Below are 57,671 nucleotides of genomic sequence, written 5' to 3' on the forward strand. Positions count from 1 at the left end.
ACTTATCTTAACAACGATTATTGGTGGATTAATAATGGTATTAGCAGCGGGGGTCGCTTCAGTAGTAATTATTATGGTCGGTGTGTTAATGACAGATATGTATAATAAAATGAATCTTGATAGAACGAATTTATCTCGAACATTGGAAGATTCAGGTACAATGATAATCCCACTCATACCGTGGGGAACATCAGGTATATATTATACTCAGCAATTAGGTGTTACAGTGGATCAGTTCTTTATTTGGACTGTACCTTGTTACCTATGTATTTGTTTCGCATTATTCTATGGGTTTACAGGTATTGGAATAAAAAAAGTAAAATCAACGCACTCATAACAATATGCCCAGCTATCATGTTTGAATGATAGTTGGGCATATTTACTGTTGTTATAAGGATAATCATGTTTTTTATTTTATACCGTTGATGGTTTAATAGAAGGAAAAAAATAATAAATTTTCAAATAGAAGTTTAAACAGTTATATTTGGGATATAAATTAATATGAATGAGATGATATGAGTTTGAGTTGAGTAATAATTGTAGCGATATTACTTTAATTATCTGTATATTCATCGATAATTCAATGTAGGTAAAGATTTAAAATATCCTTCTATAATCTATTTAATCGGTTTTACATTGTATATTGTAGCGATGGTGCAATGTAAGACCGGTTCTCGTTTGTTTTCGTATGATGAATATAAATAAAAAAGGCAATCCATATGGATTGCCTTTTGAAACATACTTATTAGTGAATGTAGTTGTAGCTTGAAGCTTCACTTGCTGAAATTGTACGTGAAGTAACAACACCAGCGCCTTGACCGTAGTTCATTTCTGAAACAGTGATTGAACCATCGCTGTTAACACTTTCAACATATGCTACGTGTCCGTAAGCACCAGCTGAAGTTTGTAAGATTGAACCTTGTGAAGGTGAGTTATTTACTGTGTAACCTGAAGCAGCTGCAGCGCTTGCCCAGTTATTAGCATTGCCCCAAGTTGATCCAATTTTACCGCCAACTTTGTCGTATACATAGTATGTACATTGACCAGCAGTGTATAGGTTGTTTGAAGAACCTGAAGTGCTAGAAATTGAAATTGATGAACTTGATGATGAGCTAGTTGATTTTGATGAACTTGATGGTGCACTTGTAGTTGTTACTTTGATGTTATGGCTTGAAGTAGAGTTTGAAACTGAAGCGCCTCTTCCACCAGTTGCTTGATTATTAGCTGTATATGATTGCTTACCATAGCTATTCCCAGTAGCGTATGAAGCAGTTTGATTATAGTTACTGTAGTTACTGTGACCTTGGTCAGCTTGACTAGGGTTCCAGTTACCTTTCCAATCGTAGTGGTAGTTACCTTGTTGATCGATTGTGTAAGAATACTCGTATGATGTTGGATCGTTTGGATTGTATCCACCGTTATTATTTTCTGCTGCATCTGCATCGTGATGTGCAAAACCAAAAGTAGCGATTCCTGCAGTTGCGATTGTAGCTGTAGCGATTTTCTTCATTATAAAATATCCTCCTAGAATTTCTCTCTATTTATTATTATATTTTTCGTAATGCTATTCCCAGTCTCTAACGACAATAATTTGTTTTTTATGTTTTCGCTGTTTCAACGACAAGAAATACTTTATCAGAAAAATAACCATTTGTGTGCATTGTTATCGTTTTGTAATTTAGTTCTAATAATTTAACCTAATGTGTAACAAATAAAATGAATTAAAAAAGTAGTGGAATACTTGTTTTATAAGGGTTTTGCGCTACAAAGTGTATTGTTACAATCTCTATTATTACAAAGCTGTAAAATAACAGAAAATTTCAAAATATAATTGATTAGGTAAATTTATTATTTGAAAATACAAAAATACTATAGATTAATTGTGCAGCAGTAGGTCATATTATACATATAAAAAATTGAATTAAGCAGAGATATTGACACCTTTATCAGAAAGTTTTAATATTTAGGTATAAAAATTATACTAGATTTGGAGGTGTTAATAGTGAAGATAGAAATTGGCTTGACCTCTTTTGCAGATAATGGTGATATCTATACAGAACAAGGTAAACAAGATGCAATCAGTAATGCACAAAGAATTCGTAATATAATAGAAGAAATAGAAACAGCAGATCGAAATGGTTTGGATATCTATGGTCTTGGTGAACACCATAGACCTGATTATGCAGTATCAGATCCAGTAACGGTATTAGCTGCAGCCGCTAGAAATACCAAGCATATTAAATTAACTAGTGCAGTTACTGTATTATCTTCAGATGATCCTGTTAGAGTATATGAACGCTTTTCTACATTAGATGCAGTTTCAAATGGACGTGCCGAAATAATGGTAGGAAGAGGTTCATTTATAGAATCATTTCCATTATTTGGATATAATCTAGATGACTACGAACAGTTATTTAATGAAAAGATTGATTTACTTCTTAAGATTAATCAACATGAAATCGTCAATTGGAAGGGGCATTTACGACCTTCTATTGATAATTTAGGTGTTTATCCTAGAGCTGAACACAATGCATTGCCTATATCAATAGCTACTGGAGGTACTCCGGAATCCTCGTTAAAAGCAGGAGCATTAGGATTACCAATAACTTATGCTATAATTGGTGGAGATCCGAAAAGATTTAGACGTAATATAGACATGTACCAGTCAATTGCTGAATCTTATGGACATAAGGTAGATGATTTAAAAATTGCAACACATTCATGGGGCTATATTGCTGATACAGATGAACAAGCGAAGCGTGAATTTTTCCCATCTGTTAAAGCAAGTCATGATATATTGGCTCAAGAACGTGGTTGGCCACCGTATGACCAAAATAGCTTTGAGAGAGAAGCTGGGCCCCACGGTGCCTTGTATGTAGGTAGTCCTGAAACCGTCGCACAAAAGATTATAGAAACAGTGGAAACACTAGGCATAACACGATTCATGTTGCATACCCCTGTTGGTTCGATGCCACATGAAAGAACGATTCGTACTATTGAATTATTAGCAAATCGTGTGAAGCCTATTGTAAATAAATATTTTGAAAATAAATAGAAGGAGCGTTTTTAATGATTTTACGTTATTTAACAAATTTAAAATTAGCAAAAGAATTATATGGAGCAGCAAAACCAAAATTACAAGGTGATCAATCAATGAAAGATACATTTGAAGAAGTGTTTAACTTACCTTCAAATGCAGTACCATTGGCTGGCGCGGTTGAAGCATTAAGTGCTTTATTCTTCGTATTAAGTTTTGGTAGCAAAAAGCTATCACGCCTTGGTTCATTATTAGCAATTTCAGTATTAGGTGTTGCGGCATTTAAACATTTTGAAGCTGGACATGGTAAAGCTGGTGCTAAACATGCGTTAGATTTAACTGGTTTAGCAGCATTAAGCTTACTAGATACTGTAGATTGTAAAAAGAAATAAATCAAAACTATTATAGTTAGATACTTATATGAATATAAGTAAAGTACTTTTGGACATAAATCCTATAAAAATAACACTCAGATGATTGAATTCAATTTATCTGAGTGTTTTTTTGTTCAATATTATATATATTATTGGCTCGCTTTCCTAGGGGCCAGCTTCAGCCTGTAGTCTTCAGCTTGTCCTGTTCCCACAGGAGTCTCGCCAAAATATTTCTTAAAGAAAAGTATTTTACATTCCTATACAAATGTTAAATTTCTATAGGAATGTAAATCATCCAATCCACAAATTTGCACCTATTTTTTGTTCAATATTATATATTATTGGCTCGCTTTCCTAGGGGCCAGCTTCAGCCTGTAGTCTTCAGCTTGTCCTGTTCCCACAGGAGTCTCGCCAAATTATTTCTTAAAGAAAAGTATTTTACATTAAGATACAAATGTTAAATTTCTATAGGAATGTAAATCATCCAATCCACAAATTTGCATCTATTTTTTGTTCAATATTATGTATTGTTGGCTCGCTTTCCTAGGGGCCAGCTTCAGCCTGTAGTCTTCAGCTTGTCCTGTTCCCACAGGAGTCTCGCCAAATTAATGATACTACGTGTTATTTAATACACATTACAAAATTAAAAACAAATAGTATACGTAATATTTTAGTTGTGTTGAATCACTTTAAAAGTATTAAGTTAAGTGAAAAGTGGACATTATGTTAATTTTATCTACATTTATAAATGAAAGATCAATCGAAATGATAAAATATTTTAACTAAAATCATAGCTCGCTCATTTTTTATTAATAAAATGTTGCGTTAACTACTATTGTTTTATTTTTAAAAGTAAATATTAAAAAAATAGTGGGCATTTTTAACATTTTTCATAGCTACTTATATTGAATAGAATGTACGGAATAGTATAAAATTATTATATTAATATATAAGAATCACTTTAGTATATATTAACATCTAGAATAAACATTAGGAGTGGTTATATGGAACAACAAAAGTTTAAAACACTAAATGAACTTATTGCTACTTATCAACAAGGGAAGAAATTCTTTAAGAGTTCTAAAAAGCAATTTAAGTTAAACTATGAAGAAATCTATATTTTGAATTATCTTTATAATTGTAATTCAAATGAAATAACAGCAAAGGAAATTGCACTTTCATCCGATCTCAAGCCATATTATTTAACGAAAGCTTTACAGAAATTGATTAAAATGGAATTTTTAAGTAAAAAAAGAAGCCAAATTGACGAAAGAACCGTAGTAGTCTATATAGATGATCAACAACGAGCGAAAATAACTCAAATTATTGAACAATTGCAATCACAATTATAATAACTTTTGTGATTAAAATCATTATATATATTACCTCTATTATGTAAAAATATATTGTAATTTATATTTTGCACTCTAATATATTATTTCTAATGTATGTGATGTGATACAATTAATGACGGTTATGAAAACGCATACATAAAAGGGGTAATATAATGAAATTATTAATCGGGGTATTATTTTTAGGATTAGTATTATACTTATTTACACTATTTACCAGTAAGGCTCCAAAAGGTGGAAAGGCTATGGGAGCTTTAGCCAATGCAGCTATAGCTTCATTTTTGGTTGAAGCCTTTCATAAATATGTGGGTGGAGACTTAATGGTTATGGATTACTTAGGGCAATTAGGTAATATAGCAGGCGGTTTAGGTGGTGTAGCAGCCGCTGGACTCGTCGCTTTAGCATTAGGTGTTTCACCTGTATACGCATTTGTGATAGCAGTAGCGTGTGGCAATATGGATTTATTACCAGGATTTATTGCAGGTTATTTAATGAGTTTTGTTATGCTATGGATAGAAGAAAAATTTCCAGATGGACTGGATTTGATTGCATCAATCGTTATAGTTGCACCATTAGCAAGATTATTAGCAACTGCTTCTACGCCTGTGGTTGATGCGACATTATTACAAATAGGCAATATAATTAAAGATTCTACACATTCTAGTCCTATATTAATGGGGATTGTCTTAGGTGGTATTATCACTGTAGTGGCAACTGCACCACTAAGTTCAATGGCGTTGACTGCGTTATTAGGTCTCACAGGTACACCAATGGCAATCGGTGCATTAGCAGTGTTTGCATCTTCGTTCTTGAACTTTGTGTTATTTAAAAAGCTAAAATTTGGAGATAGAAAGACGACAATTGCTGTCGCTATAGAGCCACTATCACAAGCAGATATTGTTACTGCAAACCCAGTGCCAGTTTATGTGACAAACTTTGTTGGCGGGGCAATTTCTGGTATCATTATCGCATTGTTCGGTTTAGTTAATAATGCAACAGGTACAGCAACGCCCATTGCTGGTTTAATGGTTATGTTTGGGTTTAATAATGCCTTAACAGTAATATTAGTAGCATTGCTATGTGCAATTTGTAGTGGGGTTTGTGGATATCTAGGCGCATTAGTATTTAAACGGTATCCTATTGTGACAAAGGCCGAATTAGCTGATGATGCCATGCCTAAAAAGGTAAAACACTATTATGAATTAAAAAGAAAGTATGCCGAATCTATCGCATAAAATTAAAAGTTTATTCATAAGTCATATACCATCACTAGCAGATAAAGGTAAACTATGTGATGATTGTACTTTATAATAAAGTAAGCCAGTAAATGAATTTATATTCGTTTACTGGCTATTTTTGTCTCATATTTGTTAAGCATATACGAATGTGGTAATAATAACTTTGAATTTAATGTGATCTATATACTACAAATTTGAATAGGCACTGGCTATTCATCATTATTATTACATCGCATAATTAGAATTAATTGGATGTGAATTGTAGATGACGTGTTGTTTTATTTTCTAATTTCGAGAAGATTACTTCAAAAATAATGGCAAGCAACCAGTAAAATGCTGCAGCTATGGAATAAACTGGGATGAATCGATAACCTTCATTTGCAATGACATGGCTAACGGCCATAATTTCAGTTACTTGAACAGCAAATGCTAGAGAAGTCCCTTTTAAAAGCATAATAAATTGGTTTTCAATATTGGGTAAAGCATAACCAAATGCTTGAGGTAAAACGATACGTCTATAAATATTAAATTTAGATAGACCAACTGTTTGAGCCGCCTCTATTTGACTATTTTCTACTGATTGTAAACCACCTTTAATTGATTCGCTCAGATAAGCTACCGCATGAAGTGAAAATACAATAAGTGAAATAATTAATGGTGAAAACATATCAGGATTAATAGATAAATTAAATTGATCATTAAGCAATAAAATTAGTGAAGGTAACCCATAGTAAACAATAAATAATTGTACGATTAAAGGTGTACTTCTGAAAAAAGAGTTATAAATAATAATTAATTGTGATAATACTGGAACGTTTTTTAGTCGTATGATTGCAAAAAGTGTTCCTATGATTAAACCAAATATTATGGCAACTATAGTGATAATTAAAGTGTTGGGAACACCCTTTAATACCTCAAAGATTGTATATAAAATAAATGACATATTTATTCTCCTTATACTTGATATGGTTTTTCTGTTTTATTATGAATTGCAGTGAATACGCCTTGAATTATTAATGCAATCATCCAATAAATAAGGGAGATAACGATATATACTTCTAACATACCGAGCCCATAATTATTACCGATAATGAGTTTAACTTGTCCCATCATATCAATAATACCGATTGTAAATGCTAGAGAGGTATCTTTAACTAATTCGATAATTTGTGTCGTCAAATTAGGAATGCTATTGCGTAAAGCTTGTGGAATGATAATATCTTTCATAATTCTTGGGTAGGATAATCCGACTGTTAGACCAGCTTCTATTTGATCATAATCGACGGATTGATAACCAGCACGTATAATCTCAGAAAGATACGCTCCTGTATGAAATGAAAAGGCTAATACTACAAAAAACATTCTACTAAAATGATTGATATCAATATGAATAAATAATAATAATTGAGGTAATGCAAAATATACTAAAAATAATTGTACTAAGAGTGGTGTACTGCGAATAAATGATAAATATACTCTGACAATAGGTGCAAGGAAAGGTATTTTATTAATACGTATAACAGCTAATAAAAAACCAATAATAATAGAAAATAGTAATGACAATAATATGATACCTAATGTAAGTGGCAATCGTTGCACGACTTGTAAAAATAAGTCAATCCAATTTATTGATGCGCTCATTATTGCACCTCCAATTTATCTTTATCTTCGTTGATTTCGTTTAAACTATCAAAAACGTTTAAATCAAAGTATTTTTTTGACAATGCTTGAAGTTTACCTTCGCGCTTTAATTCTTTAGTTGCTTGATCTATATCATCGTGTAATTTCTGTTGTTTCTTATTATAGACAATATGGAGTGGTTCTTTTTTGACGATGCCACCGATTTTGACATTGGCGTTGATTTGTTCTTGAATTGCTTTATATGTATTCCAATTTAAAAACATTGCATCTCTTCTTTGTTGACTTACCATTTTTAAATTATCTCCATTGGATGGTTCTTGAATTGTATCTATATCGATTTGTTTCTGATGTGATTTGTTATATTGTGTAAGTATTGAGAATAATCCGCCACTTGGAGCCATTGGTGTAAGGCGTTTGCCTGGCAAATCATCTAAGCTATGTATATTATTGTTATCCTTATTAACTACTAATAAAGGTAAAGCATAGCTGTATGGTTCATCTTGATAGAGAAATTGTTTTTCTCGTTCTGGTGTTTTAAAGAACCAATTGATTCCCATATCAAATTTTCCAGCACCAATACCAACTAAATTAGATTCCTCTTCGCCAACTTCATATTTGAAATCATATTGAGGTAATTTTTTCTCTAGCAATTTCATATAATCCATATCTAAACCAACGAATTCATTCTTTTTATTTGTGTATAGGTAAGGTGGATTCACTTCTGCTGACAGTGCAACTTTAACTTCTTGTTTCGATGAGCTATTTTGCGAATTACTATCTTTATCACAAGCTGCCGTTGTCAAAATTAGCAACAATAGTATCGCTAAATAGCAAGAACGTTTAAAGGTCATACATAATCACCTTCTGTTCGTACTTTATTTAAAAAGCGATGTATACGTTCTGAATTAGCCTCTTCTAATACTTCTGTTGGTGTGCCACGATGTGCGATCTTTCCTTCATCTATAAATAGAATTTGGTCAGCAATAGCTTTTGCAAACTCAATCTCATGCGTCACAAGTACCATCGTCATTCCTTTTTCGGCAATTGATTTTATAAGTGTTAATATACTGCGTATTGATTCGGGATCAAGTGCAGATGTAGGTTCATCCAACAATAAAATTTCTGGATTTAACGCTAATGCACGTATGATGCCGATACGTTGACTTTGGCCACCTGAAAGCTGTATTGGATATTTATCTTTATGCTCTAATAAATTAACTTGGGATAAGTATGACTCAGCGATTTCCGTGGCTTTATTTAGGCTCATTTTTTGTCCATATATTAAGCCTTCTGTTATATTTTCTAATATTGTCTTATTTTTAAAGAGGTTATAGTTCTGAAACACCATTGCAGATTTACTACGTAATTGCTTTATATCCTTTTTAGTAAAGTGACTAGCATCAAATGTTGTATCATTAATTTGAATTGTTCCGGATTTGGGTATAGCAAGCGCATTTAATGTTCTTAAGAGCGTAGTTTTACCGGAACCACTAGGACCAATAATGGCTGTTACTGTTCCAGTTTTTTGTGAAAAGCTCACGTCATTTAAAACTTTATGATCCTTGTATTGAAGTTTAAGATTATTTACAGAAATCATTTTGTTGTCCTCCATATATGTATTAATTAAAAACTATCATAATATATCTTATCGGTAAAGTAAGGATTAAATTTTTTAATGACTTTATTTAGATAATGTTGAGTGTTAAACTAAGATTATCATAATAAGAGATTAACTAAGAGGTGATAGAAGTGAATGATTCCGCATTAATACATTCAGATATACAACAAAAGTGGATTCATAAATTTGAAACAATAAAGGAAACATTTCAATCTAGAGCGGCATACAATGACATACATTCTCGCTTTCCTTATGAAAATATAGAATGGCTTGTCAAAGAAGGCTATTCTAAATTAACACTACCAAAAAGCTATGGCGGAGAAGGTGCTACCATTGAAGATATGGTGATTCTGCAAAGTCATCTCGGCGCTATAGATGGTGCTACTGCCTTATCAATAGGCTGGCACTTGAGTGTTGTCGGCCAACTTTATGAACAAGAGTTATGGGAATCACCAATGTTAGAATCATTTGCAGAAGCTGTGAAACAAGGTGCGCTAGTTAATAGAGCGATTAGTGAAGCGGAAACTGGTAGTCCAACTAGAGGCGGTAGACCAGCTTCCCATGCTGTAGAAACAGAAGATGGTTATGTGTTAAATGGAGTTAAAACATTTACATCGATGAGTAAAGGGTTAACCCACTTTGTTGTCAGTGCATATAGTGAATCACTCGAACAAGTAGGGTACTATTTAGTTACAAAGGATATGCAAGGTGTTGAAATTGCTGATAATTGGAATATGCTAGGAATGCGCTCAACTGAAAGTCATGATTTAGTGTTAAATGATGTACACATTCCTAAGGAGAATTTTGTAGAAACGAGAAGTGCTGGCGTTAAGAAACCTAATGGCTGGATTCTACATATTCCGAGTGTATATCTTGGTATTGCACAAGCTGCTAGAGACTATGCAGTAGATTTTGCTAAAAAACATAGTCCAAACAGCATTGAGGGTTGTATTGGAGAACTGCCAACCGTCCAACAAAATATAGGTAAGATGGAATCATTATTATTATCTGCTAGACATTTCTTATGGAGCACCGCACAGCTTTATACATCAGAAGCAACACCGAATGTTTGGAATGAAACATCAGCCTCAAAAGTATTAGTGATGAATCAAGGTCTTGAAGTGATAGATATTGCCATGAGAATTGTTGGTGCTAAGAGCCTTGAGATGGATCGACCTTTACAGCGCTATTATCGTGATATGCGAGCAGGGTTACATAACCCTCCAATGGAAGATATGGCTTATACAAATATTGCTAAGTCAGTACTTGGTTTATTCGAATAAGCTAAGTATTATATATGGCTTTATTTTATAGAAGGATTTGGAATATCAAGGCTAGAGTGAGAGTCTGGGATATTAACTTTCAAACTAAAATAGAATCGATGATTTTTACTGTAAAAATGTAAAAATCATCGATTTTTTTATTATTATCAAATTGATTAGTACTTAGTGCTGTTGTTTTTCTTATATTGATAGCCATTTATGCTAATCTTAGTTCACGTTTTAACCTTGTTATTCCTAGAACTGTTTCTACAAAATGATTTACAATTTGTGGATAGCATTTTCAGGTATAAGTATTTCAGTTTCCTTATTATTTATTTTAAAAAATAAGAGGCAATTATTTTTATACTTATATAGAAATTTTATACGTAGTTTTTTGAATTATTAATTATCACAATACTTGTAAATATTACTATTGTAAAATTACTTTAGAAACTATATAATTACTTTGTAACTGATAATCGTTTTCAATGGAGGGAAATAAATGAAGAAATTATTGTTTCCGTTAATTGCCTTAGTTTTAATTTTGGCAGCTTGCGGTAATAAATCGGATAGCGATTCAAAGAAAGAAGAAACAAAGTCTTATAAATTAGATAGTGGCAAGAGTATCGATGTACCTAAATCACCGAAACGTATTGCGGTTGTTGCACCTACATATGCTGGGGGAGTTAAATACCTTGGTGGGAAAATTGTTGCTGTAAACAAGCAAGTAGATAGCAGTAAATTGTTAAAAGATAAATTTAAAGGTGTTACAAAAGTTGGAGATAACGATGTTGAAAAGGTTGCTAAATCAAAACCAGATTTAATTATTGTATATTCTACTGATAAAAACATCAAAAAATACAAAAAAATTGCACCAACAGTTGTATTTGACTATGGTAAACATAAATATCTAGATCAACAAGAAGAATTAGGGAAATTGTTAGGTAAAGAAGATAAAGTTAAAGCTTGGGAAGAAAAGTGGAAAGCTAAAACTAAAAAAGATGGTAAAGAAATCAAAGAAAAAATTGGTTCAGATGCAACAGTATCAATCTTCGATGAATTTGACAAAAAATTATATAGTTACGGACCAAACTGGGGTCGTGGTGGCGAAGTATTATACCAAGCATTCGGTCTAAAAATGCCTGAGAAATTAGACAAGTTAGTTAAAAAAGAAGGCTGGGCTGAAATTAAACAAGAAAAACTTGCAGATTATGCTGGTGATTATATTGTTTCAACAAGTGAAGGTAAAGCTACGCCATCATACGCTAAAACAGATTTATGGAATAATATTCCAGCAGTTAAGGATGGTCATGTAATCAAAGTTCAAGCAGAAACTTATTGGTATAATGATCCATACACATTGGAATATATGAGAAAAGATTTAAAAGAAAAATTATTAAAATAATATAAAGCTATGAAATTGTATTATCAGTAACTTATTAGGGAATTTAGTAAGTGCTTTAAAGCAATATACTTATTAAATGACAATAGACTATTATTATTTTAAGTGTTTGGGACGTAAATCCCATTCTCAAAATAAGAGAGTTAATCCTCAACGGATTAGCTCTCTTTTTACATTTGAAAAAACTTGTGATTAAACGTTGATGCCTAAGTTTAATTTTGATTATACCAATCAATACATTAATGCGTTATTTTTCTAGAAATTACACCTACATGTATTTTTATCCTAACCATCATTGTAAAAATATATTGCATTTTATTGAATCTAAATATATTATTCAATATTGTAAACTGTTTTTATATTAATGTTTACATTAATGGTGAGATAACGAAATTAAGGAGGATGTATTGTGACTACAAAATATTTAGTATATACAGCATTAATGACGGCAATCATTGCTGTGTTAGGTTTTGTTCCAGCAATTCCGTTGCCAATTATGCCTGTACCTATCGTGTTACAAAATATAGGTATATTCTTGGCGGCAATTATCTTAGGGAGAAAGTATGGCACGATAAGTGTGATTGTCTTATTATTACTTGTTGCAGCGGGATTACCATTATTATCTGGTGGCAGAGGTGGTATAGGCGTATTTGCTGGTCCATCTGCTGGTTTCTTATTTATGTATCCAGTTGTTGCATTTCTCATTGGTTTAGTAAGAGACTTATACTTCAAAAAGATTAATTTTATCTTATTATTAGTTACAACTATTATATTTGGGGTAGTATTATTAGATGTAGTAGGTACGCTTATTATGGGCATAATTACTAATATTCCAATGAGTAAATCGATACTTTTATCATTTGCATTTATGCTTGGAGATATAATAAAAGCAATTATTGCAAGCTTAATTGGCAATATATTATTAAATCATAGTCGTTTCCAACAATTATTAAAAACAAACAATTAATTGACAAGGTGTGGTGATGGAGTTGAAAATTTCGATGGATAATATCTTTCAACAAGGAACGATATTTAAAAATGAAAAAGATAAAACGATCTACTTAACTCCGGATGAGCCCTTAGTCTATGATACGAATAAATGGGAATACAAGTATTTACCTTCAATCACAGAGTTTAAACAAGATGTCTTGAAACAAGCTGAATTACATCAGCAACAAGGTTCCGATCATTTAGCATTTGTTTTTCCAGAAAATGTACTACTTTCTGATACGTGGATTAATTTATTAGAGCGAACTGGTTTTGAATTAGGTTTAATGGAATTGTATGCCATTGAAGCTAAGGATTTTCCGCAATCGAACAACACGGACATTGATATCCAATTTGTTTCAGTAGAATCAATTGAGGATTACATACAAATATATAGAACATATGCCTTACCATTTGGCAAAGCATATGCAAATGAGAGTATTCAACTCCTGAGAGCGAGTTATAACATTGATAATAAAGAACGTCTGATAGCTTATAAAGCAGGTCAGCCTGTAGGTATATTGGATATAATCGTTGCGGACAATACAATCGAAATAGATGGCTTTGGTGTGTTACCAAACTTTCAAAGACAAGGAATTGGAACTGTTATGCAGAGTTTTGTAGCTCGTTATGCTGGTGAAAAGCCAATGATTTTGATAGCTGATGGAGAAGATACTGCAAAGGATATGTATATCAAGCAAGGGTATCAGTTTATAAGCTTTAGGTATCAAATAGTAAAAGAGACCATTGAAGATAGTGATATACAATTATAAGTATTTAAATAAAGCTGTAGATGCATTCGAAATTTAAGTTTCGTTAGCGTCTACAGCTTTTATGCGTTCTGGATGGCTGTATACATTAAAGTTACCATCTCTTATAAAACCGACTGCTGTTATATTCAAATCTTGAGCTAATGTGATGGCTAATGTAGTAGGAGCAGATTTTGATAGTATCATGCCTACTCCAATCTTTGCAGCCTTGATTAATATTTCGGATGAGATTCTACCACTAAAGATCAATACTTTATTGCGCACGGGTATATGTCTTTGTATGCAATATCCATATAGTTTATCTAATGCATTATGTCTACCGATATCTTGGCGGTGTTCAAAGAATGTTTCACCATCGCTGATTGCAGCATTATGCAATCCACCTGTTTGTTTAAATACCTTACTTGCACTTTGTAATCTTGTCATCATATTTAATACCTGAGTCGGTGTTAAGGTGATGTCGGAGAGTGAAGTCTTGGCAACAGCCATATCGTTTTGAAAGTAAAAAGCACGACTTTTTCCACAACATGAAGCAATGGTTCGCTTCGTAGAATATTCAAAACGCTCACCTAGTTTTTTATTTAGATGGACATGAGCAAAGCCCTTACTATCATCAATTTGAATAGATTTCAAATCTGTACTTTTCAATATGGCACCTTCAGATGCTAAAAAACCTAGCACTAGCTCTTCTAAGTGATTAGGACTACAAATAACAGTGGCAAATTCTGAGCCATTTACCATGATAGTTAATGGGAATTCTGTAACATAATGATCTGTTGTTTGGATTAATGCGCCTTGTTCATAACGTACAATGGGTTGATTAGTTAAGACATCTTCATGCATAAGTACACCTCATTTCTTTTCATTTACTAAGTGTAACTTATTTTTAAATGTAAAAAAATAAAACAGATTAATTGTACCAATAGTAGAAAAAACAATCGGTAATGTAAATGGTTGATACCTAAAGAGTAAACAAGTAAACTTAAAGTAAACAATATGAGGTGATACAATGGCGAGTATTAGAGATATAGCAAAAGAGGCAAATGTGAGTCCGGGTACTGTGTCCCGTGTGTTAAATAATGATCCAACACTGTCTGTTGCAGCAACAACACGAGAGAGAATTCATGATGTGGCTAAACGCATGCAATATCAAAAGGTATCACGTAAAAACAAGACAATTCAAATCATCACATATGCTTCACGAGCTAAGGAAATGTCAGATCCATATTACAGAGAAATTAGATTAGCTATTGAAGCAGAAGTAACACGACTCAATTTATCATTGAAACGTACTATTAGAATTGATGGGAGTAGTGGTGTTGTAGATTTCGATAAAGTTGAAAAGGCTGGAGCAATTATCGTGGTAGGTAACTTTTCAGAAGCAGCGATTATCGAATTACAAGCACACAATAATAATATTGTTGTTATTAATAATCCAAATACACCTAAATCTATAGATGCCGTCTATTCAGATTTACATTATGCCATGACAACATTATTAAATGAAATTGAGAAAATGAATTTAAAGCGAGTAGCATATGTAGGTGGTACCCATACAGTTAGGAATCTTGCAGGGGAAGCTAAATTATATAACACAGATCCTAGATATGAAGCTTATACAGCATGGTGTGAAGACCATCATATTGATGCCTTGCCGATAATGAGTGGCTGGGAACAAGAGGATGGCAAATTAGCAGTACAACGTTTTATAGCTGAAGATACTTTGCCAGATGTGTTAATAGCTGGTAATGATATGGTTGCTATTGGTATTTTACAACAGTTACAAAGTGAAAATATTAAATTACCTGATGAAGTTAAATTAGTAAGCTTTAATGATTTAGAAGTCATTCAATATGCCGTTCCATCAGTTAGTGGGGTACATATACCGGTTGATGAATTTGGTAGAACAGCTGTGCGTATGGCTGAAGAACGTATAAATAAAACACGTAAAATTGCAATTCACGTTGTAGTGGAGGCGCAATTAAATGAACGTACAACCTTCAAAACGATGCATTGAATGAAGTTCATTGACAAAACATTTAGTAAACAAGTAAACTCATTTTAAGTTTACTATATTGAAATAAAATAATGTTACGGACGAAAGTGCGTCACACAATAAGGAGCGGATGGATGATGTTACAAGCAATGCATAAACAATTCGAACGGTTATTTGATAGCAGGGCAGATGTTGCAGCTTTTGCGCCCGGGAGAATTAATCTAATTGGTGAACATACTGATTATAATGGGGGTTATGTTTTTCCTGCTGCAATTGAATTAGGTACGTATGGTTTAGTGTCAAAGCGTTCAGATGATATGGTGCAATTATTTTCAAATAACTTTGAAGATAAGGGGATGATTAGCTTTTCGCTAAATGAGCTAGAATTTGATGATACGCATGATTGGGCCAATTACCCAAAAGGAATTATTAAATACTTGAAAGCACAATTTCCACATATTACTCAGGGCTTTAATATGCTTGTAGAAGGTAATATTCCAAATGGTGCAAGCTTGTCTTCATCAGCATCTATTGAATTATTAACAGGTTGGCTACTAAGACAATTATTTAATTTAGAATTATCAAGGTTAGAATTAATAAAAATGGGTCAGCAAGTTGAAAATAAATTTATGGGCGTGAATTCAGGTATTATGGACCAATTTATCATTGGCATGGGTAAAGCTGAACATGCAATTATGTTAGATACAGCAACGTTAAAGTATGACTATGTACCAGCGAAGTTTGGTGATTATGTCATATCGATAATGAATACAAATAAACGTCGGAATTTAACGGAGAGTAAGTACAATGAACGTCGGGCAGAATGTGAATCGGCACTAGAAGCATTAAAACAAAAATTAGATATAGCAGCATTGGGTGAATTGTCAACGGAGCAATTTAAAGCACATCAATATTTAATTGAAAATGATGTTGAATTGCGCCGTGCAAGACATGCAGTCACTGAAAATGAACGTACAAAACAAGCGTTCAAAGCATTAGAAAAAAGTGATTTTACAACCTTTGGTGAATTGTTAAATGCATCACATAACTCATTGAAAAATGACTATGAAGTAACAGGTAAAGAGTTAGATACTTTAGCTGAAACGGCACAAAAGGTAGAAGGTGTATTAGGAGCGAGAATGACTGGTGCAGGGTTTGCTGGCTGTGCAATTGCGCTAGTACATAAAGATAGTATTAAGCAACTAGAATCTGAAGTATCCCAAAAATACCAGGATGATATAGGTTATCTACCATCATTTTATCATGTAGGTATTAGCGAAGGCGTTAAAGAACTAACGATATAAAGAGGAGGAGATTTATGATGTCTGTATTAGTATTGGGTGGAGCCGGTTATATTGGTAGTCATGCTGTTGATCAGCTCATTTCACAAGACTTTGAAGTAATTGTAGTTGATAACTTAGGAACGGGGCATAGAGATGCGGTTCATAAAGATGCGCAATTTTATGAAGGAGATATTAGAGATAAAGCTTTCTTAACTAATGTATTTTCACAACATCAAATTGAAGGTGTGTTTCATTTTTGTGCATATTCGTTAGTAGGAGAATCTGTTCAAAAGCCATTAGCATACTTTAATAATAATGTACAAGGTCTACAGGTATTATTAGAGGTTATGTATGATTATCAAGTAGAACATATTATCTTCTCTTCTACTGCAGCGGTATATGGTGAGCCAGACAACGTACCTATTACAGAAGATGATTCAAAAACGCCTACTAGTCCATATGGTGAAAGTAAATTAATGATGGAAAAAATGATGCGTTGGAGTCATGAAGCATATGGTGTAAATTATGCGGCGTTACGTTATTTCAATGTGGCTGGTGCTAAAGAGGGTGGTTCGATTGGTGAAGATCATAGACCAGAGACACATCTTATTCCTATTGTTCTTGAAGTTGCTTTAGGTCAAAGAGATCATTTGACGATATTTGGTGATGATTATGATACACCAGACGGATCATGTATTAGGGATTATCTTCATGTAGTTGATTTAATCGATGCGCACATCTTAGCCTTTAAATATTTACAAAGTGGTGGAGAATCTGGTGCCTTTAATTTAGGCAGTAGCCAAGGATACTCAGTTTTTGAAATTTTAAAGGCAGCAAGAGAAGTGACGCAACAACCAATTAAAGCCGAAGTAGGAGAGCGAAGAGCAGGTGATCCAAGTAAGTTGATTGCTTCTAGTGATAAAGCTAAGAGGTTACTTGGTTGGCAACCGCAACATGATGATATTAATGACATTATAGCTTCAGCTTGGGCTTGGCATAATCAAAATCCTAATGGTTATCTTGAAGATACGGAGGGATAAAAGATGTTATTAGAGCAACAACTCGTAAATCGCTTTGTGGCATTTGCAATTAAGTATGGTGATTTCGAAAATGAAGATGCTATTTATATACAAAATCGTCTGTTAGCAATATTAAATGCAGAAGGTATTGATCAAAAATTGTCAATGCCTGATTCAATCAATAGCGCGCCTTCTCCAAATGATATTACTCAGTATTGGATTCAACAGGCAATTGAGCAACAAATGATTGAAGATGCTTTATACAATAAAGAAATAATTGAAGCACAAATTCTTGATTTAATAACACCTAAACCATCAATGATTAATCAGCGATTCTTTGAAGCCTATAAGGAAGCACCTCAAAATGCGACAGATTATTTTTATGAAATTTCAAAGCTAAATCATTATGTTAAAGAAGATGCCATAGCGAACAATATTAATTATGAAGTATCGACGGAATATGGGGATATAGAAATTACGATTAACCTATCTAAACCAGAAAAGGATGCTAAACAGATTGCTTTAGCGAAAGAAGCAAAAAGTTCAGCATATCCACAATGTGCATTGTGTATTGAGAATGAAGGGTATAAAGGTTCTGTGCTTCAAGCTGCGCGTACCAATCATCGTATTATAAGAATAGAGTTAGATAATGAACACTTTGGTTTTCAATATTCTCCTTATGCATACTTTCAAGAACATAGTATCGTGTTGTCGGAACAACATGAACCAATGAAAATTAATAAGCAAACATTTAAAAATTTACTGGCGTTTATTGATCAATTTCCACATTACTTTATAGGTTCTAATGCTGATATTCCATTAGTTGGTGGTTCGATATTGTCACATAACCATTATCAAACTGGAAGACACACATTCCCTATGGATAAAGCACGTGAATTAGACCGTTTTTCGCTAGTCCAATTTCCTAGTGTTGAGGCTAGTATTTTAAAATGGCCGATGAGTGTCATTAGATTGAAAAGCGCAGATAAAAATGAACTTATCGAAGCGGCTACTTTTATTATGGATGGTTGGAATCGTTATTCTGATGAAACTGTCCAAATTAAAGCGTTTAGTAATAGTGGTGAGAGACATCATACCATAACACCAATTGCAAGATATCGTAATGGTTTATATGAATTAGATGTTGTATTAAGAGACAATCAGACGTCTAATGAATACCCAGATGGAATTTTTCATCCTCATCAAGATGTTCAACATATCAAGAAAGAAAACATAGGGTTAATCGAAGTAATGGGCACAGCAATCCTTCCTGGCAGATTGAAGGAAGAGCTACAACATGTCAAAGCCTATTTATTAGGTGATAAATATATTGATTTAGGTGTCCATCAATCATGGGCGGATACAATGAAAGCTAATTATAGTATAAATAAGTCTAATGTTGATGAAATTGTAGACAAAGAAGTAGGCTATAAATTTAAACGCGTGTTAGAGGATGCTGGTGTATTTAAACAAACTGAAGTAGGACAGAATGCATTTATGCGCTTTATTCACACATTAGAAAGCACTCAATAATATATCATTGAGCTTGTCAAAAACATTTTTTGGCAAGCTTTTTTGTGAATTTTTTAGCAATTAGTATTGAAAGTATGATTAAAAATTCATTTAGTGAAAATTATTTTATAAATTGTCAATTTAGTTACCCTTTTGTTTTTTAAAAAAGAGGAATATAATAATTCACAAAGGAAGGGGTATTAAATATGAACAAATATTACAAACCATTTTTGATAATGGTCCTAGTATTAAGTGTCATTGTAGCTGGCTGTTCGAATTCATCTGCACAAAAGAGTGACAACAAAAAAAGTAGCCAAAATAAAAAGCAAACGTTACAAATTTCTGCTGCAGCTAGTTTAACAGATGTTACAAAAGATTTAGAGCAAGCATTTGAGAAACAGCATAAAGATGTTGATATAAGCTTTAACTATGGTGGTTCTGGTGCGCTGAGACAACAAATAGAAAAAGGTGCGCCAACCGATGTGTTAATGTCTGCTAATACAAAGGATGTCGACGCTTTAACTGAGCAAAATAAAGCGCATCATACATATAATTACGCAAAAAACAAATTAATATTAATCGGTGATGATAAACATAAGTATCATCAAGTTAGTGATTTACAACAAGGAGATAAATTAGCAATAGGAGAAGTGAAATCAGTACCAGCTGGGAAATATGCAGAGCAATATTTGAAATCACAAGGGTTATATAAGCAAGTACAAGATCATATTGTTTATGCTAAAGATGTCAGACAGGTATTGAATTATGTTGATAAAGGTAATGCGCAACTCGGTTATGTATATAAAACAGATTTATATCAAAATCAACAGAATGGTAATGATAAAGTTAAAGAAATTGCTGATGCTAAGTTGAAAAAGCCAATTATTTATAAAGCGGCTACAACATCTAATAAGAAGATGGCAAAAGAATGGGTAGATTTCTTGAAAACAAATAAAGCGAAATCAATCTTGAAGAAATATAAATTTGAAGCATAAAGTAGGAGGTTAACGAGATGCCAGATATTACTCCATTTTGGATATCTTTAAAAGTAGCTATATCGAGTACACTGATTGTATTAATACTTGGTATTCTCATTGCAAGATGGCTATATCAAAGGCATGGTGTAATGGCGCGAGTTATAGAGAGCTTTATTGTGTTGCCTATTGTATTGCCTCCTACCGTTATGGGTTTTATATTGCTTATTATCTTTTCGCCAAAGTATCCGCTAGGTCATTTTTTTACACAAGTACTCCATATACCTGTCGTCTTTACCTTAACTGGTGCAATCATAGCTTCTACGATTGTTAGTTTGCCATTGATGTATCAACATACGGTGCAAGGGTTTCGTAATATTGATACGAAGATGCTGAATACTGCAAGAACTATGGGAGCCAGTGAGTTAAAAATATTTTTCAAGTTAACATTACCGTTATCTAAGCGCGCTGTGTTATCAGGTGTAATGATGAGTTTCGCACGAGCGATTGGCGAATTTGGCGCGACGCTGATGGTTGCTGGCTATATTCCAAATAAGACGAACACATTACCACTTGAGATATATTTTTTAGTAGAACAGGGCAAGGAAAATCAAGCATGGTTATGGGTTATTGTATTAGTGGCATTTGCTATAACTGTAATTGGCACGATAAACCTTATGCATAGAGAGCGTTTTAAGGAGGGGACTTAATTGATAGATATTCATATAGTCCAACAGGTTAGAGATTATCGTTTGAAAGTGAATATTAACGATGAGCAACCGCGAATATATGCGCTAACAGGTCCTTCTGGTATTGGTAAAACAACAGTGTTAAATATTATTGCGGGGTTAACTCCGGCTGCCAAAGGTTACATTAAAGTTAATGGTCGTGTGTTAACAGATACTGAACTAGGCGTTCAAGTGAAAATTCAACAACGACGTATTGCGTATTTATTTCAAGATTATCAATTATTTCCAAATATGACAGTGATGCAAAATTTAACCTTTATGTCACGACATTCTTCACATATCACAGAATTAGCTAAGCAATTAAATATTGCGCATTTAACAAGTCAATACCCAAGCAGCTTGTCAGGGGGAGAAGCTCAAAGAGTTGCACTTGCACGTGCATTGACTACGAAACCTGATTTAATATTGTTAGATGAGCCTTTTTCAAGTTTGGATGATAATACGAAAAATGAAAGCATTGACTTAGTTAAACAAATATTCAATTTATGGAAAATACCTATTATCTTTGTTACACATTCACATTATGAAGCAGAAACGTTGGCGGATGAAATTATTACTTTAAAGCATGAATTATAGCTATAAAATATAACTCATTATCAGAAGTTAATCTGGTCATAATAAAGATGTGTTGAAGTTATATAACTTTAATATTGTGCCATTTAAGCATGTAATAGTTCCATATACACAGTAGATTGAATAATGAACGTGTATATATCGAGAAAATCGAAAAGCAGGATTAGATCATTTAAGCATCGTAGCTAATTAAGTGGCGTATGTTAAATAAAAAGTCGGTAACTGAAATTGTAAAAACTCAGTTGCCGACTTTTCTCTTGGGAAAATATTCCTGACAATATACTATTTAATTTCCATTTAAGTTATTCTAATTTATAAAAAACCACTATATAGCGTTTAGTATAGCTTTAAGGTTATGTGTCGAAAATCGAATTGTTAGATGTCAGTGTTTAATCTTGGTTGTTATCTGGAATTGGGAAGTAATCGAATATTTTACCAGATGCTAATGCTTTGCTAAGTGTTGAGAGCCAATCATAATAAACCTTTGAATGCTCAATCTGTTCTAAAACTTCATAGGCTTCTTCTTTTACTTCAGTAGTTGCTGTTTCCGAATGAATGATTGGATTAAGAATGGCTTCGGCTTTATGTATGGCTTCTAAATTAAGTTTGATTTCTCGTTTCCATTTTTGTGAAAAGAAATTTCCAAAAAAGGTGAAGAAATCTTTTTCGGCAGTAAAATGTTGTTTTCTACTCCCTCTAATAAATTCTTGTTTCACGCCGTCAAATTCTTGCAATCGTTTTACACCTGCACTCATGCTGGGTTTGCTCATTTGCAATTCATAACGCATTTCATCCAATGTCATACTTTTTTGCTCAAAAACCATCGTTCCATATAAATTACCTACACTTCTATTTACACCATATAAGTCCATTGTTTCACCAATAGAATTAATAACAATATCTTTTGCTTTTTCTAATTGCTCTTCATAGCCCTTTGAACGTGCCATTTATCCACCTCCATATCAAATCTTATATATTGTACCATGAACAGTATTTCGAAAGATATTCTTTAAAGTAAACAATTTAATACATTTTTAATTTTGTTATCTATAACACAAGCTAAAAGGTGTTGTAAGTGTGTCAAAGTATGGCAAATGACTGTTCACTGCATAAGTGAGTTATGCGACTATAATTGTATTAGGGAATTCACTTATTTTTATTTTATATAATTACTAAACGTTGTTACATTGAAGTGCAAGATTTATAATAGATACAATTGATGTGTAGAGGAGTTTATAATGGTGGATTTCGAACGTTATTCTAGGCAAATTTTATATAAGAATATTGGACAACAAGGTCAAGCACAGTTATTAAAGCAACATGTGCTGATTATAGGAATGGGTGCATTAGGAACACATTTAGCAGAAAGTTTAGTACGGACTGGTGTCGGTGAAATTACAATTGTAGACAGGGATTATATCGAATTTAGTAATTTGCAACGCCAGACTTTGTTTACAGAACAGGATGCTTCGTCATATATGCCTAAAGTGGTAGCCGCAAACAACCATCTTAAAGCAATTCGTTCTGATGTTGTGATTCATCAACACATTGCTCATGTCGATGCACGATTTTTAGAACTGCATGCAACACAAATTGATTTGATCTTAGATGCGACAGATAACTTTGAGACACGACAGCTCATAAATGACTTTGCATATTTAAATAAAGTGCCTTGGATTTATGGTGGTGTTGTACAAAGTACATATGTGGAAGCGCCTTTTATACCAGGTGAGACACCGTGCTTTAATTGCCTTGTTCCTAATATACCAACGATAAACATGACTTGTGATACGGTAGGCGTTATTCAACCAGCAGTGACAATGACGACGAGCTTACAGATGAGAGATGCGTTAAAGATTATCTTAGATGCGGAATTATCTCCTAAATTAACTTATGGTGATTTATGGGAAGGTACACATCATTCATTTGGCTTTGCCAAAATGAGTCGCTCAACTTGTCCTACTTGTGGTGAAAATCCAACATATCCATACTTGCATGCTACTAGTCGAGATTATGCGACTTTGTGTGGTAGAGACACAGTACAATATCAAAATAATAATATAACCCAGGAAATATTAGAATCATTTTTAATTAGAAATCATATTAACTATCAAAGTAACCCGTATATGATAAGGTTTAAATACAAAGAGCATCAAATCGTAAGTTTCAAAGGTGGACGAATGCTCATTCACGGAATGACTAACCCGAATGAGGCGAAAACCTTAATTAATCAATTATTTGGCTAACATAGGAGGAATTGCATTATGCATACGAATGTTAAGTTAAATCGACCAATTAAATGTGGTGTATTAACGATATCGGATACTAGAAATTATGATACGGATAAAGGTGGTAAATTAGTGCAAGCGTTGCTCTCTGAAATAGGTATCACAATTTCTACAGAATATTACAAAATTGTCAAAGATGACAAAATTGCTATAGAGTCTCAAATAGAGCATTGGTTAGCGACAGATTTAGACGTCATCATAACAACAGGTGGGACGGGCATTGCTCAAAGAGATGTAACAATCGAAGCGGTAAGTCCGTATTTAACAAAGCAGATCGAAGGATTTGGAGAATTGTTTAGATATTTAAGTTATGTCAAGGATGTAGGGACAAGGGCAATGTTGTCGAGGGCGATAGCAGGTGCGCACAATGATAAGTTGATTTTTTGCTTACCAGGTTCAACTGGTGCCGTGAAATTGGCAATAGAGGAACTAATTAAACCTGAAATTACACATTTGATTAAAGAACTAACAAAATAAAATACCTCGAACAATCAATTCGAGGTATGAACTGTTATATTAAATTACTGTTCGCGTTGAAAGTCACCGGATTTACCGCCTGTCTTGGTTAGCAAATAAGTCTCACCAATAATCATACCTTTGTCTAATGCTTTAGTCATATCATAAATCGTGAGTGCTGTAACAGAGGCAGCAGTGAGTGCTTCCATTTCTACGCCAGTCTTACCTGTGGTAGAAACAGTAGCTTGAATATTTAATGTATAATCGGCTTGGTTTTGTTGCCAATTAAATTGAATGTCAATGCCAGTCAATGGTAGAGGATGGCACATTGGAATGATAGTTGATGTTTGCTTTGCTGCCATGACACCTGCAATTTGTGCAGTGTTTAAGACATTCCCTTTATCATTCGTATGTTCGACAATTTGTGTGTGGATTTCTTCGTTTACTGTAATGCTAGAGTGTGCAGTAGCTGTACGTTTTGTGATTTTTTTGTCTGAAACGTCTACCATTTTAGCATTACCTTGCTCATTTATATGTGTAAATTGAGACACAGTTATCCCTCCTAAACATTTTTAGTATACCATGAAATTATAAGTTATAAGGAGTAGATCGTATGCCAGTAGAAAAGAGAACGCCTATCCCTGTTAGTGAGGCAATTAAACGTATTGTTAATGAAAATATATTAATGGATATCACAAATGTAAAATTATCTGAAAGCTTGAACTATATACTTGCCGAAGATATTGTTGCTACATACGATATACCGAGATTCGACAAGTCTCCTTATGATGGCTTTGCACTTAGAAGTATAGATACAACAAAGGCATCAGGAGATAACAGAATCTTCTTTAAAGTAATTGATCACATTGGAGCGGGAGCAGTATCTAACGAATCAGTAGATGAACATGAGGCTGTACGTATAATGACAGGTGCTGCTATTCCTAAAGGCGCAGATGCTGTTGTTATGTTAGAGCAAACTACCGAATACGAGTCAGGATTTACGATTCGTAAGCAATTTGATGCTTTAGAAAATATTTCTATTAAGGGAGAAGAGACTAAGACGGGTGACATTGTCTTACAAAAAGGACAACGTATTAATGCTGGTGCCATCGCAGTATTAGCAACTTACGGCTATACAGAAGTGCCTGTTTATAATAAACCAAGCGTAGCTATTATTGCTACAGGTAGTGAATTGTTAGATGTCGGAGATGAATTAGAGCCTGGAAAAATCAGAAATTCTAATGGGCCTATGATTAGTGCATTAGCACAAAATCTTGGATTAACAATAGAAACTTATAAAATTCAACAAGACGATTTAGATACCAGTATAGAAACTGTTACAAATGCACTGCAACAGCACGATATTATTATCACTACAGGTGGTGTATCTGTTGGTGACTTCGATTATTTACCACAAATTTATCAACATTTAGAGGCAAAGGTCTTGTTTAACAAGGTTGCTATGAGACCTGGTAGTGTTACGACAGTTGCCGTAGCACAAGGGAAATATTTATTTGGGCTTTCAGGTAATCCTTCTGCTTGCTATACAGGCTTTGAGTTATTTGTGAGAACTGCTGTCTTAAAGATGACAGGGGCACAGGCAGTGTACCCACAAGTAGTTCGCGCAACGTTAATGGAAGACTTCACAAAACCGAACCCATTTACAAGATTTATACGTGCAACAACAACATTTGATGGTCACCAAATGACTGTTACGCCTTCAGGATTTAATAAATCTGGAGCTGTTGTAGCAATTGCTCATAGTAATGCCATGATAATGTTGCCAGGCGGGACTAGAGGTTATAAAAAAGGCTATACTGTTGACGTTATACTGACAGAATCTGACAGTAGAGAGTATGATTTAACATTATGATAATACAAATTGTTGGATATAAGAAATCAGGTAAAACGACATTAATGAGTCATACGATTCAACAGCTAAAGTTAAATAACTATACAGTTGTAACTATTAAACATCATGGTGGCGAACACGATAATCAATTACAGGATATTAAATTGCAAAGTTCAGAAGTTGATCATATGAAACATTTTGAAGCAGGTGCAGATCAAAGCATTGTCCAAGGTGTCAATTATCAACAAACAGTAAGTCGGAGTCCTAAGCAAACTTTGACTGAAATTATCAGAAAATCTGTTACAATAGACACTAACATTATATTGGTAGAAGGATACAAAGATGCTACTTTTCCTAAAGTAGTTGTCTATAGAGACACTGATGAATTAAAGCAGTTGAACCAACTTACCAATATTAAATATAGAATCAATTTAGATGATCAACAAGCATTAGCACAATATGATAAGTGGTTATTAGCGTATATACGAGAAGGAATGAAATAGAATGAAACAATTCGAAATTGTAACTCAACCTATCAAGACAGAACAATATCGGGAATTTGTGTTAAATGAAAAGCAAGGTGCTGTTGTAGTATTTACGGGGCATGTTCGTGAGTGGACAAAAGGTATTAGAACTGAATATCTTGAATATGAAGCGTATATACCAATGGCGGAGAAAAAATTAAAGCAAATTGGTGATGAAATTGAAGCGCAATGGCCAGGTACAATTACTGCGATTGTGCATAGAATTGGTCCATTAAATATTTCGGACATAGCAGTATTAATTAGTGTGTCATCACCACATAGAAAAGATGCATATGCAGCAAATGAATATGCAATTGAACGCATCAAAGCCATCGTGCCAATATGGAAGAAAGAAATCTGGGAAGATGGTGCACAATGGCAAGGTGACCAACGTGGTAAGCATGAAGATTCTGTAGGAAGGTGTTAAACGATGAGGGTACTTTATTTTGCAGAACTTAGGGAATTATTGGATAAGCACGATGAAGAAATTGATTTAAGTTATGATATTACTGTGAAATCATTTGTACAACATATCATAGAACGTTATCCAGAAATTGCAAAGGTGAAGTTTCAGATTGCAGTAAATGAAGAGTTTGTAAAGGATGACGACATTGTACAATCAAATGATACAGTCGCATTAATTCCACCAGTTAGCGGAGGTTAAGAGAGAGATGAAAGCAATTATACTTGCCGGAGGACAATCAGAGAGATTCGGTGAACCTAAAGCTTTTGCGGAGATTGATTCACAACCATTTTATCGTAGAATCATCGATGTATTAGAGGCTACGAATATGTTTAATCAAATTATTATTAGTACAAATGATCAGTTACAGGATAAATTTGACTATCCACATATTCTAGTAGATGAAGCACAACATAAAAATAAAGGGCCTTTGGCAGGTATTCATGCAGCTATGAAAACTTATCAAGAAGAAGAATTATTCTTCGTGATTTCGGTCGATACGCCTATGATTACTCAAAAGGCAGTAAGTAAGCTCTATCAATTTATGGTGGAACATTTAATTGATGACCAACTTGATGTCGCTGGTTTTAAAGAAGGTGAACAACCTATACCAACGATTGCATTTTATCATCCAAGGACTATGGAACAGATAGAAGCGGCCTTAACTTCTGACGATTACAGTCTGAAGCATGTTTATCATCAAGTCGTAACGGATTGGTTAGATGTTAATCAAATTGATTCGACTGAATATTGGTACAAAAATATAAACTATCAGCAAGATTTGGACTCTTTAAAGTTTCGTATATTGAATAGATAAGGAGGCCTGTGAATATGGTTGAACAAATAACTGATAAACTCGGTCGTCCTATTAGAGATTTAAGGTTGTCAGTTACTGACCGTTGCAATTTTAGATGTGATTATTGCATGCCTAAGGAAATTTTCGGTGATGATTTTGTCTTTTTACCTAAAGATGAATTATTAACGTTTGATGAGATGGTACGTATTGCTGCACTTTATACGCAGTTAGGTGTCAAAAAAATACGCATCACAGGTGGAGAACCGTTACTGAGACGTGATTTATATAAACTGATAGCTAAACTTAACGAACTTGAGGGCATTGAAGATATTGGTTTGACAACAAATGGATTGTTGCTTAAGAAACATGGTTTGAACTTGTATAATGCAGGGTTAAGACGTCTGAATATTAGTCTTGATGCAATAGATGATCAGGTGTTCCAAAGTATAAATAATAGAAACATTAAGGCGACTACCATTTTAGAACAAATTGACTATGCGCTGTCGATTGGTTTTCACATCAAAGTAAATGTAGTGATACAAAAAGGTGTGAATGATGATCAAATATTGCCAATGCTTGAATATTTTAAACACCGTAATATTGAAATAAGATTTATTGAATTTATGGATGTTGGTAATGATAATGGTTGGGATTTTAGTAAAGTAGTCACTAAAGATGAAATGTTATCTATGATTGAAAATGAGTTTGATATAGAGGCGGTAAAGCCTAAATACTATGGTGAAGTAGCAAAGTACTATAGACATAAAGATAACGGTGTACAATTTGGTTTGATTACAAGCGTGTCACAATCATTTTGTAGTACGTGTACACGTGCACGTTTATCATCCGATGGGAAATTTTATGGATGTTTATTTAGTGAAGTCGATGGGTTTGATGTCAAATCGCTTATGCGCTCAGGCGCCTCAGATGAAACACTATTAGATCAATTTAAAGCATTATGGAAAATAAGAGATAATCGGTATTCTGACGAACGTACTGAACAAACTGTAGCGAATCGTAAAAGAAATAAAATAAATATGAACTATATAGGTGGATAAGTATACACTTAATATTATTTATTTAAAACAATCACATAAGTGTCTAATTTAACTTTAATAGTTATAAATTAAAAGGAACATCTCCAATTAATACGAGGTGTTCCTGTTTTATTTTTTACTTAGTACTTTTAAAGGTGTGAAAGATGTCGCTCTACATACTTGAAAGTAAATACTTTATGGTAGATTCAATGTATTTACATGTTAAGTTTACATATTTTGTAATAATTTAAAATAACATTTATAGATTTTAGGTAATACAAAAATATTGTGATATGAATAATAGGGTATATAAATAGAATCCAATAGTAGAATTTAATTATTTATTTGAATTAAAATAATAGATTTATTGAAGAAAGTGTTATATAATATTTAAAAAGCTTATTCATTAAAAATAGCCATTAATACAACTAGAGAAGACAATGAGGAGGCACGCATTATGGAAAGTAAAGTATCTTATTTTATAACTTCCGAAAGGGCGTTAAGTCAATTAAAGCATTGGTTAAAGTCAGTGCACGGTTTATCTATTGAAGAATTTGTGGTTTTATATAAAGTATACGAAGCCACAAAAATCAGTGGTAAGGAATTACGTGACACATTACATTTTGAAATGTTATGGGACACAAGTAAAATTGATGTGATAATTAGAAAAATTTATAAAAAGGAATTATTGTCAAAAGTACGATCTGAGACTGATGAGCGTCAGGTGTTCTATTACTATAATGAGACACAACATGAAGCGTTACATGACATTATTAAAGAAATTGAGCATATCAACGTTCCTTAATATAATAAGTTGAAAATTAATACATTAGACTTTAGTTTATATGCGGGATATTCACTAAAGTAAAAAACGAGGGTTATCGGTTTGAAAATTATCGATAACCCTCGTTTTTTGTTATTGAATTAATATGATTCCATGGCTTTTACTTTGCGACCATGTACTAAATAATAAATGATTAAGGTAATGATAACGACAACAGCCATGACACCGTATAGTTGAGCGTATGTCATAGTTGATGTAGCAAAACCAAGTACATATGGACCAAATCCTAATCCCAAATCTAATCCAATAAAGTAAGTAGAAGTGGCAATACCATATTTAGTCGGTGGTGATACCTTAATGGCAATTGCTTGCATACATGATGAAATATTACCATATCCTGCACCTAATAATAGACCAGCTAATACTAACATCCAGCCACTATGCGTTAAACTTAGTACTAAAAATGTTAAAAATAACAAAATGAACGAAGGATACGCTACTACATTTTCTGTTTTTTGATCCATTAATCGACCGGCAATGGGTCTAGTTATTAATGATGCTATGGCATAGAAAATAAAGAAGTAGCTTGCAAGTGAGACTAAATCAATTTCTTTAGCGAAAAATTGTAAAAATGTCAGAATAGATGAATATGTTAGGCCAGCTATTAACATAATAATGGCAACGGGTACTGCTTCTTTTGCAATATAGTTGCTAAGATTAAATCCTTTGCGCTTAGTCGTAGGTGTTAAAGTTTCATTAGTGATTTCAAACTTCACATTAACGAAGAAAGAAATAATAAAGCTGACAATACCACAAATTAAACAAATAAAGAATAATAGTTTGATTGGAAAACTATTGATTAATAATAAGCCAAAGAATGGTCCGATTGCAGCACCTATGACTAGGCTTAATGAGAACAAGCTAATACCTTCACTTTTTCTTTCGGAAGGTGTTACATACGCTGCAATTGTACCAGTTGCAGTAGTTGTAATACCTGTGGCAATACCATTAATTAATCTTGTGAACATTAAGAAAGACAATGAACCTTCAATAAAATAACAAAGCTGTGTGATTAAGAGAAAAGCTAGTCCTATTAATAATATACGCTTAGGACCAATTTTATTTACATATTTACCAGTAGCAAATCGACCGATAAGTGACCCAATGATAAATAATCCAGACACTAAACCAGCAACACTGTCAGAGGCATGATAAACTTCTTTCGTATAACTGGCAACGATAACGATTAACAAGTACATACATAAGTAGACTAAAAAGTTAGTGATAAAGTTAATGTTAAAGCTTTTTGTCCAAATTGGTGTCTTTAAATTTGAACGATCAGACATGTTATGATTCCTCCATTTTATTAATTTGTTCGTGAATTAAGCGGATGGTGTGATATGTTTCAGCGAGTTGGTCTGCTGAAATACCTGCTTCTTTAATAATTTCATCCTGAATGCCTTCTATGCGTTCGCTCATTTGCGAGAATAATAATCTTCCATCGTCAGATAAGGATAGCTTTTTTTCTCTTTTATCTTTTCCTTGTTCGATGATGAGTAGAGATTTTTCTGAAAGAGCCTTTAGGATTTTTCGCGTAGTTGGCTTTTCTATAGCGCGTCGTTTCGAAATTTGAACTAACGTTGTAGGTGCATTTTGAGATATATCTTTTAACACGAGCCATTGAGCAGGAAAGAGTTCGAAGTCATCAAATACTGGTTGAAATAGTTTGATATAAGGTCGATAAACACCAGTTAATTGATTGAAAAGCAAAGTTGTATCCATATGATCCTCCCTAATAGTTAGCTAAGCTAACTTGTTTATAACAATTAATATTGTAAACCTATTCTTTAAATAAAGCAATACTAGATTATCTATAATTCAAGTAGGGTAATGAATAAACAATTGAAATTTATAACAATAAAAGACGACTGAATATTGTTTTGACGGGTAATAAACCTTATTATTTGTTAAAATTAATAAGATATTAAAGGTTAGGGGATTGTCTATGAAAGAATTAAAGTTGGATCATATCATTCACTATATTCAACAGCTCAATGATTTTAAATATCCTGGTCACATTTTAAAATTAAATCAAGGTGGACAGCACGAACGATTAGGTACATTTAACAGATTAGCTTATTTGAATAATACTTATATTGAATTATTAGATGTAAATAAACCTGAAGTTTTGCAAAAAATAATTAAAACTGAAGAAGGACGTGTTTCATTTCCTTCAAAGATAGTACAAGACGACTATAAGCAAGGTTTAAAGACAATTGCATTTCAAACATCAGATATCGATCAAGTTAAAAGTGACTTGGAAGAAAAGGGTGTCGAGGTCATTGGCCCGGTAAATATGCAACGTGAAAATAAAAAGGGTCATAAAACAACATGGAGATTATTATATATTGCGGATCCTGATTATAGAGTTAAACCGCCATTTTTTATTCAATGGGATGAGATTGAAGAAGTTAGAAATAAAAAAATTGAACCATTTAAACAAAAAGAATTTACTGTTAAAGGAATCGTTATTAATAGTACAGAGCGTGCTCACACTGTTGAAAAGTGGTGTAAATGGTTTAACATGAAAATCGTAGATGAAACAGCAACTTATTCAGATCTAAAGTTGGAAAATGACTCAATCATCTATCGTATTAATGATGGACATTACTCAGGTTATAAAACGATTCAATTAACAGATAATAAAACAACTTCGTCATATACGTTGATTATTAGAGGTGCCAATTATCAATTTGAAGCTGATTAGTAGATATAAAGGTATACACTGTGCGCAATCAATGCTATATGAATGATTGAAACGAGAAGTGTAACGATTGTCAATATCGTGATATATCGATTGACGCGCAATAATAATAGAAAAATGGATAATACGAAACTAAGAAATGCTAAAATAATTCTAATACTTAAAAATGAAACTGTTAATGCTTGAGTTATATCATGAAATATAAAAATAATATTGATAATTAATAGTAAACTTAAAATAATAATACGCATTACCTTTACCTCTTTTTTAATTTTTAATATAGTATAGCAAATGAATGGTAAATATGTGAAAGAATGTTTGAAGCAATGTATAATACTTAACGTACTGTAATGATAAAGGAGACATCAGTTTTTATGGAAAAGATGAATATCACAAATCAAGAACATGATGCATTTGTAAAGGCTCACCCGCAAGGTGATTTATTACAATTGACAAAATGGGCAGAAACAAAAAAACTAACGGGTTGGTATTCAAGACGAGTCGCAGTTGGGGAAGCTGGAGAAATCGTTGGAGTTGCTCAACTATTATTTAAAAAAGTGCCCAAACTACCATTTACGTTATGTTATATCTCGAGAGGCTTTGTAACTGATTATAGTAATAAATTAGCATTAGAAACATTATTAGAAGCCACTATGCAAATTGCTAAAGAAGAAAAAGCCTATGCAATTAAAATTGATCCAGATGTTGAAGTTGAACATGGAACTGAAGCTTTAACAAATCTAAGGGCATTAGGCTTTAAGCATAAAGGCTTTAAAGAAGGTTTATCTAAAGATTATATTCAACCTCGCATGACGATGATTACGCCAATCGACAAGACTGATGAAGAATTAATTCAAAGCTTTGAAAGACGAAACCGTTCTAAAGTAAGATTGGCTTTAAAACGAGGTACCACTGTTGAACGTTCAAATCGCGAAGGTTTGAAGACATTTAGTAATTTAATGAAGATTACAGGTGAAAGAGATGGCTTCTTAACGCGAGATATAAGTTATTTTGAAAATATTTATGATGCGTTACATCCAGATGGCGATGCTGAGTTATTCTTAGTGAAATTGGAACCTAAACCTGTATTAAAGGAATTACGTGAAGAATTAGCAGGTATTGAAGCAGAAAAAGTAAAATTAAGTGAGAAAAAGCAAGATAAAAAAACATTAAATAAAATCAATGATGCTGATAATAAGATAGCAAAAACAACGGAACTTATTACAGAAATGGAAGGCTTGGAAGCTAGTCATCCAGACGGCATTTATTTATCTGGTGCCTTACTTATGTTTGCAGGTAAAAAATCTTATTATTTATATGGTGCATCTTCGAATGATTATAGAGACTTTTTACCTAATCACCATATGCAATTTGCTATGATGCAATATGCAAGAGAAAATGGTGCAACTTCTTATGACTTTGGTGGAACTGATAATAATCCAGATAAAGATTCATCACATTATGGTTTGTGGACCTTTAAAAAAGTATGGGGAACATACTTAAGTGAAAAAGTCGGCGAATTTGACTATGTGTTAAACAAGCCACTTTACCAAGTCATTGAAAATGTTAAACCTAAATTAACCAAAGCAAAAATTAATATTTCAAGAAAATTAAAGCGAAAATAATATAGCAAATGATAAAAATAATCCCTAGCGATTTGAAACAATACATTAGTTTAAGCAATTGTTCTTACAATGTAGCGTTATCAAATATGTTAGGGATTTTGTTATGTTGAAAAATAAATAGTAGCAGTTAAGAAAGATTGATAATCTTTTTAAAATAATTTAGTAAAGCTATATTGCATCCTGTGATATTGTGGTAAATTGATGTTGTTAGTGAAAAAATGAGAGGAGCTATGGGAATGATAAAGAAGATGCTAAAGTTCTCGCTAGGGAATAAATTTGCAATCTTTTTAATGGTGTTACTCGTTATTCTAGGCGGGCTTTATTCAAGCTTTAAAATGAAACTTGAATTATTGCCGGATGTTGAAACACCAATGATTACAGTTCAAACAACTATGCCGGGTGCAACACCAGAGACAACTAAAACTGAAATTAGTGATAAGATTGACGAACAAATTCGATCGATGGCCGATGTGAAAAATGTTAGTGCGCAATCCATACAGAATGCATCGATTGTTTCTGTTGAATACAGAGAAGGTACTGACTTAGACAGTGCTGAAAATAAATTAAAAAAAGAACTAGATAAGATCAAATTTGGGGAAAATGTTGAGGAACCAGAACTAAAAAGACAAACGATGAATGCTTTTCCAATCGTTGCGTATTCTTTTACTTCTAAAGACAATGATTTAAAAAGTACGACGAAAAAATTAGAACAGCAATTATTACCTAAATTGCAAACCATTGATGGTGTACAGAACGCACAATTAAATGGGCAAACAACACGTGAAGTAACAATTAAATTTAAACAAAGCGCATTAGAAAAAAGTGGTTTGACAGCGGATAGTGCACAACAATACATAAAGAGTGCTACAAGTGAAACACCACTGGGATTATTTCAATTTGATGATAAAGAGAAATCGATTGTCATTGATGGACAATTTAATTCTGTCGATGGACTAAAAAATTTAGAAATACCATTATCTGCAGCAAGTGCAACATCTGGGAATGGCGATGACCAAAGTAATGCGTCAGCTAGTGGACAGGATGCTATGACAGGGACTTCTGCTACTAACACGAGTCAATCAACTAAAATACCATCAGTTAAATTAGCAGATATTGCTAGTGTTTCTATTGGTGATGAAAGAAAATCAATTTCTAAAACGAATGGTAAAAATGCAGTTAATGTCCAAGTGATTAAAGCACAGGATGCAAACACAGTTCAAGTAGCTAAAGATACTAAGAAAGAGATCGACAAATTCGTTAAAGCCAATCCTGAATTAAAAGATACAAAAGTTATGGATACGGCTAAACCGATTGAAGACGCGATTAATACAATGATTGAAAAGGCAATCTTAGGTACAATTTTTGCTATCATCATTATCCTACTCTTCTTGAGAAATATTAGAACAACGGCTATATCAGTAGTATCTATACCGATGTCGATTCTAATTGCTATGGTAGCATTGAAATTATGCAATGTATCATTAAATATACTTACATTAGGTGCCTTAACTGTAGCGATAGGACGTGTTATTGATGATTCTATCGTCGTGGTTGAAAATATCTATCGTAGATTATCAGATAAAGGTGAGGCATTAGTAGGGGATAGTTTAATTATAGATGCAACGAGAGAAGTATTTAAACCAATTATGTCATCCACTATTGTGACAATCGTTGTCTTCTTACCATTAGCATTTGTATCAGGGTCAGTAGGTCAGATGTTTAGACCGTTTGCCTTAGCGATTGCCTTTAGTTTACTTGCATCGCTACTGGTCTCAATTACGATAGTACCTGCATTAAGTGCTAGTTTATTTAAAAAGGGTATTAAACATCCACGTACTGAAAATTTAGGTATTGTAAGTAAGCAATATCAACGTATACTCAAATGGTCGCTCAATCATAAATGGATTGTCATTATTGTAAGTACAGTGTTATTAATTTTTAGTATAGGATTAGGTGCTGCCAAATTAGGTACGAGCTTTATTTCTACTGGTGAAGATAAATATATGGCATTGACATACACTCCAAAACCAGGTGAAACAAAGCAAAGTGTTTTAAAACATGCAGAGAAAGTGCAAAATTATTTGAATGATAAGGATAAAGTTAAAACTGTACAATATTCAGTAGGTGGAGAAACACCAACTGATCCAACGGGCAGTTCAAATAGCCTGGCACTAATGGTTGAGTATGATTCTGACACACCTCATTTTGATGAAGAACCTGATAAAGTGTTAAACCATATCAAACGTTACCATCATCCTGGTGAATGGTCTAATCAAGACATGGGTACAGGTGGAACGAATAACAAATTGGAAATTACTGTGACAGGTCCGTCATTGGATGCAATTAAAGGTACTGTGAAATCAATAGAACGTGAAATGGAACATACAAAAGGCCTAGCAAATGTAAAATCTGATTTGACAGAGACTTATGAGCAATACAATGTCAAAGTAGATCAGAATAAAGCAAGTGAGAACGGATTATCTGCATCACAATTAGCTATGACTTTAAGTCAGAATGCACCAGAGCAAGCAATAACAAAAGTAAAAGAAAATGGTAAATCAGTTGATGTAAAAGTGAAGAAAGATAAAGAAACACATTGGACAAAAGAAAAATTAGAAAAGACCGAGCTTCAAACTCCAACTGGAAAGACAATTCAATTAAGTGATATCGCAAGTTTAGAGAAATCATCTACACCTAATAAAATTGAGACCAAAGCAGGAGATTATGCGACAAAAGTTTCAGCTAAAGTTACACAAAGTGATGTTGGAACAGTGTCTCAAAAAGTATTGTCTAAGGTTGATAAATTAGACAAACCAAATAATGTAAAAGCGAGTGTTGGTGGTGCGAACGAAGATATTTCAAATGCAATTATTCAACTTTCTGTTGCTATGTTAGCAGCAATTATCATTGTGTATTTGGTTCTAGTGTTAACATTTAAAGGTGGTTTAGCACCATTTGCAATTTTGTTCTCACTACCATATACAATTATAGGTGTTGTTATAGCACTTGTTATAACAGGAGAAACAATTTCTGTTCCAAGTATGATTGGTATGTTGATGTTAATAGGTATTGTTGTAACCAATGCCATTGTACTAATTGACAGAGTGATTAATAAGCAACATGAAGGCTTAGATATGAAAGCAGCTTTAATTGAAGCGGGGGCAACACGTATTAGACCAATATTAATGACAGCATTAGCTACAATTGCAGCTTTAATACCAATGCTGTTTGGTGAAAATAGTTCAATACTTATTTCGAAAGCAATGGCGGCGACTGTAGTTGGCGGATTAATTTCTTCGACTGTATTAACGTTAATCGTCGTACCTGTTATTTATGAACTTTTATTTACAATGAAAAATAAACTATTTAAACATCGAAAATCATAAAGAAAATAATTCTAGCTTATGCACTCATTTATAAAACGAAGTGCCTTCTAGCTAATATGAATAAAAGGCAATTTCTATCTTACTGTGATAGGAATTGTCTTTTTTGCTGCATAGATGTACAGCATTTTTGAATAACAATGATATGGACGTTAAATTATTGAAGGTTAGTGATTAATGGTTAAAAGGGAATGCTATGTTAGTAATTGAAATGTATGTGTAAACTAATATCGCTAGCTAGAAAAGGCTAAACAAATGCCCCAAATGAAATTTATAGTTCCATTTTGGGGCATTGTTATAAGTATGATGTTCTAAACACTGCTGAAGTACTCAAATCACTTTAGTAAAGTACAAGTGTTAAGATGACATAAATTATGATTAAACCAAGGCTAATCATATTTAATATTTGAATTGCTTTTTTATCTTGCTTTAAATGTTTAAATGCAGTAATTTCAACATTACCAACGATTAGTAATAATAATATAAATACCCACCAGTTAACTGCAGGGAAGGATAATGTTGTGATTGCAACTACAAATAATAATAATAGTGCCATAATTATACGTAAAATGCGTGTAATAATTGTATCCATCTTAAATATACTTATGTAACTAACTATTAAATAGAGTATTGGTAAAAATATCAGATAAAGTTGCATTAAATAACATCCTTTCTATAATTCGCTATTAATCTTAGCATGTTAAAAATATATTTACTAGGATATTATTTATCTTCTTTTTGACTAATTTCTGAACGGACAGCAGCTATTTCTTGCTCTAGTTCATCTAATTGCTTTAATAACGGATCGGTTTGTTGATTTACTGATTCGCGTTTTTCTAAATCACCTTGTAAACGAACATAGTCATGTTTAAGTTCAATAAGTTTTTGATTTAAATCCATATATAATAAACTCCTTTAAGCTACTAATTTAAAAAATGAAAATCACATAAAGTATAACATGAAACTGAAAGCTTCTAAAATCACCAAAATGTATGTTAAAGTATGAAAATAGATTGTAAATTATATTTGAAAAAATAAAATGAAAGAAGGATTATTGTGACGCAACAATTTATCATAATCATTTTACTGATTGCTTTAGGTTACACCCTTAAGAGAATTAATTACTTTAAGGCGAATGATAGCCAAGTATTCTCTACACTCGTCCTTAATGTCACGCTTCCTTCTTTGGTTATTGTAAACTTAAATAAAGCAGATTTAGATGTGTCATTATCAATTTTACCTATTATGATGATTGCTTATGGCATCATTGCAAAGATTATTGTAGTATGGTTCTTTTTAAAATACGATAACCATGTAAGAGGCGCAACTGGTATGATGATGGCCTCTTTAAATATTGGGCTATTTGCTTATCCACTAGTCGAAGCGATTTGGCCTGAATCTGGAATGATTTATTTTGGTATGGCCGACATCGGTGGGGCAATTATTATGTTTGGCGTAACGTACTTTGTTGGTAGTTACTTTAGTAGTGGTGGAGATAGCTTTGATTTTAAATATTTAGGTAAGAATTTACTACGCTCTGTACCATTGATGACCTATATTATTATGTTTATCTTGAACATGGCGAATATTCATTTTCCTAAACCTGTAATTGACTTTTTCACAGTATTATCAGGCGCGAATATGCCATTGTCCATGATATTACTTGGTTTGATGTTGAATTTTAGTATAGATAGACGATTTTTGCCAATTGCTTTGAAATATATTGGTATCCATTACGGTCTAGGTATTATTGCAGGATTGTTAGTACATTTCTTCCTACCAGTGAGTGATAATATGGTGAAGACAACACTACAAGTGGCTTGGTTATTACCTGTAGGTGTTGCAATTATTCCATATTCTATACAGTTTAAGTATAAGACTTTACCATTAGTTGGAATGGTTACTAATTTAACAATAGTTATAAGTATTGTAATACTGTATATCTATCAAGCTATCTTTGTGTAACGGAAATTCTAGATGAAAATGATGGTGTAATGCGAATAGGAGTACATGAGACAAATGAGCTGTAATGATATTTGTAGTTAGAAACTATGAGATCATTTAGCTCATTTTTATTGTATTGGAGATATTATAGATTTAACTAGTCTATTTATGTGAATGTTAAAAAAGTATATTCATTTTGAGCATATAAAAAAAGCGAGTGAAACTAATAGGTTTCACTCGCTTAATTTAGTGGTTTACAGTTGCCAATGTTTGAATAATAACAAAGGATTTGTTAAACCACATCATAATATATTGAAGTTAATGATGTTTAACCTTTACCACCCATAAATGCAGGGTAGTTAGTCATACCACCATCAACATAAATTGTTGTTCCGTGAATATAACTTGCTAAATCTGAAGCTAAGAATAAAGCAACGTTTGCTACTTGATCAGCTTCACCAATTTCTTTAGCAGGAATCATTTCAAGTGTTTCTGCACGTGTAGTTGGGTCAGAGAATTTTTCTCTAGTGTGCTCTGTTACAATTGCCCCTGGTGAGATGTTGTTAATTCTAATGCCGTATTGCGCGTATTCCATAGACATTGTTTCCATCATTAATTTTAATCCGCCTTTACTAGCTGCATAGTTAGCATAGTTTGGCCATGGAATTGTATCATGAACACTTGAAGTGTTTAAAATAACACCTTTTTTATCTTCTTTGAAGAATTGATTAACAGCAGCTTTTGATCCAATGAAAGCACCAGTTAAGTTAATGTCGATAACTTTTTGCCATTCTTCTAAAGGCATTTCATGTGTTGGAATTGGTTTTTCGAAACCAGCGTTATTGATCATAATATCAAGCGTACCAAATGTGTCTACTGCAGTTTGTACTAAACGATTAACGTCAGCTTCAACAGAAACGTCCGCTTGAACTTTAATAGCTTGGCCACCAGCTTCTTCAATTAACTTAATTGATTGATCAACATCTTCTACGTGGTGTTCTGAGCGGTAGTTCATAACTACTTTTGCTTCCGCTTTACCAAATGCTTCTGCGAATGATTTACCAATTCCGCTACCAGCACCAGTGATTACAACAACTTTATCTTTTAAATCTGTGAACATAATTTTGACTCCTCCTAGTAAAATATCATGCGCTCATCAAATGACAAGTGCATTCGTCCCAATGAGACATAATACGCCTGCATTAAAACATTAGTCTAGTAATTGAACTTAACCTTTTAAATTTCCTAATACAAAGGCTGCAATAATAATAAGTACAATACCAGCCCAGATACCAATCATTTGACGCTTATCTTTGCGTTCGCCTAACAAGAAGATACCTCCAAGTGTTGAGACGATTACAAGTAATTGTGAAAATGAGAAACTAGTTGCTACACCAACTTTAGGTTGTGAATAGAACATAAATAGGTTACCTATACCCCAAACGACACCCGGTATTAAGTTCCATACAGTACTTTTAATTGATGTTTCATGTTTCATTGATAAGATAAGTCCACCAATCGCCATACCGATTGATTGGAAGAATAATGCGCTTGTTCCATCGACACCAAAGATTTGTGCTATAACGACGTAAACAACATAACCAACCGTTGAAATTAATAAGATTGGCATTGCTTTGCCGAAATTGCTATTACTTTCAGAAGCTTCGTTTTTACCTTTGATAGATGTTAATGTAATACCTACCACAAGTAGAACCATTGCTACAAGACCTAAAATGACTTGAGTACTTGTGCTCCATTCTCCTAGGAAAATAGCACTAAATAACGTTGTACCGACCAATTGTAAACCTGTTGAAATTGGCATTGTTTTTGAAACACCAATTAAACTTACTGACTTCAATTGGTAACCTTGACCTAGTGCCCAGAAAGCACCAGAGATCAATCCGACAATAATTACGGTAATGTCATCAAATTTTGCATTACCAGTTAGTAATAAGATAATACCAATAATTAATGCACCGAATGTTGTACCTCTAATTTGGTTATAAGGTCCTCCACCGACAAATACATTAATTAATACTACACTACCCCAAAATAGCGCAGGTAATAAGGCAATTAATAAATCCATACTACACTCACTCTTTCTATATTTATTTTTACTTTCCTTCCCCAATAAAAACAACCATTAAAATTGTCTCCAAGAATACATTCTAAATGAAAACTTTAATATAGTAAAAACATGTGTTTAAAAATAAAAGTAAAATTACATTTAAATTTCTAAAAGTTTCATTTCAGAAGGATAATAATACACAAAAAAAGAGCGAGATAGAAATCTTGTTTTGCTAAATAGATTTCATTATCCCGCTCTAAGGAATGAATATATGTTGATACGTTGACGAATACAAGTATTTATTTCATTTCGATATTGCTAGTTATAGCACTTTACACAATGGTAGGCGTAGCTAGATTTAAATTTAGTCTATAACTTCAAGTGCTATTCAATATGACTTGCTACATATTTAAATTTTCTATATTCATAATTTATATTAAAACCAAGTTCATTAAATCGTTCAACTAAGGTATTATTTTTGCTGCGAATTTTAAAGTAAATCTTGTTTATATCGTAATGCGTAAATGCATAGTGGAGCGCATGTGATAATAAATCAAAGGCAATCCCCATCAGTCGATAGTCACTGTGTGATGAAAAATATTTAATTTCAGCATTATGATTACCTTCGAACACTTGTAAATAGAGATAACCTTTTAACAAGCCTTCAGACATAAAGATAAACAAACGATTATTGTCATCCAATGAGTCTATAATTTCATCTGCAGTCATTACATCATGTTTAAATGTCCGCTGATGTAACTTTGCGAATGCACGGTAATATGCTGGTTTATACTCAGTGATGTTTTGTGCATGTTCAATTTCTCCAACATCCTGTGATGTGATTAAATGATAATCTGTAAAGCTATAAGATGCTTGAATATGTTTCATAAACTTACTATAGTTTTGCTCGTTTTCTTCAAATGAAAAGTTAAAGTTTGCAGTGTCTGGTTTGCTATTGGCTAATGTAATAAATAAGTCGTGGTACATTTGTAAATCTGGCGTTGTATTATGCTTTATAAATGGACCTAGTACTTTATATTTATTCTCCTCATATTTAAAAGCAAGTATGAGCATGATGATCTCGTTGTTATCGTCTAAATGAGCATAGACACCTGGATCTTCAATTGCTTCTTCAATCTGTGCTTTGATTGCCTCTCTTGCTTGAGGAAGTTTATACAAATAAGAAGCCGAGTGATAGTCTGCATCATTTATAAAACTTGTAATTTGGTCATAATCATTTAGTTTGATCGTTTTCATATAGCTACCTCCGTCAGATGAACTATTTCCTTAATTATAAGAATTTTTTATGTTAAATGGAAGTTATGATGTATTATATACGTGTTACAATAGATAAGATATTGATTTTTTGAAAGGACGTTATTATGAAATCACTAATAATTGCTGAAAAACCTTCAGTAGGTAGAGATATAGCTAACAGCTTAAATATAAATGAAAAGCGCAATGGTTACTTTGAAAATAATAAATATATCGTAACATGGGCACTTGGTCATTTAGTAACAAATGCAACACCTGAACAATACGATGCTAAATATAAAGAATGGAAATTAAATGTTTTACCTATTATACCAAATAAAATGAAAACTGTAGTCATATCTAAGACAAGAAAACAATTTTCTACGGTGCAAGCATTAATAAATAATAACAAAGTAAATGAGATTATCATTGCGACCGACGCTGGTAGAGAAGGTGAACTCGTTGCACGTCTAATATTAGATAAAGCACATAATAAAAAGCCTATCAAACGGTTATGGATTAGTTCCGTTACAACGAAAGCAATTAGGGACGGATTTAATAAGTTACAAGATGGGCGTAAATTTAATAATTTATATCGCGCAGCATTGGCTAGAAGTGAGGCGGATTGGATTGTAGGTATCAATGCAACACGAGCGTTGACTACAAAGTATGATGCACAATTATCATTAGGACGTGTACAGACACCAACAATTCAGCTTGTTCAAATGAGACAAAATGAAATTAATCAGTTTAAACCTGAAACGTATTATACAATGTCTGTCAAAGCAAATGGATTAACGTTACAATTAGCAAAACCACAGTCGCATAAAGATAAAAAGGTATATGACACGATAAAACAGAAAGTTGTTGGTCAAGAGGGGACTATACAATCGATTAAACGTAATCATAAAAAGGCATATCCACATCAATTATTCAGTTTGACTGATTTACAACAAGAAGCATATAAACGATATCATTTTGGACCAAAGGAAACATTAAATACGTTACAAACATTATATGAACGACATAAGCTCGTAACTTATCCAAGAACAGATTCAAATTATTTAACCGATGATATGGTAGATACGCTTAAAGACCGTGTTAACGCAATCATGGGCACATCATTAAAGGATGTAGCTAAACAACAACTTAAACAAAAATTTTCTCCGAAACAAAGGTTTATTAATAATAACAAAGTATCAGATCACCATGCGATAATTCCAACAGAAGTTCGTCCAGATATGAATGCTTTGAGTCCACGAGAAAGCAAAGTCTATATGTTAATTGCTGAAAGATTTTTGGAAAATCTTTTGCCAGCTTATGAATACGAAGCAATAATTATGGAGTTTACTGTAAATGGTTATACGTTTAACTTTAAAGACAAAGTAACTACGAAATTAGGGTTCAAAGCTATCTCTGAACACAACGAAAAATCAACAGAACAACTTGATGGATTGCAACAAGGTGCTACATTAAAAGTGAATCAAGCCAATATCGAACAACACGAAACGACGCCACCGCCATATTTTAATGAAGGATCATTACTTAAAGCTATGGAGAGTCCTCAGAAATTCTTTGATTTAAATAATCGTAAACATCAACATACATTGAAGGAAACTGGTGGTATAGGAACTGTAGCAACACGCGCAGATATAATTGAAAAACTATTTAATATGAATGCTATAGAAGTGAGAGATAGTAAAATTAAAGTAACTTCAAAAGGAAAGCAAATTCTAGAACTAGCACCACAAAAACTAACTTCACCATTGTTAACTGCGGAATGGGAAGAAAAGCTTGCGTTAATTGAACGTGGTAAATATAATGCGGATAAATTTATAGAGGAAATGAAGCAATTTACCAATGACGTCGTTAATGAAATAAAAGAGAATGATAAAAAATATAAACACGATAATTTAACAACTACAGAATGTCCAACTTGTGGAAAATTCATGATTAAAGTACAAACTAAAAATGGACAAATGTTAGTTTGTCAGGATCCAAGTTGTAAAACTAAGAAAAATGTACAGAGAAAAACAAATGCTCGCTGTCCTAACTGTCATAAAAAGATGACTCTATTTGGTAGGGGGAAAGATGCTGTTTATCGTTGTGTATGTGGCCATACAGAAACACAGGTACAAATGGATAAACGTCTTAAAAATAAAAAGTCAGATAAAGTAAATAAAAAAGACATGAAAAAATATATGAATCAGAACGAAACAATCGAAAATAACCCATTCCAAGATGCGTTAAAAGGGTTAAAGTTCTAGTTTTATAGTGTATAAATGATTGTTTAATTAATAAAGTTCGTGTTTGCTATTGTAAAATACTACAATTGGTATTAAAATATTAAGGTATTTTCAAAAAAAGGAGAACTAACCGTGAAAAAGTATTTCAAGTTTGATCAGCATGGCACAAACTATAAAAAAGAGATACTTGGTGGGCTGACAACTTTCTTGTCAATGGCATATATTTTGGCTGTTAACCCTCAAGTACTAAGTTTAGCAGGTGTAAATGGCGTTTCAGATGACATGAAAATGGATCAAGGTGCTATTTTTGTTGCCACAGCACTTGCAGCATTTGTGGGTTCATTATTTATGGGACTTATTGCTCGCTATCCGATTGCTCTAGCACCGGGTATGGGATTAAATGCATTCTTTGCATTTACTGTAGTATTAACAATGGGAATACCTTGGCAAATTGGTTTAACAGGCGTGTTATTTTCAGGAATTGTCTTTGCGATATTAACGATGACAGGGCTACGGGAAACAATTATTAATGCCATACCCTATCAGATGAAAATGGCAGTATCAGCAGGTATTGGTTTATTTATTACCTTTGTAGGTTTACAAAGTGCAGGTATTATAGTAAAGGATAAATCAACACTTGTTACCTTGGGTCACATTACAGATGGACCTGTTATATTGGCTGTTATAGGAATTATTGTAACAGTAATCTTATATGCGCTAAGAGTACCAGGTGCAATCTTTGTAGGTATGGTGATTACATCTATACTAGGAATGATTACTGGATTGATACATACACCAAGTAGTGTAGTTGGTCATGTACCAAGTATTGAACCAACATTTGGTGCTGCATTTGAGGCATTTAAAGATCCGAGTCAACTCTTAACGGTTCAATTCTTAATTGTTATCTTAACGTTCTTATTCATTGATTTCTTTGATACTGCTGGTACATTAGTAGCGGTTGCTTCTCAAGCAGGAATAATGAAGGATAATAAATTACCTCGAGCTGGTAGAGCATTGTTCTCAGATTCATTAGCAACAATCGTCGGTGCGATATTTGGAACAACGACAACGACATCATATATTGAATCAACATCAGGTGTCGCAGTCGGTGCTAGAACTGGATTTGCTAGTATTGTAACAGGATTCTGTTTCTTATTAGCGATATTCTTTAGTCCGTTAATGGAAGTGGTAACAAGTGCTGTAACAACACCAGCACTCGTTGTAGTAGGTGTATTAATGGCAGCGAACTTTGCGGAAATAGATTGGAAGAAATTTGAAGTGGCAGTTCCAGCATTTGTAACGATTATTATGATGCCATTATCTTATTCAATTGCTACTGGTATTGCATGTGGCTTTATCTTTTATCCAATTACCATGTTAATTTCTAAGCGACATAAAGAAGTACATCCAATTATGTACGGCTTAATGGTACTATTCATCCTATACTTTATCTTTGTACATGGTTAATTATAACTACACATTTTAGATAACGTGACGAGCACTACATAAGAAGTGCAAAATCAAGCATTATAAAATAATAAGCTGTCTCATTCTTCAATTAAAAAAGAGTGAGGCAGCTTTTTTATAACTAATGTTATTTGAAACTACTCATACACAAAGTTTGCATAGAAAAACACGTATATAATATGAAAAAGGCAATTTCTAGAACTTATAAATAGAAATTACCTTATACTGTGATCAATCAACCTAATCCTACTATTCAATTATTATTCAAAAATAGCTTTTAATAGAAAAAGAAACCTACTTTGAATCGTGTTTCTTCATTATATAGATGTAAACAATGATTTGATAAATTACTTTAAAATAACAAAGAAATCAGTTAAACTATCATTGTAAATTTACAACTACCTATTATTTAGTATCATCCTTGTATTGTGTATACACAACTTTTGCATTTTTGTTTGGCACATATATCGGAGCAGATAAGAGAATAAATATAAAAAATAATAATAAGAAAAATAAAATCCAGTGAATGATCATTCCGATGACAGGTATAAATGCTATAAATGAACCTATAATACCAAGCAGTGGAATAATTGCCATCGGTTTAATACTATTCTGTTTATCTACTATTAAAATAATCATCATAATCAAATATAAAAGAACGTTAATAAGTAATGGCTGCCAACCGAAACTTAATATAATGCTACCACCCAAAAATGGAATGCCATATACGAACTCCCCAATGATTAAAATTAAACTTAATATCAATAATAAAGTTCTAATACCACTTTTCATTATAAATCGTCACCACCTAACAATCACATTATAAAACATAATAAACAATATATATAATAAAAAGGATAAGCAAAATAGTGAAATAACAATTGTAATATGAAAAAAATTACGAAATAGGTTGAACTGTCAGCATAATTCAAGTACAATAACAAAGTATGTGTTAGACGAAAAGTTGAAAAACTTTTATGAAAAAGCTTGATAAAACACGTTTTTTCATGTAACATATCTAATGTTGGACTTTAAGAACACGCGATGAAGCGAAAGGTTACTGACACACCCGGCCGCTTTGCCATGGCGCTGTGTGAGATAGTTTTCGTGGAGAAGTCTATCACTTAAATGTAGACGAATAAGGAGGGAAAATTATGGCAAAACAAAAAATCAGAATCAGATTAAAAGCTTATGATCACAGAGTAATCGATCAATCAGCAGAGAAAATTGTTGAAACTGCAAAACGTTCTGGTGCAGATGTTTCTGGACCAATTCCGTTACCAACTGAAAAATCAGTTTACACGATCATTCGTGCCGTGCATAAGTACAAAGATTCACGTGAGCAATTCGAACAACGTACACATAAACGTTTAATCGATATTGTTAACCCAACACCAAAAACAGTTGATGCACTTATGGGCTTAAACTTACCATCTGGTGTAGACATCGAAATCAAATTATAATAGAAAATTTAGGAGGTGGACTTTCGATGACCAAAGGAATCTTAGGAAGAAAAATCGGGATGACACAAGTTTTCGGAGAAAACGGTGATTTAATCCCTGTAACAGTAGTAGAAGCAAGTCAAAACGTTGTATTACAAAAGAAAACTGAAGAAGTTGATGGTTACAACGCAATTCAAGTAGGCTACGAAGATAAAAAAGCTTACAAAAAAGATAGCAGAACAAGCAAATATGCTAACAAACCAGCTGAAGGTCATGCTAAAAAAGCTGGCACAGCACCTAAGCGCTTCATTCGTGAATTCAAAAACGTTAATGTTGATGAATACGAAGTAGGTCAAGAAGTCTCAGTTAATACATTTGAAGCTGGCGACGTAATTGATGTAACAGGCGTTTCAAAAGGTAAAGGTTTCCAAGGTGCCATTAAACGTCACAATCAAGCACGTGGACCAATGTCTCACGGTTCTCATTTCCACAGAGCACCTGGTTCAGTAGGTATGGCGTCAGATGCTTCAAGAGTCTTTAAAGGACAAAAAATGCCTGGACGTATGGGCGGTAACACTGTAACAGTTCAAAACTTAGAAGTAGTTCAAGTTGACACTGAAAACAATGTTATTTTAGTAAAAGGTAATGTACCTGGACCTAAAAAAGGTCTTTTAGAAATCACTTCATCAATTAAAGGTAATAAATAATATAAAGCGAAAGGAGGAAAATGCATAATGGCTAATTATGATGTATTAAAAGTAGACGGATCTAAAGCAGGTTCAGTTGAATTAAATGATTCAGTATTTGCAATCGAACCAAATAATGACGTTCTTTTTGAAGCAATTAACTTACAACGTGCTTCATTACGCCAAGGTACACACGCTGTTAAGAATCGTTCAGCAGTACGTGGTGGTGGACGTAAACCATGGAGACAAAAAGGTACAGGACGTGCGCGTCAAGGTACAATCCGTGCTCCACAATGGCGTGGTGGTGGTATCGTATTCGGACCAACACCAAGAAGTTATGCTTACAAAATGCCTAAGAAAATGCGCCGTTTAGCATTACGCTCAGCATTATCTTTCAAAGTTCAAGAAAGCAACTTAACTGTTGTTGATTCATTTAACTTAGATGCTCCAAGAACTAAAGAATTCAAAACAATTCTTTCTAATTTAGAACAACCTAAAAAAGTATTAGTAGTAACAGAATCAGAAGATGTAAACGTTGAATTATCAGCACGTAACATCCCAGGTTTACAAGTAACTACAGCTCAAGGTTTAAATGTTCTAGATATCACAAGCGCTGACAGTGTATTAATTACAGAAACAGCTGCTAAAAAAGTTGAGGAGGTGCTCGGATAATGGAAGCAAGAGACGTTCTTAAGCGCCCCGTAATCACTGAGAAATCTTCAGTCGCTATGGCAGAAGATAAATACACATTTGATGTAGATACTCGTGCAAACAAAACACAAGTTAAAATCGCAGTTGAAGAAATCTTTGACGTAAAAGTTGATAAAGTTAACATCATCAACTACAAACCAAAGAAAAAACGTATGGGCCGTTACCAAGGCTATACAAACAAACGCCGCGTAGCAATTGTTAAATTAAAAGAAGGATCAATCGATCTATTCAACTAAAAAATATTACCAATAAGGAGGTAAACGACAATGGCTCTAAAAAAATATAAGCCAATTACTAATGGTCGTCGTAATATGACTTCTTTAGATTTCGCAGAAATCACTAAAACGACTCCTGAAAAGTCATTATTACAACCGCTACCGAAAAAAGCGGGACGAAATAACCAAGGTAAATTGACAGTTCGCCATCATGGTGGAGGACACAAACGTCAATACCGTGTTATTGACTTCAAACGTAACAAAGATGGTATCAACGCTAAAGTTGATTCAATCCAATATGATCCAAACCGTTCAGCAAACATCGCTTTACTTGTTTACGCTGACGGAGAAAAACGCTACATCATCGCTCCTAAGAACTTACAAGTAGGTCAAGTTCTTGAAAGTGGTGAAAATGCTGACATCAAAGTAGGTAATGCATTACCATTACAATTCATCCCAGTAGGTACAGTTGTACACAACATCGAATTGAAACCTGGTAAAGGTGGACAAATCGCTCGTTCAGCTGGTGCAAGTGCACAAGTACTTGGTAAAGAAGGTAAATACGTATTAATCAGATTACGTTCTGGTGAGGTTCGTATGATTCTTTCAACTTGCCGTGCTACTATTGGTCAAGTTGGTAACATCCAACACGAATTAGTTAACGTTGGTAAAGCAGGTCGTTCTAGATGGAAAGGCATTCGCCCAACAGTTCGTGGTTCTGTAATGAACCCTAACGATCACCCACACGGTGGTGGTGAAGGTCGCGCACCTATCGGTAGACCATCTCCAATGTCACCATGGGGTAAACCTACGCTTGGTAAGAAAACTCGTCGTGGTAAAAAATCATCTGACAAGCTTATCGTTCGTGGACGTAAGAAAAAATAAAAATAACTTATTTGGGTGTGCGGCGTAATCGCTGCACGCACACAATAAGAAGGGAGGCGCCACTATGGCTCGTAGTATTAAAAAAGGACCTTTCGTTGATGATCATCTTATGAAAAAAGTTGAAGCTCAAAGCGGAAGCGAGAAAAAACAAGTAATCAAGACTTGGTCACGTCGTTCAACGATTTTCCCAGATTTCATTGGTCATACATTCGCAGTATACGATGGACGTAAACACGTACCTGTATTCGTAACTGAAGATATGGTTGGTCACAAATTAGGAGAATTTGCACCAACTCGTACATTTAAAGGTCACGTAGCTGACGACAAAAAAACTAGAAGATAATTTCTAACAAGTAGAGGAGGAAATCCGAATGGAAGCAAAAGCGGTTGCTAAAACAATAAGAATCGCACCTCGTAAAGTTAGATTGGTATTAGATCTAATCAGAGGCAAAAGCGCTGGTGAAGCTATTGCGATTTTAAAATTAAAAAACAAAGCTTCATCACCTGTAGTAGAAAAATTATTAATGTCCGCTCTAGCAAATGCTGAACATAACTATGACATGAACACTGATGAATTAATAGTTAAAGAAGCTTATGCAAATGAAGGACCAACATTAAAACGTTTCCGTCCACGTGCACAAGGCCGTGCAAGTGCGATTAACAAACGTACAAGCCACATTACAATCGTCGTAAGTGACGGTAAAGAAGAAGCTAAAGAAGCTTAATCAATTTTTAAGGAGGGAACACTGTGGGTCAAAAAATTAATCCAATCGGACTTCGTGTTGGTGTAATCCGTGATTGGGAAGCTAAATGGTATGCAGAAAAAGACTTCGCATCATTATTACACGAAGATTTAAAAATCCGTAAGTTTATTGATAACGCATTAAAAGAAGCATCAGTTTCTCACGTAGATATCGAACGTGCTGCTAATCGTATCAACATCGCTATTCATACTGGTAAACCAGGTATGGTAATCGGTAAAGGCGGTTCAGAAATTGAGAAATTACGTAACAAATTAAACTCATTAACAAACAAAAAAGTACACATCAACGTAATCGAAATCAAAAAAGTTGATTTAGATGCTAAATTAGTTGCTGAAAACATTGCACGTCAATTAGAAAACCGTGCATCATTCCGTCGTGTACAAAAACAAGCTATTACAAGAGCAATGAAACTTGGAGCTAAAGGTATTAAGACTCAAGTATCAGGTCGTTTAGGCGGAGCTGACATCGCTCGTGCTGAACAATATTCAGAAGGAACTGTTCCACTTCATACATTACGTGCTGACATTGGTTATGCACATGCAGAAGCTGACACTACTTACGGTAAATTAGGTGTCAAAGTATGGATTTATCGTGGAGAAGTTCTTCCTACTAAGAACACTAGTGAAGGAGGAAAATAATAATGTTACTACCAAAACGTGTAAAATATCGTCGTCAACATCGTCCTAAAACAACTGGTCGTTCTAAAGGCGGTAACTATGTAACATTTGGTGAGTATGGTTTACAAGCAACTACAACTTCTTGGATCACATCTCGTCAAATCGAATCAGCTCGTATTGCAATGACACGTTACATGAAACGTGGCGGGAAAGTTTGGATCAAAATCTTCCCACATACGCCTTACACTAAAAAACCTTTAGAAGTACGTATGGGTGCTGGTAAAGGTGCAGTTGAAGGTTGGATTGCAGTAGCAAAACCAGGTAGAATTTTATTTGAAGTAGCAGGCGTTAACGAAGAAGTAGCGCGTGAAGCATTACGTTTAGCAAGTCACAAACTTCCAGTTAAAACTAAGTTTGTAAAACGTGAAGAATTGGGTGGTGAAACAAATGAAAGCTAAGGAAATTAGAGACTTAACCACTTCAGAAATCGAAGAACAAATCAAATCTTCAAAAGAAGAGCTTTTTAACCTACGCTTTCAGTTAGCTACAGGTCAATTAGAAGAGACTGCACGTATTCGCACAGTGAGAAAAACGATTGCACGTCTAAAAACTGTTGCTCGTGAAAGAGAAATTGAACAAGGAAAAGCTAATCAATAATTAATTGAAAGAGGAGGTTACAAAAGTGAGCGAAAGAAATGATCGTAAAGTTTATGTAGGTAGAGTCGTTTCCGATAAAATGGACAAAACTGTAACTGTACTTGTTGAAACATACAAAACGCACAAATTATATGGTAAACGAGTAAAATACTCTAAAAAATACAAAACTCATGATGAAAACAACTCAGCTAAATTAGGGGACATCGTTAAGATTCAAGAAACACGTCCTTTATCAGCAACTAAACGTTTCCGTTTGGTAGAAATTGTTGAAGAATCAGTAATTATTTAAGAAATAGTGAAGATAAAGGAGGTTTAACTCATGATCCAACAAGAAACACGTTTGAAAGTAGCAGACAACTCTGGTGCACGTGAAGTTCTTACAATCAAAGTATTAGGTGGATCTGGTCGTAAAACAGCGAATATTGGTGACGTAATCGTAGTTAGTGTTAAAAATGCTACACCAGGTGGCGTTGTCAAAAAAGGTGAAGTTGTTAAAGCTGTTGTAGTACGTACTAAATCAGGTGTACGCCGTAACGACGGTTCATATATCAAATTTGATGAAAATGCATGTGTCATCATTCGTGACGACAAAGGCCCACGTGGTACTCGTATTTTTGGACCTGTTGCTCGTGAATTACGTGAAGGCAACTTCATGAAAATTGTATCATTAGCTCCAGAAGTACTTTAATTAATCGTTTATAAATATATAAATTTAAGGAGGTGCCACGCATGCATATCAAAAAAGGTGACAACGTAAAAGTTATCGCAGGTAAAGACAAAGGTAAAGAAGGTAAAGTTGTTTCAACTCAACCTAAAAAAGACCGTGTCGTTGTGGAAGGTGTTAACGTTATTAAAAAACACCAAAAACCAACTCAATTTAATCCTGAAGGTGGAATCTTAGAAACAGAGGCAGCAATCCATGTTTCTAACGTACAATTATTAGACCCTAAAACGAATGAACCAACTCGCGTAGGTTACAAATTCGTAGATGGTAAAAAAGTTCGTATCGCTAAAAAATCTGGCGAAGAAATCAAATCTAATAATTAATAATTAATCGAAAGGAGGATCCACTGTGAACCGTTTAAAAGAAAAATATAGCTCTGAAGTTACACAAAACTTAGTTAAACAATTTAACTACAGTTCAGTAATGGAAGTTCCAAAAATTGAAAAAATCGTAGTAAATATGGGTGTTGGTGATGCTGTTCAAAACTCTAAAGTATTAGATGATGCTGTAGAAGAATTAGAAGCTATCACTGGTCAAAAAGCACTTGTTACAAAAGCTAAAAAATCAGTCGCTACATTCCGTTTACGTGAAGGTATGCCTATCGGTGCGAAAGTTACACTTCGCGGAGAAAGAATGTATGATTTCTTAGATAAATTAATCGCTGTTTCATTACCACGTGTACGTGACTTCCGTGGAGTTTCAAAAACAGCATTTGACGGTAGAGGTAACTATACACTAGGTGTTAAAGAACAATTGATTTTCCCTGAAATCGACTATGACCGAGTAAATAAAGTTAGAGGAATGGATATCGTTATCGTAACGACTGCTAACACTGACGAGGAAGCTCGTGAATTGTTAACACAATTCGGTATGCCATTTCAAAAATAATCTCTAAAGGAGGCTAATTAAGTGGCTAAAACTTCAATGGTTGCTAAGCAACAAAAAAAACAAAAGTTCCAAGTACGTGAATATACTCGTTGTGAACGCTGTGGTCGTCCACATTCTGTTTACCGTAAATTCAAATTATGCCGTATTTGTTTCCGTGAATTAGCTTATAAAGGCCAAATCCCTGGCGTTCGTAAAGCTAGCTGGTAATATATAAAAGTCTGAAAGGAGGCAACAATCAATGACAATCAACGATCCAATTGCAGATATGCTAACTCGTGTAAGAAACGCAAACATGGTGCGTCACGACAAATTAGAATTACCTGCATCAAACATTAAAAAAGAAATTGCTGAAATTTTAAAGAGTGAAGGTTTCATTAAAAACGTAGAATACGTTGAAGACGATAAACAAGGGGTTATCCGTTTATTCCTTAAATATGGTCAAAATAATGAAAGAGTTATCACTGGATTAAAACGTATTTCTAAACCAGGTCTACGTGTTTATGCGAAAGCAAACGAAGTACCAAAAGTACTTAACGGTTTAGGTATTGCGTTAGTATCAACTTCAGAAGGTGTTATCACTGATAAAGAAGCAAGAAAACGTAATGTTGGCGGAGAAATCTTAGCATACGTTTGGTAATAATAAATAAGGAGGTGCGATAACATGAGTCGTGTTGGTAAAAAAATTATTGACATCCCTAGCGACGTAACAGTAACAATTGAAGGTAATTCAGTAACTGTTAAAGGTGCTAAAGGCGAATTATCAAGAACATTTAATGAAAGAATGACATATAAACAAGACGAAAGTACATTAGAAGTTGTAAGACCTACTGATTCTAAAGAAGATAGAACAGTTCATGGTACAACTCGTGCTTTAATCAATAATATGATACAAGGTGTATCTCAAGGATACCAAAAAACACTTGAACTAGTTGGTGTTGGTTACCGTGCTCAAATGCAAGGTAATGACTTAGTGCTTAACGTTGGTTACTCTCACCCAGTTGAAATTAAAGCTGACGAAGGTATTACTTTCTCTGTAGAGAAAAACACAACAGTTACAGTAGCTGGTATTTCTAAAGAACAAGTTGGAGCTATCGCTTCAAACATCCGTTCAGTAAGACCTCCAGAGCCTTATAAAGGTAAAGGAATTCGTTACCAAGGTGAATACGTTCGCCGTAAAGAAGGTAAAACTGGTAAATAATAAATAACTTTCAGAAGAAAGGAGTAATAAAATGATCAGCAAAATTGATAAAAACAAAGTGCGTTTGAAAAGACATGCACGTGTTCGTAATAAATTATCTGGCACAGCTGAAAAACCTCGTTTAAACATCTATCGTTCAAACAAGCATATCTATGCACAAGTAATTGATGATGTAAACGGCCAAACATTAGCGCAAGCTTCTACACAAGAAAAAGATTTCGCTAATGAAAGTGGATCTAAAGTTGAATTGTCAGCTAAAGTCGGCGAAACTGTAGCTAAAAGAGCTATCGAAAAAGGCGTTAAAACTATCGTGTTTGACCGTGGAGGTTACTTATACCACGGACGTGTTAAAGCCTTAGCAGATGCAGCTCGTGAAAATGGTTTAGAATTTTAATTTAAAGGAGGGACATTTACATGGCTCGTAGAGAAGAAGAAGCGAAAGAATTTGAAGAACGCGTTGTAACGATTAATCGTGTTGCGAAAGTTGTAAAAGGTGGTCGTCGTTTCCGTTTCACTGCTTTAGTAGTAGTTGGAGATAAGAATGGTCGCGTCGGATTCGGTACTGGTAAAGCACAAGAGGTACCTGAAGCAATCAAAAAAGCTGTAGAAGCAGCTAAAAAAGATTTAGTTGAAGTTCCACGTGTTGAAGGTACTACACCTCACACTATTACTGGACGTTTCAGTTCAGGAAGCGTATTTATGAAACCAGCTGCACCTGGTACTGGTGTTATTGCAGGTGGCCCTGTTCGTGCCGTATTAGAATTAGCTGGTATTACTGATATCTTAAGTAAATCTTTAGGTTCAAATACGCCAATTAACATGGTTCGTGCTACAATCAACGGATTAAAAAACCTTAAAAATGCTGAAGACGTTGCGAAGTTACGTGGCAAATCAGTAGAAGAATTATATAATTAAGGAGGGAAAATAAGTTATGGCTAAATTACAAATTACCCTCACTCGTAGTGTTATAGGTCGTCCAGAAACACAACGTAAAACTGTTGAAGCTTTAGGTTTGAAAAAAACAAACTCTTCAGTAGTTGTTGAAGATAACCCAGCTATTCGTGGGCAAATCAACAAAGTAAGTCACTTAGTGACAGTAGAAGAAAAATAATTAAGGAGGTGCCGAAATGAAATTACATGAGTTAAAACCAGCAGAAGGTTCTCGTAAAGTTCGTAACCGCGTAGGTCGTGGTGCAGCTACAGGTAATGGTAAAACAAGTGGTCGTGGACAAAAAGGTCAAAAAGCTCGTTCAGGTGGAAGTGTAAGACCAGGTTTCGAAGGTGGTCAATTACCATTATTCCGTCGTTTACCAAAACGAGGTTTTACTAACATTAACCGTAAAGAATATGCTATTGTTAACTTAGACCAACTTAATAAATTTGAGGATGGTACTGAAGTAACTCCTGCTTTATTAGTAGAATCTGGTGTAGTTAAGAGTGAAAAATCAGGTATCAAGATTCTTGGTAATGGTTCACTTGACAAAAAGCTATCAGTGAAAGCTCACAAATTCTCTGCAACTGCAGCAGAAGCTATCGAAGCTAAAGGTGGAGCACACGAGGTGATCTAATGTTAGAAACGCTTGTGAACTTCTTTAAAACAAAAGAAGTTCGTAACAAGATCTTTTTTACACTCGCAATGTTAGTTATTTTTAAAATAGGTACTTATATTCCAGCGCCTGGGGTAAACCCAGCTGCCTTTGACAGTCAACAAGGTTCTCAAGGTGTCACTGATTTGTTAAATACATTTGGTGGCGGAGCCTTGAAGAACTTTTCTATCTTTGCTATGGGTATAATGCCTTACATTACTGCATCAATCGTTATGCAGTTATTACAAATGGATATTGTTCCGAAGTTTTCAGAGTGGGCGAAACAAGGTGATGCAGGTAGAAAGAAATTAAATAACGTTACACGTTATTTTGCTATTATACTTGCTTTTATCCAATCTATTGGAATGGCATTCCAGTTTAATAATTACTTGAAGGGTCAATTGATCATGGATCAGTCGATTTTGAGTTATTTATTAATTGCTGTGGTATTAACAGCTGGAACAGCGTTCTTAATGTGGTTAGGTGAACAAATTACTCAATTCGGTGTTGGTAATGGTATTTCAATAATTATTTTTGCAGGTATATTATCATCAATACCT

At 33.7% G+C, this 57,671-nt stretch carries 70 protein-coding genes (2 of these 70 cut by a window edge); 53 read left to right on the plus strand and 17 right to left on the minus strand.

The annotated features are described in order from the left end of the window. Positions 1-337 carry the 3' portion of a Na+/H+ antiporter NhaC gene (gene nhaC / locus JN168_RS03195; RefSeq protein ID WP_279526268.1) on the plus strand. It extends 1,058 nt beyond the left edge of the window, so only the last 337 of its 1,395 coding nucleotides appear in the window; the start codon falls outside the window, past its left edge; it ends in the stop codon at positions 335-337. A 408-nt stretch (positions 338-745) separates the two neighbouring features. Here the strand turns inward: nhaC and JN168_RS03200 are convergent, their stop codons facing one another. Beyond that, a complete protein-coding gene (locus JN168_RS03200; protein ID WP_042739129.1) occupies positions 746-1,510 on the minus strand; it encodes a CHAP domain-containing protein in 765 nt (254 codons plus the stop codon). 492 nt (positions 1,511-2,002) lie between these two features. Between JN168_RS03200 and JN168_RS03205 the strand changes: the two genes are divergently transcribed. From JN168_RS03205 to JN168_RS03220, 4 genes are all read left to right on the plus strand, one after another. Continuing rightward, positions 2,003-3,055, plus strand: coding sequence for an LLM class flavin-dependent oxidoreductase (locus JN168_RS03205; RefSeq protein WP_232139501.1), 1,053 nt, complete (start codon positions 2,003-2,005; stop codon positions 3,053-3,055). A 14-nt stretch (positions 3,056-3,069) separates the two neighbouring features. Beyond that, positions 3,070-3,429, plus strand: coding sequence for a DoxX family protein (locus JN168_RS03210; protein WP_042739127.1), 360 nt, complete (start codon positions 3,070-3,072; stop codon positions 3,427-3,429). Positions 3,430-4,415: 986 nt separating this feature from the next. Further along, positions 4,416-4,763, plus strand: a complete 348-nt coding sequence (locus JN168_RS03215) for a transcriptional regulator, SarA/Rot family (RefSeq protein ID WP_042739126.1) — start codon at positions 4,416-4,418, stop codon at positions 4,761-4,763. Between the two features lie 155 nt (positions 4,764-4,918). Continuing rightward, positions 4,919-5,998 carry a PTS sugar transporter subunit IIC gene (locus JN168_RS03220; RefSeq protein WP_279526174.1) on the plus strand — a complete coding sequence of 360 codons (1,080 nt, stop codon included), beginning with the start codon at positions 4,919-4,921 and terminating at the stop codon, positions 5,996-5,998. A 247-nt stretch (positions 5,999-6,245) separates the two neighbouring features. Here JN168_RS03220 and JN168_RS03225 read toward each other — a convergent pair whose 3' ends face one another. From JN168_RS03225 to JN168_RS03240, 4 genes are read right to left on the minus strand one after another with little or no spacing between them, the layout of a single operon-like run. Beyond that, the gene (locus JN168_RS03225) at positions 6,246-6,944 is read right to left on the minus strand and encodes an amino acid ABC transporter permease (RefSeq protein ID WP_229366623.1); all 699 of its coding nucleotides are present in this window, start codon (positions 6,942-6,944) and stop codon (positions 6,246-6,248) included. Positions 6,945-6,955: 11 nt separating this feature from the next. Then, positions 6,956-7,642: an amino acid ABC transporter permease gene (locus JN168_RS03230; protein ID WP_042739123.1), complete on the minus strand. Its 687-nt coding sequence runs from the start codon at positions 7,640-7,642 to the stop codon at positions 6,956-6,958. Then, positions 7,642-8,493 (minus strand): amino acid ABC transporter substrate-binding protein, encoded by an 852-nt coding sequence (locus JN168_RS03235; protein WP_229366624.1) that lies wholly within the window; start codon positions 8,491-8,493, stop codon positions 7,642-7,644. The genes JN168_RS03230 and JN168_RS03235 overlap by 1 nt, the downstream gene beginning before the upstream one ends. Further along, positions 8,490-9,239, minus strand: coding sequence for an amino acid ABC transporter ATP-binding protein (locus JN168_RS03240; protein WP_042739121.1), 750 nt, complete (start codon positions 9,237-9,239; stop codon positions 8,490-8,492). Before JN168_RS03240 ends, JN168_RS03235 begins: the two co-directional genes overlap by 4 nt. Positions 9,240-9,391: 152 nt before the next feature. On the opposite strand from JN168_RS03240, the gene JN168_RS03245 reads away from it, so the two are divergent. The 4 genes from JN168_RS03245 (at position 9,392) to JN168_RS03260 (ending at position 13,684) form a co-directional block, all read left to right on the plus strand. Beyond that, positions 9,392-10,543: an acyl-CoA dehydrogenase family protein gene (locus JN168_RS03245; protein ID WP_042739120.1), complete on the plus strand. Its 1,152-nt coding sequence runs from the start codon at positions 9,392-9,394 to the stop codon at positions 10,541-10,543. A gap of 481 nt (positions 10,544-11,024) precedes the next feature. Further along, positions 11,025-11,927: an ABC transporter substrate-binding protein gene (locus JN168_RS03250; protein WP_042739119.1), complete on the plus strand. Its 903-nt coding sequence runs from the start codon at positions 11,025-11,027 to the stop codon at positions 11,925-11,927. Between the two features lie 406 nt (positions 11,928-12,333). Next, positions 12,334-12,891 carry a biotin transporter BioY gene (locus JN168_RS03255; protein WP_279526175.1) on the plus strand — a complete coding sequence of 186 codons (558 nt, stop codon included), beginning with the start codon at positions 12,334-12,336 and terminating at the stop codon, positions 12,889-12,891. 34 nt (positions 12,892-12,925) lie between these two features. Beyond that, positions 12,926-13,684 carry a GNAT family N-acetyltransferase gene (locus tag JN168_RS03260; RefSeq protein WP_229366626.1) on the plus strand — a complete coding sequence of 253 codons (759 nt, stop codon included), beginning with the start codon at positions 12,926-12,928 and terminating at the stop codon, positions 13,682-13,684. A 33-nt stretch (positions 13,685-13,717) separates the two neighbouring features. Here JN168_RS03260 and fdhD read toward each other — a convergent pair whose 3' ends face one another. Continuing rightward, complete coding sequence (gene fdhD, locus JN168_RS03265; protein ID WP_279526176.1) at positions 13,718-14,524, minus strand: formate dehydrogenase accessory sulfurtransferase FdhD; 807 nt, start codon at positions 14,522-14,524, stop codon at positions 13,718-13,720. A 166-nt stretch (positions 14,525-14,690) separates the two neighbouring features. Here fdhD and JN168_RS03270 point away from each other — a divergent pair, with 166 nt between their 5' ends. The 7 genes from JN168_RS03270 (at position 14,691) to JN168_RS03300 (ending at position 21,790) form a co-directional block, all read left to right on the plus strand. Then, a complete protein-coding gene (locus JN168_RS03270; RefSeq protein ID WP_042739115.1) occupies positions 14,691-15,698 on the plus strand; it encodes a LacI family DNA-binding transcriptional regulator in 1,008 nt (335 codons plus the stop codon). 116 nt (positions 15,699-15,814) lie between these two features. Beyond that, positions 15,815-16,981 (plus strand): galactokinase, encoded by a 1,167-nt coding sequence (locus JN168_RS03275; RefSeq protein WP_229367399.1) that lies wholly within the window; start codon positions 15,815-15,817, stop codon positions 16,979-16,981. A gap of 17 nt (positions 16,982-16,998) precedes the next feature. Beyond that, on the plus strand, positions 16,999-18,000 hold the full coding sequence (gene galE / locus JN168_RS03280; protein WP_042739150.1) for a UDP-glucose 4-epimerase GalE: 1,002 nt from the start codon (positions 16,999-17,001) through the stop codon (positions 17,998-18,000). Positions 18,001-18,003: 3 nt separating this feature from the next. Further along, positions 18,004-19,512 carry a UDP-glucose--hexose-1-phosphate uridylyltransferase gene (galT, locus tag JN168_RS03285; RefSeq protein ID WP_229366628.1) on the plus strand — a complete coding sequence of 503 codons (1,509 nt, stop codon included), beginning with the start codon at positions 18,004-18,006 and terminating at the stop codon, positions 19,510-19,512. Between the two features lie 185 nt (positions 19,513-19,697). Next, on the plus strand, positions 19,698-20,486 hold the full coding sequence (gene modA / locus JN168_RS03290) for a molybdate ABC transporter substrate-binding protein (protein ID WP_042739113.1): 789 nt from the start codon (positions 19,698-19,700) through the stop codon (positions 20,484-20,486). A 17-nt stretch (positions 20,487-20,503) separates the two neighbouring features. Continuing rightward, on the plus strand, positions 20,504-21,175 hold the full coding sequence (gene modB, locus JN168_RS03295) for a molybdate ABC transporter permease subunit (protein WP_042739112.1): 672 nt from the start codon (positions 20,504-20,506) through the stop codon (positions 21,173-21,175). Continuing rightward, the gene (locus tag JN168_RS03300; RefSeq protein WP_042739111.1) at positions 21,176-21,790 is read left to right on the plus strand and encodes an ATP-binding cassette domain-containing protein; all 615 of its coding nucleotides are present in this window, start codon (positions 21,176-21,178) and stop codon (positions 21,788-21,790) included. A 386-nt stretch (positions 21,791-22,176) separates the two neighbouring features. Here JN168_RS03300 and cudC read toward each other — a convergent pair whose 3' ends face one another. Further along, positions 22,177-22,734 (minus strand): choline uptake/conversion transcriptional regulator CudC, encoded by a 558-nt coding sequence (cudC, locus tag JN168_RS03305; RefSeq protein ID WP_042739110.1) that lies wholly within the window; start codon positions 22,732-22,734, stop codon positions 22,177-22,179. A 294-nt stretch (positions 22,735-23,028) separates the two neighbouring features. On the opposite strand from cudC, the gene JN168_RS03310 reads away from it, so the two are divergent. Then, positions 23,029-24,033, plus strand: a complete 1,005-nt coding sequence (locus JN168_RS03310) for a ThiF family adenylyltransferase (protein ID WP_119199073.1) — start codon at positions 23,029-23,031, stop codon at positions 24,031-24,033. Positions 24,034-24,051: 18 nt separating this feature from the next. After that, complete coding sequence (locus tag JN168_RS03315; RefSeq protein ID WP_042739108.1) at positions 24,052-24,552, plus strand: MogA/MoaB family molybdenum cofactor biosynthesis protein; 501 nt, start codon at positions 24,052-24,054, stop codon at positions 24,550-24,552. A 44-nt stretch (positions 24,553-24,596) separates the two neighbouring features. Here the strand turns inward: JN168_RS03315 and moaC are convergent, their stop codons facing one another. Beyond that, on the minus strand, positions 24,597-25,082 hold the full coding sequence (gene moaC, locus JN168_RS03320; RefSeq protein ID WP_107512185.1) for a cyclic pyranopterin monophosphate synthase MoaC: 486 nt from the start codon (positions 25,080-25,082) through the stop codon (positions 24,597-24,599). Positions 25,083-25,144: 62 nt separating this feature from the next. On the opposite strand from moaC, the gene JN168_RS03325 reads away from it, so the two are divergent. From JN168_RS03325 to JN168_RS03355, 7 genes are all read left to right on the plus strand, one after another. Next, a complete protein-coding gene (locus JN168_RS03325; RefSeq protein WP_229366629.1) occupies positions 25,145-26,404 on the plus strand; it encodes a molybdopterin molybdotransferase MoeA in 1,260 nt (419 codons plus the stop codon). Continuing rightward, positions 26,401-26,886 (plus strand): molybdopterin-guanine dinucleotide biosynthesis protein B, encoded by a 486-nt coding sequence (gene mobB, locus JN168_RS03330; RefSeq protein ID WP_232139513.1) that lies wholly within the window; start codon positions 26,401-26,403, stop codon positions 26,884-26,886. Before JN168_RS03325 ends, mobB begins: the two co-directional genes overlap by 4 nt. 1 nt (position 26,887) lies before the next feature. After that, the gene (locus JN168_RS03335; protein WP_042739104.1) at positions 26,888-27,334 is read left to right on the plus strand and encodes a molybdenum cofactor biosynthesis protein MoaE; all 447 of its coding nucleotides are present in this window, start codon (positions 26,888-26,890) and stop codon (positions 27,332-27,334) included. Positions 27,335-27,337: 3 nt separating this feature from the next. Further along, on the plus strand, positions 27,338-27,571 hold the full coding sequence (moaD, locus tag JN168_RS03340; RefSeq protein WP_042739103.1) for a molybdopterin converting factor subunit 1: 234 nt from the start codon (positions 27,338-27,340) through the stop codon (positions 27,569-27,571). 7 nt (positions 27,572-27,578) lie between these two features. After that, positions 27,579-28,187 carry a molybdenum cofactor guanylyltransferase MobA gene (mobA, locus tag JN168_RS03345; protein ID WP_042739102.1) on the plus strand — a complete coding sequence of 203 codons (609 nt, stop codon included), beginning with the start codon at positions 27,579-27,581 and terminating at the stop codon, positions 28,185-28,187. Positions 28,188-28,201: 14 nt separating this feature from the next. Next, positions 28,202-29,224, plus strand: a complete 1,023-nt coding sequence (moaA, locus tag JN168_RS03350; RefSeq protein ID WP_229366630.1) for a GTP 3',8-cyclase MoaA — start codon at positions 28,202-28,204, stop codon at positions 29,222-29,224. A 436-nt stretch (positions 29,225-29,660) separates the two neighbouring features. Beyond that, entirely contained in the window at positions 29,661-30,008 is a 348-nt protein-coding gene (locus JN168_RS03355) for a SarA family transcriptional regulator (RefSeq protein WP_042739100.1), read from the plus strand. Positions 30,009-30,127: 119 nt separating this feature from the next. On the opposite strand, the gene JN168_RS03360 is transcribed toward JN168_RS03355, so the two are convergent. Together JN168_RS03360 and JN168_RS03365 are read right to left on the minus strand one after the other, a co-directional pair. Continuing rightward, positions 30,128-31,333 carry an MFS transporter gene (locus JN168_RS03360; RefSeq protein ID WP_042739099.1) on the minus strand — a complete coding sequence of 402 codons (1,206 nt, stop codon included), beginning with the start codon at positions 31,331-31,333 and terminating at the stop codon, positions 30,128-30,130. A gap of 1 nt (position 31,334) precedes the next feature. Then, complete coding sequence (locus JN168_RS03365; protein ID WP_042739098.1) at positions 31,335-31,769, minus strand: MarR family winged helix-turn-helix transcriptional regulator; 435 nt, start codon at positions 31,767-31,769, stop codon at positions 31,335-31,337. A 223-nt stretch (positions 31,770-31,992) separates the two neighbouring features. Between JN168_RS03365 and JN168_RS03370 the strand changes: the two genes are divergently transcribed. Then, a complete protein-coding gene (locus JN168_RS03370) occupies positions 31,993-32,754 on the plus strand; it encodes a VOC family protein (protein ID WP_232139515.1) in 762 nt (253 codons plus the stop codon). Here JN168_RS03370 and JN168_RS03375 read toward each other — a convergent pair. Continuing rightward, a complete protein-coding gene (locus tag JN168_RS03375) occupies positions 32,751-33,002 on the minus strand; it encodes a hypothetical protein (protein WP_042739096.1) in 252 nt (83 codons plus the stop codon). The two genes, JN168_RS03370 and JN168_RS03375, sit on opposite strands and share 4 nt — an antisense overlap. Before the next feature lie 123 nt (positions 33,003-33,125). Between JN168_RS03375 and JN168_RS03380 the strand changes: the two genes are divergently transcribed. Beyond that, positions 33,126-34,376, plus strand: a complete 1,251-nt coding sequence (locus tag JN168_RS03380) for a lipid II:glycine glycyltransferase FemX (RefSeq protein ID WP_107512193.1) — start codon at positions 33,126-33,128, stop codon at positions 34,374-34,376. A gap of 236 nt (positions 34,377-34,612) precedes the next feature. Next, positions 34,613-37,762: an efflux RND transporter permease subunit gene (locus JN168_RS03385; protein WP_232155362.1), complete on the plus strand. Its 3,150-nt coding sequence runs from the start codon at positions 34,613-34,615 to the stop codon at positions 37,760-37,762. A gap of 337 nt (positions 37,763-38,099) precedes the next feature. Here JN168_RS03385 and mspA read toward each other — a convergent pair whose 3' ends face one another. Both mspA and JN168_RS03395 read right to left on the minus strand, forming a co-directional pair. Then, positions 38,100-38,417, minus strand: a complete 318-nt coding sequence (gene mspA / locus JN168_RS03390) for a membrane stabilizing protein MspA (protein WP_042739093.1) — start codon at positions 38,415-38,417, stop codon at positions 38,100-38,102. A 65-nt stretch (positions 38,418-38,482) separates the two neighbouring features. Next, positions 38,483-38,659 (minus strand): SE1832 family protein, encoded by a 177-nt coding sequence (locus tag JN168_RS03395; protein WP_182475073.1) that lies wholly within the window; start codon positions 38,657-38,659, stop codon positions 38,483-38,485. Positions 38,660-38,815: 156 nt separating this feature from the next. On the opposite strand from JN168_RS03395, the gene JN168_RS03400 reads away from it, so the two are divergent. Continuing rightward, positions 38,816-39,724, plus strand: a complete 909-nt coding sequence (locus tag JN168_RS03400) for an AEC family transporter (protein ID WP_042739092.1) — start codon at positions 38,816-38,818, stop codon at positions 39,722-39,724. A 307-nt stretch (positions 39,725-40,031) separates the two neighbouring features. On the opposite strand, the gene JN168_RS03405 is transcribed toward JN168_RS03400, so the two are convergent. The 3 genes from JN168_RS03405 to JN168_RS03415 all read right to left on the minus strand — a co-directional run bounded on the left by JN168_RS03405 (position 40,032) and on the right by JN168_RS03415 (position 43,028). Continuing rightward, on the minus strand, positions 40,032-40,823 hold the full coding sequence (locus JN168_RS03405; protein ID WP_042739091.1) for a glucose 1-dehydrogenase: 792 nt from the start codon (positions 40,821-40,823) through the stop codon (positions 40,032-40,034). 108 nt (positions 40,824-40,931) lie between these two features. Next, positions 40,932-41,789 (minus strand): RhaT/GlcU family sugar-proton symporter, encoded by an 858-nt coding sequence (locus tag JN168_RS03410; protein WP_042739090.1) that lies wholly within the window; start codon positions 41,787-41,789, stop codon positions 40,932-40,934. A 366-nt stretch (positions 41,790-42,155) separates the two neighbouring features. Continuing rightward, positions 42,156-43,028: a GNAT family N-acetyltransferase gene (locus JN168_RS03415; protein WP_042739089.1), complete on the minus strand. Its 873-nt coding sequence runs from the start codon at positions 43,026-43,028 to the stop codon at positions 42,156-42,158. Between the two features lie 125 nt (positions 43,029-43,153). Here JN168_RS03415 and JN168_RS03420 point away from each other — a divergent pair, with 125 nt between their 5' ends. Together JN168_RS03420 and JN168_RS03425 are read left to right on the plus strand one after the other, a co-directional pair. Further along, the gene (locus tag JN168_RS03420) at positions 43,154-45,292 is read left to right on the plus strand and encodes a DNA topoisomerase III (protein WP_279526177.1); all 2,139 of its coding nucleotides are present in this window, start codon (positions 43,154-43,156) and stop codon (positions 45,290-45,292) included. Positions 45,293-45,403: 111 nt separating this feature from the next. Continuing rightward, positions 45,404-46,738 (plus strand): NCS2 family permease, encoded by a 1,335-nt coding sequence (locus tag JN168_RS03425; RefSeq protein ID WP_107513317.1) that lies wholly within the window; start codon positions 45,404-45,406, stop codon positions 46,736-46,738. A 405-nt stretch (positions 46,739-47,143) separates the two neighbouring features. Here JN168_RS03425 and JN168_RS03430 read toward each other — a convergent pair whose 3' ends face one another. Then, positions 47,144-47,530 (minus strand): hypothetical protein, encoded by a 387-nt coding sequence (locus JN168_RS03430; RefSeq protein ID WP_042739086.1) that lies wholly within the window; start codon positions 47,528-47,530, stop codon positions 47,144-47,146. A 362-nt stretch (positions 47,531-47,892) separates the two neighbouring features. Between JN168_RS03430 and rpsJ the strand changes: the two genes are divergently transcribed. The 22 genes from rpsJ to secY all read left to right on the plus strand — a co-directional run. Further along, entirely contained in the window at positions 47,893-48,201 is a 309-nt protein-coding gene (rpsJ, locus tag JN168_RS03435; protein WP_001118667.1) for a 30S ribosomal protein S10, read from the plus strand. Between the two features lie 26 nt (positions 48,202-48,227). Then, complete coding sequence (gene rplC / locus JN168_RS03440) at positions 48,228-48,887, plus strand: 50S ribosomal protein L3 (RefSeq protein ID WP_042739085.1); 660 nt, start codon at positions 48,228-48,230, stop codon at positions 48,885-48,887. Positions 48,888-48,914: 27 nt separating this feature from the next. After that, complete coding sequence (gene rplD, locus JN168_RS03445; RefSeq protein ID WP_279526178.1) at positions 48,915-49,538, plus strand: 50S ribosomal protein L4; 624 nt, start codon at positions 48,915-48,917, stop codon at positions 49,536-49,538. Continuing rightward, positions 49,538-49,813 (plus strand): 50S ribosomal protein L23, encoded by a 276-nt coding sequence (gene rplW / locus JN168_RS03450; protein ID WP_042739083.1) that lies wholly within the window; start codon positions 49,538-49,540, stop codon positions 49,811-49,813. The genes rplD and rplW overlap by 1 nt, the downstream gene beginning before the upstream one ends. A gap of 30 nt (positions 49,814-49,843) precedes the next feature. Next, positions 49,844-50,677 carry a 50S ribosomal protein L2 gene (gene rplB, locus JN168_RS03455; RefSeq protein WP_042739082.1) on the plus strand — a complete coding sequence of 278 codons (834 nt, stop codon included), beginning with the start codon at positions 49,844-49,846 and terminating at the stop codon, positions 50,675-50,677. Positions 50,678-50,741: 64 nt separating this feature from the next. Further along, a complete protein-coding gene (gene rpsS / locus JN168_RS03460) occupies positions 50,742-51,020 on the plus strand; it encodes a 30S ribosomal protein S19 (protein WP_019468644.1) in 279 nt (92 codons plus the stop codon). A gap of 28 nt (positions 51,021-51,048) precedes the next feature. Next, entirely contained in the window at positions 51,049-51,402 is a 354-nt protein-coding gene (gene rplV, locus JN168_RS03465) for a 50S ribosomal protein L22 (RefSeq protein WP_002482617.1), read from the plus strand. 23 nt (positions 51,403-51,425) lie between these two features. Continuing rightward, positions 51,426-52,079, plus strand: coding sequence for a 30S ribosomal protein S3 (gene rpsC / locus JN168_RS03470; protein WP_042739081.1), 654 nt, complete (start codon positions 51,426-51,428; stop codon positions 52,077-52,079). A gap of 2 nt (positions 52,080-52,081) precedes the next feature. Beyond that, positions 52,082-52,516, plus strand: coding sequence for a 50S ribosomal protein L16 (gene rplP / locus JN168_RS03475; RefSeq protein WP_019468647.1), 435 nt, complete (start codon positions 52,082-52,084; stop codon positions 52,514-52,516). Then, entirely contained in the window at positions 52,506-52,715 is a 210-nt protein-coding gene (gene rpmC / locus JN168_RS03480) for a 50S ribosomal protein L29 (RefSeq protein ID WP_002482620.1), read from the plus strand. Before rplP ends, rpmC begins: the two co-directional genes overlap by 11 nt. 25 nt (positions 52,716-52,740) lie before the next feature. Beyond that, entirely contained in the window at positions 52,741-53,004 is a 264-nt protein-coding gene (rpsQ, locus tag JN168_RS03485) for a 30S ribosomal protein S17 (RefSeq protein ID WP_001829723.1), read from the plus strand. Between the two features lie 30 nt (positions 53,005-53,034). Continuing rightward, positions 53,035-53,403, plus strand: coding sequence for a 50S ribosomal protein L14 (rplN, locus tag JN168_RS03490; RefSeq protein ID WP_002482622.1), 369 nt, complete (start codon positions 53,035-53,037; stop codon positions 53,401-53,403). 41 nt (positions 53,404-53,444) lie between these two features. After that, on the plus strand, positions 53,445-53,762 hold the full coding sequence (gene rplX, locus JN168_RS03495) for a 50S ribosomal protein L24 (protein ID WP_042739080.1): 318 nt from the start codon (positions 53,445-53,447) through the stop codon (positions 53,760-53,762). Positions 53,763-53,787: 25 nt separating this feature from the next. After that, on the plus strand, positions 53,788-54,327 hold the full coding sequence (gene rplE / locus JN168_RS03500; RefSeq protein ID WP_042739079.1) for a 50S ribosomal protein L5: 540 nt from the start codon (positions 53,788-53,790) through the stop codon (positions 54,325-54,327). Between the two features lie 21 nt (positions 54,328-54,348). After that, the gene (locus JN168_RS03505; protein WP_002482625.1) at positions 54,349-54,534 is read left to right on the plus strand and encodes a type Z 30S ribosomal protein S14; all 186 of its coding nucleotides are present in this window, start codon (positions 54,349-54,351) and stop codon (positions 54,532-54,534) included. 31 nt (positions 54,535-54,565) lie between these two features. Beyond that, the gene (gene rpsH, locus JN168_RS03510) at positions 54,566-54,964 is read left to right on the plus strand and encodes a 30S ribosomal protein S8 (RefSeq protein WP_042739078.1); all 399 of its coding nucleotides are present in this window, start codon (positions 54,566-54,568) and stop codon (positions 54,962-54,964) included. Between the two features lie 24 nt (positions 54,965-54,988). After that, positions 54,989-55,525 (plus strand): 50S ribosomal protein L6, encoded by a 537-nt coding sequence (rplF, locus tag JN168_RS03515; protein ID WP_042739077.1) that lies wholly within the window; start codon positions 54,989-54,991, stop codon positions 55,523-55,525. A gap of 31 nt (positions 55,526-55,556) precedes the next feature. Further along, a complete protein-coding gene (gene rplR / locus JN168_RS03520; protein WP_042739076.1) occupies positions 55,557-55,919 on the plus strand; it encodes a 50S ribosomal protein L18 in 363 nt (120 codons plus the stop codon). 20 nt (positions 55,920-55,939) lie between these two features. After that, positions 55,940-56,440 (plus strand): 30S ribosomal protein S5, encoded by a 501-nt coding sequence (gene rpsE, locus JN168_RS03525; RefSeq protein ID WP_042739075.1) that lies wholly within the window; start codon positions 55,940-55,942, stop codon positions 56,438-56,440. 16 nt (positions 56,441-56,456) lie between these two features. Continuing rightward, positions 56,457-56,636: a 50S ribosomal protein L30 gene (rpmD, locus tag JN168_RS03530; RefSeq protein WP_002482630.1), complete on the plus strand. Its 180-nt coding sequence runs from the start codon at positions 56,457-56,459 to the stop codon at positions 56,634-56,636. A gap of 16 nt (positions 56,637-56,652) precedes the next feature. Next, entirely contained in the window at positions 56,653-57,093 is a 441-nt protein-coding gene (rplO, locus tag JN168_RS03535) for a 50S ribosomal protein L15 (protein ID WP_042739074.1), read from the plus strand. After that, positions 57,093-57,671: the 5' portion of a preprotein translocase subunit SecY gene (secY, locus tag JN168_RS03540; RefSeq protein ID WP_042739073.1), read on the plus strand. 714 nt of this gene lie beyond the right edge of the window; 579 of the gene's 1,293 nt are visible here — the first part of the coding sequence; its start codon is at positions 57,093-57,095; its stop codon lies beyond the right edge, outside the window. The genes rplO and secY overlap by 1 nt, the downstream gene beginning before the upstream one ends.

Source organism: Staphylococcus gallinarum (assembly GCF_029774255.1).
Classification (GTDB): Bacteria; Bacillota; Bacilli; order Staphylococcales; family Staphylococcaceae; genus Staphylococcus; species Staphylococcus gallinarum.

Bases quoted from the DNA above. Each gene is read 5' to 3' on its own strand.
- galT (WP_229366628.1), top strand. From the start codon at position 18,004: ATGTTATTAGAGCAACAACTCGTAAATCGCTTTGTGGCATTTGCAATT.
- fdhD (WP_279526176.1), bottom strand. From the start codon at position 14,524: ATGCATGAAGATGTCTTAACTAATCAACCCATTGTACGTTATGAACAA.
- rplX (WP_042739080.1), top strand. From the start codon at position 53,445: ATGCATATCAAAAAAGGTGACAACGTAAAAGTTATCGCAGGTAAAGAC.
- rpsS (WP_019468644.1), top strand. From the start codon at position 50,742: ATGGCTCGTAGTATTAAAAAAGGACCTTTCGTTGATGATCATCTTATG.
- JN168_RS03230 (WP_042739123.1), bottom strand. From the start codon at position 7,642: ATGAGCGCATCAATAAATTGGATTGACTTATTTTTACAAGTCGTGCAA.
- JN168_RS03365 (WP_042739098.1), bottom strand. From the start codon at position 31,769: ATGGATACAACTTTGCTTTTCAATCAATTAACTGGTGTTTATCGACCT.
- JN168_RS03260 (WP_229366626.1), top strand. From the start codon at position 12,926: ATGGATAATATCTTTCAACAAGGAACGATATTTAAAAATGAAAAAGAT.
- JN168_RS03420 (WP_279526177.1), top strand. From the start codon at position 43,154: ATGAAATCACTAATAATTGCTGAAAAACCTTCAGTAGGTAGAGATATA.
- modB (WP_042739112.1), top strand. From the start codon at position 20,504: ATGCCAGATATTACTCCATTTTGGATATCTTTAAAAGTAGCTATATCG.
- cudC (WP_042739110.1), bottom strand. From the start codon at position 22,734: ATGGCACGTTCAAAGGGCTATGAAGAGCAATTAGAAAAAGCAAAAGAT.
- JN168_RS03380 (WP_107512193.1), top strand. From the start codon at position 33,126: ATGGAAAAGATGAATATCACAAATCAAGAACATGATGCATTTGTAAAG.
- JN168_RS03405 (WP_042739091.1), bottom strand. From the start codon at position 40,823: ATGTTCACAGATTTAAAAGATAAAGTTGTTGTAATCACTGGTGCTGGT.
- rpmC (WP_002482620.1), top strand. From the start codon at position 52,506: ATGAAAGCTAAGGAAATTAGAGACTTAACCACTTCAGAAATCGAAGAA.
- JN168_RS03355 (WP_042739100.1), top strand. From the start codon at position 29,661: ATGGAAAGTAAAGTATCTTATTTTATAACTTCCGAAAGGGCGTTAAGT.
- rplC (WP_042739085.1), top strand. From the start codon at position 48,228: ATGACCAAAGGAATCTTAGGAAGAAAAATCGGGATGACACAAGTTTTC.
- JN168_RS03270 (WP_042739115.1), top strand. From the start codon at position 14,691: ATGGCGAGTATTAGAGATATAGCAAAAGAGGCAAATGTGAGTCCGGGT.
- modA (WP_042739113.1), top strand. From the start codon at position 19,698: ATGAACAAATATTACAAACCATTTTTGATAATGGTCCTAGTATTAAGT.
- rplW (WP_042739083.1), top strand. From the start codon at position 49,538: ATGGAAGCAAGAGACGTTCTTAAGCGCCCCGTAATCACTGAGAAATCT.
- rplF (WP_042739077.1), top strand. From the start codon at position 54,989: ATGAGTCGTGTTGGTAAAAAAATTATTGACATCCCTAGCGACGTAACA.
- JN168_RS03315 (WP_042739108.1), top strand. From the start codon at position 24,052: ATGCATACGAATGTTAAGTTAAATCGACCAATTAAATGTGGTGTATTA.
- rplD (WP_279526178.1), top strand. From the start codon at position 48,915: ATGGCTAATTATGATGTATTAAAAGTAGACGGATCTAAAGCAGGTTCA.
- rpsE (WP_042739075.1), top strand. From the start codon at position 55,940: ATGGCTCGTAGAGAAGAAGAAGCGAAAGAATTTGAAGAACGCGTTGTA.
- moaD (WP_042739103.1), top strand. From the start codon at position 27,338: ATGAGGGTACTTTATTTTGCAGAACTTAGGGAATTATTGGATAAGCAC.
- JN168_RS03335 (WP_042739104.1), top strand. From the start codon at position 26,888: ATGAAACAATTCGAAATTGTAACTCAACCTATCAAGACAGAACAATAT.
- moaA (WP_229366630.1), top strand. From the start codon at position 28,202: ATGGTTGAACAAATAACTGATAAACTCGGTCGTCCTATTAGAGATTTA.
- rpsH (WP_042739078.1), top strand. From the start codon at position 54,566: ATGACAATCAACGATCCAATTGCAGATATGCTAACTCGTGTAAGAAAC.
- galE (WP_042739150.1), top strand. From the start codon at position 16,999: ATGTCTGTATTAGTATTGGGTGGAGCCGGTTATATTGGTAGTCATGCT.
- rplP (WP_019468647.1), top strand. From the start codon at position 52,082: ATGTTACTACCAAAACGTGTAAAATATCGTCGTCAACATCGTCCTAAA.
- JN168_RS03225 (WP_229366623.1), bottom strand. From the start codon at position 6,944: ATGTCATTTATTTTATATACAATCTTTGAGGTATTAAAGGGTGTTCCC.
- rpsJ (WP_001118667.1), top strand. From the start codon at position 47,893: ATGGCAAAACAAAAAATCAGAATCAGATTAAAAGCTTATGATCACAGA.
- JN168_RS03415 (WP_042739089.1), bottom strand. From the start codon at position 43,028: ATGAAAACGATCAAACTAAATGATTATGACCAAATTACAAGTTTTATA.
- JN168_RS03370 (WP_232139515.1), top strand. From the start codon at position 31,993: ATGAAAGAATTAAAGTTGGATCATATCATTCACTATATTCAACAGCTC.
- JN168_RS03220 (WP_279526174.1), top strand. From the start codon at position 4,919: ATGAAATTATTAATCGGGGTATTATTTTTAGGATTAGTATTATACTTA.
- rplV (WP_002482617.1), top strand. From the start codon at position 51,049: ATGGAAGCAAAAGCGGTTGCTAAAACAATAAGAATCGCACCTCGTAAA.
- JN168_RS03275 (WP_229367399.1), top strand. From the start codon at position 15,815: ATGTTACAAGCAATGCATAAACAATTCGAACGGTTATTTGATAGCAGG.
- rplR (WP_042739076.1), top strand. From the start codon at position 55,557: ATGATCAGCAAAATTGATAAAAACAAAGTGCGTTTGAAAAGACATGCA.
- mobA (WP_042739102.1), top strand. From the start codon at position 27,579: ATGAAAGCAATTATACTTGCCGGAGGACAATCAGAGAGATTCGGTGAA.
- rplO (WP_042739074.1), top strand. From the start codon at position 56,653: ATGAAATTACATGAGTTAAAACCAGCAGAAGGTTCTCGTAAAGTTCGT.
- JN168_RS03385 (WP_232155362.1), top strand. From the start codon at position 34,613: ATGATAAAGAAGATGCTAAAGTTCTCGCTAGGGAATAAATTTGCAATC.
- rpmD (WP_002482630.1), top strand. From the start codon at position 56,457: ATGGCTAAATTACAAATTACCCTCACTCGTAGTGTTATAGGTCGTCCA.
- JN168_RS03240 (WP_042739121.1), bottom strand. From the start codon at position 9,239: ATGATTTCTGTAAATAATCTTAAACTTCAATACAAGGATCATAAAGTT.
- JN168_RS03375 (WP_042739096.1), bottom strand. From the start codon at position 33,002: ATGCGTATTATTATTTTAAGTTTACTATTAATTATCAATATTATTTTT.
- rplN (WP_002482622.1), top strand. From the start codon at position 53,035: ATGATCCAACAAGAAACACGTTTGAAAGTAGCAGACAACTCTGGTGCA.
- mspA (WP_042739093.1), bottom strand. From the start codon at position 38,417: ATGCAACTTTATCTGATATTTTTACCAATACTCTATTTAATAGTTAGT.
- JN168_RS03215 (WP_042739126.1), top strand. From the start codon at position 4,416: ATGGAACAACAAAAGTTTAAAACACTAAATGAACTTATTGCTACTTAT.
- JN168_RS03395 (WP_182475073.1), bottom strand. From the start codon at position 38,659: ATGGATTTAAATCAAAAACTTATTGAACTTAAACATGACTATGTTCGT.
- JN168_RS03200 (WP_042739129.1), bottom strand. From the start codon at position 1,510: ATGAAGAAAATCGCTACAGCTACAATCGCAACTGCAGGAATCGCTACT.
- mobB (WP_232139513.1), top strand. From the start codon at position 26,401: ATGATAATACAAATTGTTGGATATAAGAAATCAGGTAAAACGACATTA.
- JN168_RS03210 (WP_042739127.1), top strand. From the start codon at position 3,070: ATGATTTTACGTTATTTAACAAATTTAAAATTAGCAAAAGAATTATAT.
- JN168_RS03325 (WP_229366629.1), top strand. From the start codon at position 25,145: ATGCCAGTAGAAAAGAGAACGCCTATCCCTGTTAGTGAGGCAATTAAA.
- rplB (WP_042739082.1), top strand. From the start codon at position 49,844: ATGGCTCTAAAAAAATATAAGCCAATTACTAATGGTCGTCGTAATATG.
- JN168_RS03430 (WP_042739086.1), bottom strand. From the start codon at position 47,530: ATGAAAAGTGGTATTAGAACTTTATTATTGATATTAAGTTTAATTTTA.
- JN168_RS03360 (WP_042739099.1), bottom strand. From the start codon at position 31,333: ATGTCTGATCGTTCAAATTTAAAGACACCAATTTGGACAAAAAGCTTT.
- JN168_RS03410 (WP_042739090.1), bottom strand. From the start codon at position 41,789: ATGGATTTATTAATTGCCTTATTACCTGCGCTATTTTGGGGTAGTGTA.
- JN168_RS03250 (WP_042739119.1), top strand. From the start codon at position 11,025: ATGAAGAAATTATTGTTTCCGTTAATTGCCTTAGTTTTAATTTTGGCA.
- JN168_RS03235 (WP_229366624.1), bottom strand. From the start codon at position 8,493: ATGACCTTTAAACGTTCTTGCTATTTAGCGATACTATTGTTGCTAATT.